Source organism: Kluyvera sp. STS39-E (genome assembly GCF_040932435.1).
In the GTDB taxonomy this organism is placed as follows: Bacteria; Pseudomonadota; Gammaproteobacteria; order Enterobacterales; family Enterobacteriaceae; genus Kluyvera.
In genome coordinates this window covers 110,821-168,491 of sequence record NZ_JBFQGA010000006.1, presented here as the reverse complement: position 1 = coordinate 168,491, position 57,671 = coordinate 110,821, and the positions used below count along the sequence as shown (strand labels likewise).

The window sequence follows — 57,671 nt, the reverse complement described above, 5'->3', positions numbered from 1 at the left end:
ACGCGGTGCCACCGTTTTGCCCCGCCAACGACGCCAGATTGATAATCCGGCCATAGCCTTGAGCGGCGAAGTAGCGCCCCATCGTCTGGCAGCCGATAAACGTGCCGCGCAGATTAGTGGAGATAACCCGGTCAAACTCGTCCACGGCAATCGCCATCACCGGCGTCGCCAGCGTTAATGCGGCGTTATTCACCAGCACCTGCAGACTGCCAAAACGTTCTATCGTCGCCGCCAGAGCGGCGGCAAAATCTTCCGGTTGACGAATATCCAGCCCCAGCGCCAGCACACTGTCGCTATCCAGTTCAGCGGCAGCGGCCTGCGCGCGGGTGATATCGACGTCGGTCAATACCACCTGGAATCCCTGCGCCAGCAGGTGCGTGGCAATAACTTGCCCCAGTCCGCTGGCAGCGCCGGTGACTAATGCGGTTTGCTTCATAATGGGCTCCTTACAGGATGTAGCCGATGCTGTGCAGCACATCGTCACTGTTGACCAGACGAATAACTTTCTGGGTTATCCGCCAGCCCTCGGTCTGCGGCTGCAGATGCCAGGTGATATCGGCGGCGTAGTGGCGGCTGTGGCCTTTGCGGTGTTCCCACAGCGACTGCGCGCCGCGCACTACCACTTCGTTGTCGCTGGCGGAAAGCAGGCGAAAACGCGACAAGGTACGCAGCGTTCTGGCGCGCGGGGTGGTGGAAATTGACTCACCGCTGTACAGACGTTTCACCCGTTTGGCGCGCATTTCATGGTCATCGCAGGCGTAGTTGAGCGTATTTTTAAAGTCGGTTTCCTGCGGGTCGATGGGCACCACGTACAGGCCATCGTGCTGCCAAAGATCCAGCCATGCGTTGAATTCGCCCTCGTCGAGGAGGGAGCCTTCGAGGTTAATCACCGCAATGGCGTTAAACAGTACAGATTCCGCGGTTGTCATTTATTCCATCTCCGTCATCAGTTTTTTCCATTGCTGGTAGGCCGCACGCATCCCGGTCTCGGCGCTCACATCGCTGCGCAGACCGTCGTCGGTACGGTATTCCCCCGCCAGACCGCGATTAAGCATGATCCACAGGTCATCACCGGCGGTCGCCCCGCGCTGCACGCGCTCCCAGGCTTCCGAATCGTCCGGCGTGCCAAAGCCCATTGGCCCTTGGAAATGTTCGTGCAGACGCAGTCGCGCCTGGTTGGCTACCTCCGGGCCGCCATCCATGGTGATCACCGCATGGTGAATTTCGGTTTCATTCACCGACAGCGGTTGCAGTACGCGGAAAAACGCCATCGAACAGGCGATATTAGGGAAAATATTGAGGTTGAAACCGGAGCCGCCGACGGCGCGCACGATGCGGCGAACCTGCTCTTCGTCATGCTCGGCGCGCAGCGCTTGCGCCAGTTCTTCGAAACGCTCCGGGATTGGCGCATCGAGGTTGGCGTCGAGATCCACCAGTTCCGGGATCATCACCATGACGCTGTGGCCGTTGCCGAGATCTTCTACATAGCCGCTGCCGTCAACGAAATTGAGCATCTCTTCGGTCTGCTTATCGACCGAGCTTAAAAATGAACGGTGCACCACCGGGAAGTGGTAGCCGTCAGTAGTGTTCTCGAGCTGGATTTTCCAGTTGCCCGGGAAACGGAAACGGTGCGCCGGGCCGGTTTTAATCGGGTAGCCCGCGCCCTGCTTCATAAACAAATCCATCCACTTTTTCGCCGCACCGAGGAAATCTTCCAGCGGTTCAATGTGGTCGTTAAAGGTGGCGAAGATCATCCCGGCGTACTGTTCGGTACGCAGCGACACCAGCCCCAGATCGCCTTTTTCCAGCTGATCGGCATAGCTTTCCGGGTGCGGCACGCCGCGCAGGCTGCCGTCCAGCGCATAGCCCCAGCCGTGATACGGGCAGACGAAGCTGTTGGTTTTGCCGCTGCGGTGCTCGCAAACGGTAGCCGCACGGTGTCGACAGCGGTTGAGCAGCGTATGCACGGCGCCTTTGCGACCGCGCACCACAATCACCGGCTGGGTGCCGATTTCGGTGGTTTTAAAGCTGCCGGTATCGGGAATTTCACTGGCATGCGCGACCCAGACCCAGGTCTTGCCAAACACTCTGTCCAGCTCCAGCGCGAACAGATCTTCGGAGGTGTACAGCGAGGTGTGTACACGGTCGTGCTGCACCAGCGAGGCTATCGCTTCGCGGCTTGGCGCGTTCGGCATCGTGGTATCGATATTTTTCACATTGATGATGTGGTCACACTGCATGTCCATTCTCCTGCACGTCGAAGTCGGTCTGATTGTTTTCCGGCACCGGGAGCGTGTCCTCGGCGTGCCAGTGGCTTACGGGTCGGCTAAACAGGTTGCGGGTGGTGAAATGGTGCATCACCATCTCCCCCGCTTCGCGCCGGAAAGTAATGTTGAGCTCCGCGGCATTAAGGTGTGCGCCACCGGCGCTAAAGGCCGAGGTTTGCAGCATCAGCCAACGACCGTGCACCTCGCCGCTGGCGGTAAGGCTTAACGCTTCGGAGCACAGAAAATGCGCGTTCATGGCAAAATGAGCGGGCTTTCGCACGTACCCGGCCATCATGGCGACAATCGCGCCGCGTCCTAAATGACGCCCCAGGCGCGTGGCGTAGGGTTCACCCACGCCTTCCCAACAGGCATCATTGCTGAACAGTTCGCCAATGGCGCGGACGGTTTCGCTATCGTCAAGGCGGTCGCACAGATGCATGTATTGGCTCACGCAAACACGGGCGGCCTGCTGATCCTCTAGCTGCTGTAGGCGCTGCGCATCCTGAGAAGTCATCATTCGCTCCGTTAGCCCTGGATAATCAATTCACGGCCAACGCGGGCCTCAATTTTGCAGTACTTCCACAGCTTGCTGCCGCCGTCGCCAACCGGCGTGGTGCGGAACAAGTTGCACACCGCGGCCACGTTCTCCAGCGCTTGGGCGTCGGCCAGTACGTAGGTAGTCCACGGGGCGGTGGTAGACGGGCCAACCATCAGTTGGTCGTCGTCCATGTTGCCGATAACCCTAATCCCCGGCGTTTCCTCCATGCCTTTCATCATCACGCCAAAAGCAGCCCAAACCTGTTTGGCCTCCGTCGGGGTGGCGTCAAAAAAGTTCTGGTTCACGCCGATACAAAACAACACGCGTAAGGTGGTGGTCTGGCTCATTTATTGCTCCTTAAGTGAATAAAAATTACAGATAGCCTGGCTGCGGTTTGCCGCCGAAGAAGACGGTGCCGGCGTTGAGATAAGAGAGATCGCCCATAAAGGCGTGTTGGGTAATCACCATGGTGTCGCGGACGTAGCGCTGCAGCGGGCTGGTCATGGTGACGCCGCCCATGCCATTTAGCGCCAGCGCCTGACGGGCAACGTCGGCGGCCACGCGGGTAACGTGCGTTGACGAAAGACGCAGAGCGTTAATCTGCTCGCAGCTGGCGTCATCACCGGACAGCAGTCGCTGCCAGACATCGTCGATGGCGTCATAAAACCACGCACGCGCAGAGCGCAGATCCGCCTCGCAGCGGGCAATTTGCATTTGCGCCTGCGGGCGGTCGGCAAGCCTTGGCGCACCGGTCACCGACTGTTGGCGATGGGCGATGGCATAGATTTCATTCAGCGCCGCACGCGCCACGCCAAGCGCCACCACTGATAGCACCTGCGTTGCCAGCGACAGCACCGGATAGCGATACAGCGGGCCTTCAAGATTCAGCGCGCCGCCGCGAATAAAGGTCCATTCCTGCGGCACGAACACATCATCCACCAGCAGGTCGTGGCTGCCGGTCCCGGCAAGACCAACGGTGTTCCATACCGGGTCAATCTGTACGCTGGCGCGCGGCAATACCGCCATTCGCGGCAGCGGCTGTTCGCCGTCCGGCAGGATACCTACGCCCAAAACCGATGCCCCCATGCTGCCGCTGGCGAAGCTCCAGCGCCCGCTGACCCGGTAGCCGCCATCGGCCTGATGCGCCTTTTGCGTTGGGAAAATGCCGCCAGCAAAGACCACATCCGGGCCGTCGCGGTAGAGTTCTTTCAAGGTATCAACCGGCAGCGCGCCGAGATAAAACGGGCTCATACCGAAGCTTGCGACCCAGCCTGCGGAGCCATCTGCGGTGGCTATCTGTTCAATCAGCTCGCAGAACTGCGCCGGGGAACATTCGTCGCCGCCGTAAATTTTTGGCACCAGCGCGCGATAGACGCCCACCTGTTGGAAACGGCTAATAATGTCGTCAGAAATGTGACGTTGATGCTCAAAATCTTGGCTACGATTCGCAACTTCGCTCAACAGCGGCTGTAGCGCTTCACGGACGTGGACGGCAGACATGGCGTTCTCCGGTTGTGGTCGCGGCGTTTCGCAGGGCGAAGGAAGCCGCAATGAGTCGAACTCACTGAGTCATCTAAATAAGAGGTAAAAGCGTGTAGGCGGTTAGCGACGTCGTCGCGCGGTTAACCACTCTGCGACCTGAACCAACAGTCCTTCGGCGCCTTTGCGGGCGACCAGTTGGAGGGCTATTGGCCTGCCGTGCAGTTCACCGGCGGGAAGCGTCAACGCCGGGTGGCCGCTGAGATTGAACGGGCGTACCAGCCGGGTCAGGTTGACCACGCTTAAGGGATCGCCGGCCTCGACCAGCGTCGGCGGCAGTTCGGGAAGGGTTGCCAGCGCCAGCAATGGGGTGGTTTCCAGCAGGGCATCCACTTCAGCGGTAAAGCGCTGACGGACGTTTTCGGCATCATCAAGCGCCTGCGCGCTCACCGTTTCACCGGCGCGGATTCGCGTGGCCACATCGGCGGAGACTTCGCCGCTGGCCAACAGTGGGCTAAAAGCCTGCCAGTTTTCGTGGCTGATAATGGCAATGCCAGCGTGATGGGCATCGCTGAGCAAATTCAGCGCGGTGCTGCGCGGTTGCACGTTGGCGTCGGCGAGAAATTGCCGCAGCTGCGCGTCGATTTCCGGTAGCGCGGCGGCGATAAAGGCTATCTCCGGCAAGTCGACAAGGGTTGGCCCAACCGGGACGTTAAGTCGCTTGAGCGCTTGGCGCAGTACCTGGGCGTCGCGGGCAAACAGGCCCACGCAGTCCAGCGAACTGTTGGCAGGCAGCACGCCATCGCGGCTCAGCACGCCGTAACCCGGTTTTAGGCCGAGAATGCCGCAGCAAGCGGCGGGCATCCGCACCGAGCCACCGGTATCGGTGCCGAGCGCGAAGTCAGCTTCACCGGCGGCAACCACCGCCGCCGAGCCGCTAGAAGAACCGCCGGGGATAAGGGCTGGATAAAGCGGATTAATCGGCGTGCCGCCCCAGGTATTAATCCCGGTGACGCCAAACGCCAGTTCGTGCAGCGTCGTTTTGCCAATAAGCTGGCAGCCGCTGACTAACAGCGTTTTGACAACACTGGCGTGCTGCGTAGCCGCAGGCGTTTGTGCCAGCGCCGGGCAGCCGGCCTGTGTACGGTGTCCCGCGACGTTGAGCGTATCTTTGACCGCAAAGCTCAGGTCCCCCTCACCGAGGTTGAACCGTTCGACAAACCCATTGCTCTCGTAAACTGGCTGCATGATTAACACCTTAACCAGAAAAAATGAATCACATTCAGGCTGGCAGTCAATGCTGCTTTTTTGTCCTGACTCGCGTTAAATCAATACTGGCAAATTTAGATGAATATTCAAGTAATATTTCACGTTAATTTCACTGGCGTGCAACAATTCATTAACCTTATATTCAAAGCGGTTAATCACGCAGTTTGATGAAATATAAAGCAAAATAACGCATATAGGCAGGCACAGCCTGCGAATGACGCTCCGCAGGCTGTGTAATAAAAGATGTTTGTTTACAGGAGGTTAAAAGGAATTTTTATGCAGGTCACAATTTTGTCATTGTGGCGCAGAAGGTTCAAAGTTCGTTGAGATTATCGAGCACTTTCGCCAGCGACAGGTTCATTTTTTCGATCTGGCTTGCGCTCATTCCCTTAAAACCTTTGTCAAAAATCTTACCCACTAACGGCATCGCTTCCGCGACTTTCTGCTGTCCGGCTTCGGTCAGCATCACCACCGTGACCCGCGCGTCGCGTTCACTGATGGCGGTGGTGACGAGGCCATCATCACGCAGGCGGCCAACGATTTTGGTGACGGTGGGCATTTTTGCCAGCGCATATTCTGAGATTTGCGAAATGCTCGCTTCGCCATACTGATGGGTGATCATTAGGACGCGAAAGCGCGAGACATCAAGCGCTATCTTTTTCAGGGCGACTTCGACGGTCTGGGTGTAGCGTGCGTAGACGTTAACAATCCAGTAGAACGGAAACTCTTCCCGGTGAAACACGGTCTCATCAGACTGACCGGCAGGTATTTTTTTTGTCGGACTCATGCGTTTCCTTACCCCAAAATGCTGCAGTTTTGCCGATTATACCCTGTGTCCGTACGCCCGTCCTGACGCCATTATCCCCCCTTTGCCCTGTTCTGACGTATTTCCGCGATACAGATCTCATTATGATTCACAAATGCCACACGCATAACAATTGCGTATCATTTTTCACACATAAAATTGACAGTAGTCATGGCTATTTTCTATACGTTAGCAGCCTGTGCAGCACTCATACTAATAATCGTAATGTGGAGCATTTATGAACGACAGCCCTTCTACGGAACAGACACGCTCCGGGGCGCAAGCCTCGACGCAAATACCTCTAAATCCCCGCCAGCAGGCGGTGATTAATAAACTTTTTCGCCGTTTAGTCGTTTTTTTGTTCGTGCTGTTCGTTTTCTCCTATCTCGACCGTATCAATATTGGCTTTGCCGGTTTGACCATGGGCAAGGATTTAGGCCTAACCAGCACCATGTTTGGCCTGGCGACCACGCTGTTTTACGTGATGTACGTGGTGTGCGGCATTCCGAGCAACGTGATGTTGACCATCGTTGGGGCACGTCGCTGGATTGCTATTTTGATGATTGTTTGGGGGATTGCTTCTACCGCCACGCTGTTCGCTACCGGGCCGAATAGCCTGTATGCCCTGCGAATGCTGGTCGGGATTGCGGAAGCCGGATTCCTGCCCGGACTGCTGTATTACATGACCTACTGGTTCCCGGCGCACTACCGCGCACGTGCCAATGCCCTGTTTATGATTGCGATGCCGGTCACGATGGCGCTGGGTTCGCTGGCCTCCGGTTATATTCTCAATATGGATGGCATCCTGAATTTAAAAGGTTGGCAGTGGCTGTTCCTGTTGGAAGGTTTCCCGTCGGTGCTGCTGGGTCTGGTGGTTTGGTTCTGGCTTGATGACAGCCCATCAACCGCAAAATGGCTGACCGAAGACGATAAAGCCTGCCTCAACGAGATGCTGGAAGCGGATAAAATCAGCGCGTTGCAAACCCAGAGCGCCATTGCCGCCGCGTCGGTTGGGCAAAAGAGTCTGGCCCGTGAGTTATTCACGCCAGTGATTATTCTCTATACCTTAGCTTACTTCTGTTTGACGAACACCCTGAGCGCATTGAGCGTCTGGACACCGCTGATTTTGCGCAGCTTTAACGCCGAAAGCAGCAACGTGACCATTGGCCTGTTGAGCGCGATTCCGCAGGTTTGTACCATTATCGGCATGATTTGGTGGAGTAAGCGTTCTGACCGCCACAATGAGCGCAAACTGCATACCCTGCTGCCGTATCTGTTCGCGGCTGCCGGTTGGGTCCTCACCGCCACTAGTCCGCATCCGCAGTTACAGTTCACTGGCATCGTGATGGCCTCGATGGGCGCATTTGCGGCGATGGTTATCTTCTGGACCACGCCGGACCGCGTCATGTCGCTGCGCGCTCGCGCGCTGGGGATCGCGGTGATTAACGGTACCGGGATGACCGGTGCGGCGCTGGGGCCACTGTTGATGGGCTTGATGAAAGATCTTACCGGCAGCTTTAACGCGGGGATTTTTATGGTTGCTGGGTTCTTGGTGTTGGGCGCCATCATCGTCGCGTTTATTCCGATGAAGACAACGCATCAAACGGTCGCCAACACCGGGGCATCCCCGGAGTCGGCGTAATCACTTAATATACGGTGGGTTGCCCGATGGCGCTATGCTTATCGGGCAACCCAAATTGCAGCTTTAACCTGTAGGCCGGATAAGGCGTTTACGCCGCCATCCGGCAACCTGCACGATATTAGAAGGTATAGCTCGCACCTACCTGTACCGTACGATCGCGGCCAATCCAGCAGTTGGTGCTGTCATAGCAGGTCAGGGTTTCTTTGTTGGTCAGGTTCTGGGCGCTCGCTTTGAGCATCAGCCCGCTCAGGCTAGTATCCAGTGCTGACATGTCGTAAGAGACCGACATATCGTACTGCGTCGTACCGCCCAGTTTTCCTTCGTCGTTATTCGGTGAAATCTCCATCGGCCCGGTATAACGCACGCCAGCGCCGACGGTCAGACCGCGCACCACGCTTTGGTCGAAGGTGTAATCTCCCCACAGGTTAAAGGCATTCTCCGGCACCTGGGTTGGGCGCTTGCCCTGATAGGTTTCATCTTCAGTGTTGATGGCGTGGGTATAGGCGTAGTTGGCAATCAGGTTAATATTGTCGGTCGGACGGCTAATGGCCGACAATTCAGCCCCTTTCGATTCAATCTCGCCGGTCTGGTGGTAGGTAAAACTCGGGTCCGCACTGAGTACGTTTTTCTGGCGAATATTAAATACCGAAGCGGTAAAGGTGGTGGCGTAATCTGCCAGCAGATACTTCACGCCGCCTTCCACCTGTTTGCTGGTGGTCGGTTTGACCTGGTCTGCCGTTAATCCGCGAGCCGGAGAAATCGGTTTAAACCCTTCCGAGTAGCTGATAAACGGCGAAATGCCATTTTCAAAGGCGTACAACACCCCAAGGCGCTTGGTAACGCGATCTTGGGAAATCCACTCTTTCTGGTCGCTGTTCAGGTAGTCGGTAGTGCCAGACTGATACTCATCATAGCGCAAGCTGGCGAGAATATTCAGGCCGCCATAGGCGATTTGATCTTGCAGGTAGTAGCCTTTCTGGTTGTAGGAAAGACGGTTTTTCTGCGCGGTGTACAACCCTAATGCGTCTTCATTCACCAAACCGTAGTCCGGGGCACGCATATCGATTCCCGGCGTAGAGCTCGCGTAGTCATAATGGTAGTGCGAGTTGAGTTTCTGATAGTCAAACCCGGCCAGCAGATGGTGCTGCCAGTCGCCAAGGGTCAGCGTGCGGGTAAGCTGGTTATCAATGTTGAAGCTGTGCAGATCTTCGTTGGTGGTATAGGCAAAACGGCTCAAATCGTACACCGCCGTCGCGCTATTGCCGGTGGAGTAAACGCTATTTTGATGGGTATCGATATCAAAGTAGCGCGCTTTCTGCGCGATGCCCCAGCCGCTGTCGAATTCGTGCTCGAAGCTGTAGCCAATCATCCACTGGCGCTGTTTAAAGCCGCTCCAGTTATCGCCGGCAAATGCGCGTTTGTCCGCGTACTGAGAACGCAAATAGGACAGCGGCAGTGGGTTCGATGGCGTCAGGCTCGGGGTATTTTGCGCCAGCGCATCCAAGGTCAAGCGCGTTTTATCGCTCGGCTGCCAGGTGACGCTCGGTGCCAGCAGATAGTCCTCATAGCGGGTGGTGTGCGGCTGATCGTCACCTTCGGTCGCTTTGCCCAGCAGGCGGTAGCTCCAATCGCTGTCGGCAATCCGCCCGGTGGAATCAAGGTAGCCTTCTTTCAGATTACGGGTCCCGGTATTAAAACCGATTTCGGTGCGCGGCGTCGTCTGCGGCTTTTTGCCTTGGATATTCACCAGCCCGCCCGGCGAGCCGTTGCCGTAGAGCACCGACGATGGCCCCTTAAGGATATCGACGTTCTCAATCAGCAGCGGATCGATACGCGCTTTGGTATTCCCGGTGACGTTATACGGCAGTTGCAGGCCGTTGTAGTATTCGTTGTCCACGGTAAAACCACGAATTTTATATTCGCTCATGTATGTGGTGCTACCGCGTGATTCGGTCGATACGCCCGGCGCATAGCGCAGAATTTCGTTGACTGAGGTGGCGTGACGTTCGTTGATTTCATGCTGGCTGATGGTGTTGATAACCTGCGGCGTTTTGCTTTCCGGCACCGCCGATTTGGTGGCGCTGTTGGTCCAGCTCGGCAGCTCACTGCCCTCGCCGGAGCCGGACGCGGTAACGACCATGGTAGATTCTTGTGCGGCATATCCAGGCGCAGAAAGCGCCAGTGCAATCATCCCTGAAAGCGTACAAACGCGAAAACCTGTCTTATTCATTATGTTAGGCTCGAAGAAATAAAGAACGATAATTATTATCATTATTATTTCCAATTCAACACTTAAATGAACAAGGTTATTAATGATTCACCATGATGCGCGTGGTAAACCGCCAGCGTTCTCCCTTGGCGAGCATCACAAGCCCCGGCTGGCCGGGCATGTGATGGGCATTGACCGGATGTGATTGTGGCTCCAAGCAAACAAACGGCTCGCCCGCCATGCGAAATAACATCAGCCATGGCGTGGGCGCGCTCAGCGTCACCGTCATCGTCGGGTGTCGCAGTCTCGCCACGCCGCTCCAGCCGGAATAGCCGACGTTAAGCCACTCATCTTTGCCAAACTGCGGGAAATGAAAGTCAGCCTCCGGCGGTAGGATATCCGTCCAATCACACGGTAAATGCTGTTCGCCTTCCGGCCAGTAACCGCTGGCGGAAAAATCGATTTGGCTTTGCGGAGTGAGCGCAAAAAACGGATGAATGCCGCCGCCATAGAGCATCGGTTCATCGCCAAGATGAGTGAGATTGAGCGTGATTTCCAGCGTAGAGCCCCGTAGGGCATACCGTAACTCCGCACAGTAATCAAAACCGCACGGGTGGCGCTGGCGCATTTGCAGCAGGCAATAATCTTCTGCACGTTCGAGAATATCCCATCGCGTTAGCCAGCCGTCACCGTGGAGAAAAAAATGGCTATCCGCCGAACTTGGCGGCAACTGTACCTCCCGGTCCTGTAGCCGAAACGCGTTGCCCGCCACACGATTGGCAACGGGCAACATCGGAAACAGGCCGCAGTCTCCCGGCGACCTTCCCTCTCCGCTGCGCAAAACAGGTAGCCCACAGCTCAGCGAATCCAAGCTCAATATCGTTCCCCCCTGTGGGGAAACGCGCATCCTCAGATGCGCATTTTCAAGATTGATGATGTCCACCATCAATGAGCCTCTTTCGCCGCAGGGGTAGCTTTCTCATGCTGCGCCGCCAGTCGCTCTTCCAGCGCTTCCAGCGTGACGCCTTTGGTTTCCGGCACATTGCGCTGAATATAGATCCAGCCCATGGCGCAAATAACGCCGTACAACAGGAAACTGCCCGATGCGCCAAGACCAGCATTGAGCAGCGGGAAGGTGTAGGTCAGCAGGAAACAGGCAATCCACAGCGCCAGCGTACCCAGCGACATCGCCAGCCCACGCACACGGTTGGGGAAAATTTCCGCCAGCAGCACCCAAGTCACCGGCGCCAGCGTCAGGGCGTAGATGGCAATCGCCGCCAGAACAAGTACCAGCACAGGCCAGCCCATGATTCCCGCCGCGTAGGCGCCAGCAATCAGCACATAGATACAGGTTAATCCGCTTGCGCCAAACAGCATCAGCTTGCGGCGGCCAATTTTATCCACCAGCGGCAGCGCGGCTAGGGTAAAGACCAGATTGATAACCCCGGTGGCGACAATCGATTTCAGCGTGCCGTTAATATCAAAACCGGCGGAAGCAAAGATCTCTTGCGCATAGTTAAAGATGACGTTGATCCCACACCATTGCTGGAATATCGCCAGCACCATGCCAATGATCACCACCGGACGCACCTGTGGTTGCAGCAGCGTGGCGTAAGAAACGCGGTGAGTATCCTTCGCCAGCGTTTGCGCTATCTCTTTGAGCGTTTGTGTGGCGTAGGCGGTTGAGCCGATGCGTTCCAGCGTCTTGCGCGCCTGCGCCTCTTTGCCCGCTTTCATCAGCCAGCGCGGTGATTCCGGCACCACAAACATCAACACGAGGAAAGCTAACGCCGGAACCAGTTCGGCGCCAAACATCCAGCGCCAGCCGGTTTGACCGTTCCAGCTATCAACGATGACCTGATGCGTGGCCCCCGCCGTCACCGGCTCAGCAATCAGCAGATTGACTAACTGCGCGGCCAGCACGCCAATCACAATAGTGAGCTGGTTTACCGCCACAAAGCGGCCGCGTTTTTCCGCCGGACTGACCTCAGCGATATACATTGGGCTCAGCGCTGATGCCAGCCCAATGCCGACGCCGCCGACAATGCGGTAGACCACAAACATGTCAAAGCTACTCGCCATCGCCGTGCCCCACGCCGAAGCGCTAAACAAGACAGCGGAAGCAATCAACGGAATACGACGGCCAAGCTTATCGGCACACCAGCCGGAGCACAGCGCGCCAAAGACGCAGCCAACCAGCGCGGAGCTCATCGCCCAGCCCGATAGCGCCGGATCGGTAATCCCAAAATAGGCTTCGTAAAAGGGTTTAGCCCCGCCAATCACCACCCAGTCATAGCCAAACAGCAGGCCGCCGCAGGCCGCAACCAGACATATCGTCCAGACGTAGCCCATTTTCAGTTCAGTGTTATGCATTGTGATTTCCTCTTTCGGGAAAATTCAGGGTCAGAGTGCCCGACGGTGAGAGCCGCCGGGCGAGTTGTTAGCTCACAACATCGGTACTCAGCACGTGACGGAGTAAATGCGCTTTGTCGTGGGCCGGGTTTAACGCCAGCAGCTCATCAAGGGTCTGCTGAGCGTTGGCAATTTCGCCAAAGCCAATCTCAGCCAGCATTTTGATAAACAGGCAGTGCTGTTGATGACGTGATTGCGGATTGCCATCCAGCGCCACGAGGTCGGGCAGCGAAACGGCAAAAAAGTCGGTTTCCGGCAGCGCGTCGCTCTGGGCCGCAACCCACTCTTTAAAGCGGGAGAAATGTGCATTTGCCGCCGCATCATCGCCCAGTGCACGCATCGCCATGCCCTGCCAAAAGAGGTAATCCACCGGCTGATCGTTGTAATAGCGACCGGCATCGAGCGTGGAGTCGCCCTGCAACGCCAAGGTATAGCAGCGCTGTGACTCGGCAAGATCGCCTGCGCGTTGTGCGCAGACGCCCAGCAGATACCAAATGTCATTATCCGTTTGCCCCGGCAAACGCCCCTCGCCCAAGTTGTGAGGGTAGTGAAGCGCTTGGCGCAGCAGCGTTTGCCCATCGGCCCATTCACCTGCGGCCATCAGCGCCAATGCGCGATGCATCTGGTTTTGCAAATATTGCCCGGTTATTTTGCCTTCGCCGCCCTCCCACGGATGGAACACCCGGTCGCGCAACACGTTTGCGGCCTTCTGCCATTGACCCGTGATATTCCACAGGCTCAGCAGTTCTGCGGTGAGATCGTCACGATCGAACACCACCTCTTGGCTCGCGGCGAGGCTAGTTAAGCGTGTGGACGTCGGCTGGGCGGTCAGTTTTGCCAGACAATCCCGTTCGAACAGGAAACGGGCGTTACTCGGTTCCAGCGCCACCGCTTGGGCAAGATAGCGTTCGGCGGTAACGGCATCGTGTTGTTTATTCCAGTAATAGATCCCCAGCAGACGCTGCGCGGGGGCAAAATCAGGACGCTTGGACAGCGTTTGCTGCCAGCAGGCCACCGCATCGTCGTAACGCCGTAAGCTGTACCAGAAGCAGCCAAGCAGGTAGCAGGCAAAGCTGTCGTCCTGGAGCTGTTGCAGCATCTGCACTTCATCGAGGGTGTTCGGGAAGCGCACCCGATGGGTAAAGCAGTTTTCGGCCTGTTGTAGGAACGGTTCGCGCGAATCACCCAGCGCAGCGCGCCAGAGCATCGGCAGGGTTTCCGGGCTATCGAGTACCGCCAGTAATTCCACGGCCTGTGATTTTTGTCCCAGTGACATCAACCAGCCGGCAAGATAGCTGGCATTCATGCCGCGTCGTCCGGTGAGCGTGCGCAGGGCTTCATCATCGCTCTCGCCAAGCGCCCAGCGCGCGTAGTGCAGCGGATAACTTAGCGGGTAAGCGGCAAGCTGCGCGCTAATCCAGCTTTTCGCCTCGTCACCACGTTGCAGTTTTGCCAACACCAGCGCTTTTAGCCCCATCGCCAGATTATTACTGCCGTTAAAACGCAGGCTCTGCTCTACTTTGCTCAGCGCATCACGGTAGTCGCCCTTCTTCATCGCAAGTCTTGCCAACGCCCAGAACGCCGCGTCGCGACAGTTTCCACTCCAGCTTGCTTTGTAGTAGTGATCCCAAGTGCGAACGTCATCGCCCTGACGCTCAAGCGCCGTGGCAAGCAGCATGCTGGCGTCACCATCGCGCGGGTTTTTGTTTAACCGGTGTGCGCGTTCCAGCGCCGCTTCGGCGCAGCGCTGCGCGCCTTGCCAATCGGCAGCGTTAAGCAGTAACGAACCTAAGGCGACGTTATTGCGATAGTCCAGCGGATCGAGCGCCAGCGCGCGACGGTAGTAATCTTCAGCGCGGCGGCTAGCGTGGTTGTACTGTTCGAGGTGCTGGCCGATGAAATAAAGCTCATCAAGGTTGTCGAGCGCTTCCGGCAGTAGCGGCGCCGTGGCGGCATCCGGTAGCGGCGTTTCTTTCGGCTGATGTTCGTCGTATTGCAGCAAAGAACGGCCATCGGCGGCGGTGACGGTCAAGGTCAGACGCTGCGGATAGCTATCGGCGAGCGTCTGCTGCCAGCATTCACCCGGCTGCAACGAAATCACCGTTTCCCACAGCGGTACGCCCTCGGCGCTAAGCACCACGCTGACCGTCGGCAGCGGCGTTACCGCATAGACGCCGACATGAAGTTGGTTATCGGCACGTTCGAGTTTTATTGCTAACTCCGCACTGGCGTTGTGTACGCGCCCTAATCCGCTGTAGGGCAGGAAGTTTTGCACGAACACTTTTTCTTCGTACGGCGCAAGCCAGCTGAAATCCGGTTGGTTATCGGTGAAGACACCGGTCATCAGCTCAATGTAAGGGCCGTTGTCGTCGGTCAGGTTGCGATCCCAGGCTTGGCCGAAATCGCCGTGGCCCCAGCTCCACTGTTTTTTGCCCGGAGAAACGTGATGGTCGGCAACGTGCAACAAACCACCCTGCTCCCCGTGGTGATAGGCACCGACAAAATCGTAGTCTGATTTTTCTGCCATGTAGGACGTTGGCACGGGCACATTTTTGTAGCGTGAGATATCAACGCCCGCCGAGTAATCGACTTTGTAGTAGGTTCCCGTGGCGATAGGAAACGCCGAGACGGCGCGTTTGCCGTGGTCAAATACGGCGGTCACATCCGGTGGGAAAATGCTTTGATGGTCATCGCCCCCCTTCACCGCCGGGTTAGCCCACCAGAGGAAATGACGCGGGGTAGCATTGCCGTTAAAGACTTTGCCGGTAATTTCCACCAGCGCTCGGTCAGGATAGAGCGTGAATCCGGCCATCACCTGCAGGCCACGCATCGGCTCCACTTCCCCCAGCCACACCGTTTGTTCGCCGTTTTCGCCCTTCTGGATTGAGACATCAACCGGCATAAAGGTGGTTGGCCGATGGTGCTGCGGCCAGTTGAATTCGATTCCCCCGGAAATCCACGGCCCCAGCAGCCCGACGAGCGCGGGTTTGACCACTTCGTTGTAGTAGACAAAATCACGCTGATTCACTTTGTCATACGCTCGATGAATACGCCCACCCAGCTCTGGCAGCAGCAGGATGCGGATAAAATCATTTTCTATCCATACCGCCTGGTAGTTGCGCGGCTCTTTGTTGCCGGTCAGCGTGTCAATGACGCCGTAGGGATACACCGCGCCGGACGAGCCCTGATACACGCGGTTTTCTAAAAACATCGGGTTCGGATCTTCCTGACCTGTCGTCCACGTGGGGAGTGTGAGCGTTTCCTGCCAGACCTTGACGGCTCCGTACATAATCCTTCTCCAGTAAACAAATAATAGTGAATGGGCGAATGCCGACAGTTTGTCGCAGCGAGTTCTGTTTTAATCGCTTAATGCTCACGCAATATAGTTAACGAGGTTTAGTGAAATGCAGGGCTCAGGTCTGAATAATCAGCGGGTGCGCCAGCACAACCGGCAGGCGCTACTGCGGCTGGTATGGCGGCATAAGCGGCTGAGCAAATCGCAGTTTGCCCAGCACACCGGGCTGTCGATTCCAGCGGTCAGCAAAATTCTTGATGAGTTGGTGCTGGATGGTCGGTTGAGCCACTCTTGCGAGAACCTCAGCAGTCGGGGGCTTAACAGCGGCAGCTACCAGATCCCCCCGGATGGCGCGTTTATTCTGTGTATGAACGTGACGCCGCACAGCATCGAGAGCCAGCTTTGCGATGCCCAGCTTTCTGCCTGCGGGGAGTTTACGCATCGCGCCATTGTGGCCCCTACGCCGCAGTCGCTGCTGAGCGCGATTGAATCCATTTGGCTGGCGCATGCCCGCCGCATGCCTGGCAAAACGCTGAATCTGGCCCTCGGCATTCACGGCCAGGTCGATCCGGTCACCGGCGTCTCGCAAACCATGCCGCAGGCGCCGTGGCACGAAAATCTGGAAATTAAATATCTGCTGGAAGAGAAGCTCGGCGTGACGGTTAAATTAGACAACGACTGTGTAATGCTGGCGCTGGCGGAGAAGTGGCAAAATCCGGGCAATCGCAATGATTTTTGCGTGATCAACGTCGATTACGGCATCGGGTCGTCGTTCGTTATCAACGGGCAGATTTATCGCGGCAATCTGTACGGCAGCGGACAAATCGGCCACACCATCGTCGCACCCGACGGGGCGCTGTGTGATTGCGGACGTTATGGCTGCCTAGAAACGGTGGCGTCGCTGTCGGCGCTGAAAAAACAGGCGCGTATCTGGCTAAAATCCGCCCCCGAATTACACCAACAAGATCCGGAGAAGTTGCGTTCGCAGCAGTTAATCGATTCTTGGCATGCTGGCGATGAGCGGGTGATACGTTGGGTGGAAGATGCCGCCAACGCCATTGGTCTGAGTCTGTATAACTTTCTCAATATCCTTAATATTAACCAGATTTGGTTTTATGGTCGTAGCTGCGGGTTTGGTGAAAGCTGGCTTGCCACCATTAAACAGCGTATCGGCTTCACGCCGTTTGACCGCAACGAGGGCCTTGTGCGTCACGCCACGCAGATAAACTTCGGGCAATTGAGTCGGGCGCAGCAGGTCATGGGGATTGGTTATCTCTACACTGAGGCCGCACTTGCCCAAGAAGGATCAAAACAAGAGACATAAAAAAAGCCGGTCGGCTTTCACCGACTGGCTTTTTCTGACTCCTTTCGGAGCTTTGTCAGCGCATTATTCGCGACGAATCAGGCGGAAAACGGCCAGCACGACGATGGCGCCCACGACCGCAACCAGGAAGCTGTGCAGGTTAAATCCGCTAACGCTGCCACCGAGACCAAAGGTGGTCGCCAACCAGCCGCCGACTACCGCACCGACGATCCCTAGGATACAGGTGAGAAAGAATCCACCCCCATCGCGCCCCGGCATAATCAGTTTGGCAATAATACCGGCAATCAGACCAAAAATAATCCAGGCAATAATACCCATTTTCCCACCTCTTCAGTTCCATTAAACACCAATAAAAGCGCCGACATTCTGCGCCGCTAATGTTTCAAGTATAGGTAATTGTTCTTAAAATACCTGGTAAGACGACGATATTTTATACGTACGAATACGAAAATTGACGTAGACACTGACTTAAGTGCTTTACACCGCCCTAACCTGCGGAAATGTTAAATATTTTCATGACGGTGCTGAAGTTCTGTTGGCCGACGCCGATACATAATGAAGAGTCTGCCATTCAGGAGCCATTCCCGGTGAGTGAGCACAACACACAGTTTCTTAAGCAAAATCCGCTCGCGGTGCTAAACGTTCTGCGCGATCTTCAGCACTCTAATGCCGCGTTGCGCGTAAGCTGGTCTTCCCGACAGTTTATTAGCCGTATTCTTGACGTCAGCCAGCAGCAGCTGATCATCGATTTTGGTAGCCGCGAAGAGGATAACCACGCCGCGCTAACGGCGAAAAATATCGCGATGGTTGCCGAAACCAATGGCGCAAAAATTGAGTTCACGGTGCCGCAGATGCAGGTTGAGAATTATCAGGGCCTGCCGGCGTTCGTGATGCCCACCCCGCCTGCGGTATGGTTTATCCAGCGCCGTGAATATTTCCGTATTCCCGCCCCGCTGTATCCTGCCTATTACGGCAGCGCCACCCTGCCGAATAAGCAGATACTACGCTTTCGTCTGTTTGATTTGTCGCTCGGTGGCATGGGGGCCTTACTTGACGCGCCGCCGCCAGAGATGCTGGTTCCGGGGATGGAACTTAAAGAGATCGAACTGGATATGGGGCAATGGGGACGTTTTCGTTTTGACGTGCAGTTGCTGGCTATCAGCGAGCGCAAAGTGGTCGATGGCAAGAATGAAACGATTGTGACACCGCGCCTGAGCTTCCGTTTTCTGTATATGAATCCGGGGCTTGAACGCTCGCTCCAGCGAATTATCTTCTCGCTGGAGCGTGAGGCGCGGGAACGCGCGAATAACGTTCGCTAATTACATCGCATCCATCGCTTTTTGCACTTTCCAGATATAGCGAGGAGCCTGAGGCGCTGGATGATTCTTCACAACGTGGTCGAAGAATTCATCCGCGTCCAGGTCGTTGATTTTAGAGATGGCTTTTTTACGATCCGACGAGAAGGTTCGCAGCAGTGCGCCCGCGCCGTTGGCGTAGGAGACCACCAGCGCATATTGCATGACCTGCGGATCGGTAATGCCCGCCAGCGATCCATGTTCCAAAATGCTCAGGTAGGCCGCGCCCATCGAAATATTGCGCTCTGGGTTTTTCAGCTCGCTAGTTGACGGCTGACCGCTCCATCCCATATGACGATAAACATCAAGACCGGAGGTTGACGCTTTAAGCTGCATCAGCCCCACCGCATTGGATTTACTCACAAGCGTTGGGTTGCCACCGGATTCAACGGCAATAATGGCGGTAATAAGACGTGGGCTAACGCCCCATGCCGCACCAGCTTTTTCAGTAATGGGCATCCACTGCATCGCGCGTTTTACCGGAACTTCTGGGTTCCACGGCGGATTGCGGTAATCCGATTTAGAGCTACACCCGGCAAGTAATACAATTAAAAAAGCAAACCATCTTAATTTCACGCATCTATCCTTTTAGCTGAACTTTGCTGTCGTTAATGACAACCACTGGCTCAGGCGGCATGATACCCGTTCATTCTCAGCAAGGAAATGCCATGTCTTCGTTCCATCTTATCGCCCCATCCGGTTACTGCATCAACCAGGCCGCCGCACAGCGTGGCGTTGCGCGATTAGAGTCGCTCGGGCATCAGATAATGAACCAGCAGGTCATTCCAAGACGCAGCCAGCGTTTTGCCGGGACCGAGGCCGAGAGACTGGCAGATATCAACGCGCTTGCCAATCTCCACGGCAAAAATCAGATTGTGATGCCGGTGCGCGGCGGTTACGGTGCCAGCCGTTTGCTGGATAGCATTGACTGGGCGTCGTTGATTGCTCGCCAGCAGCAAAACCCGCTGCTTATTTGCGGCCACAGCGACTTCACTGCCATTCAGTTTGGCCTCTTGGCAAAAGGCAACGTGGTGACCTTTAGCGGCCCGATGCTGGCAGGCAATTTCGGCGCGGAAAGCGCCAACGATTTTACCGAGACGCATTTCTGGCGCGCCCTGCGTCATCCTACATTTTCCGTGGAATGGCAAGGCGATGGGCCGCAGTGCTGCACTGAAGGGACACTGTGGGGCGGAAACCTGGCGATGATCGTGTCGCTTATCGGCACGCCGTGGATGCCGGAGATCCGCGACGGCATTCTGGTGCTTGAAGACATTAACGAGCACCCGTTCCGCGTTGAACGCATGCTGTTGCAGCTACTAAATGCCGGCATTTTACCGCGCCAGCGCGCCATCGTGCTGGGCAGCTTTACCGGCGCCAGTCCGAACGACTATGACGACGGTTACGATCTTGAGACGATGTACGACTATCTGCGTTCAAGGTTGTCAATTCCAGTGATTAGCGGCCTCGATTTCGGTCATGAACCGCGCACCGTGACGCTTCCTTTGGGCGCGCAGGCGCAACTAAGCCACAATATGGGGCGTTCCACGCTGACGCTGACCGGCCATCCGGTGATAGTTGAATAAAAAACAATAATCACCGCTTATTAGTCCAATGCTTACGCACTAATTATGGTAACGTTTTGTCACTAGCTTGCACGTTTACGGGGAGTGCGTGAACATTGGACGCCACGGCAGTCATTAGTCTCTTTATTTTGGGTTCGGTCTTAGTAACCTGCAGTATTCTCTTAAGCTCATTTTCCTCACGCCTAGGTATTCCAATTTTGGTTATCTTTTTAGCCATCGGCATGCTGGCGGGCGTTGACGGTATTGGCGGCATCCCCTTCGATAACTATCCTTTCGCCTATATGGTGAGTAACCTGGCGCTGGCAGTGATCCTGCTGGACGGCGGGATGCGCACCCAGGCCAGCTCCTTTCGCGTAGCGTTAGGCCCGGCGCTGTCGCTGGCGACGATTGGCGTGCTGATCACCTCCGGACTAACCGGCATGATGGCGGCCTGGCTGTTTAAGCTCGACCTGATGGAAGGTTTATTAATTGGCGCGATAGTGGGCTCTACCGACGCCGCAGCAGTGTTCTCGCTGCTTGGCGGCAAGGGGCTTAACGAACGTGTCGGCTCCACGCTTGAAATCGAATCCGGCAGTAACGATCCGATGGCGGTCTTCCTGACCATTACCCTGATTTCAATGATCCAGCAGCACGAAAGCGGCCTGAGCTGGATGTTCCTCGTGCATATCATTCAACAGTTCGGCCTCGGGATTGCGTTCGGCCTAGGCGGCGGCTATCTGTTGCTGCAAATGATTAACCGCATTTCCCTGCCCGCTGGACTGTATCCGCTGCTGGCGTTAAGCGGCGGGATCATGATTTTCGCCGTCACCACCACCTTGAATGGCAGCGGAATTCTGGCGGTTTACCTGTGCGGTTTTCTCCTCGGCAACCGCCCTATTCGCAACCGCTTTGGCATTCTGCAAAACTTTGACGGCCTGGCGTGGCTGGCGCAAATCGCCATGTTCCTTGTGCTGGGTCTGTTAGTCACGCCATCGGATCTGTTGCCGATTGCCATTCCGGCGCTGCTGCTTTCCATCTGGATGATTTTTATCGCCCGACCGCTGTCGGTCTTTGCCGGGTTGCTGCCGTTCCGTGGCTTTAACCTGCGTGAGCGTACTTTTATCAGCTGGGTTGGTTTGCGCGGCGCGGTGCCTATCATCCTCGCCGTATTCCCGATGATGGCTGGGCTTGAGAATGCGCGGTTGTTCTTTAACGTTGCCTTCTTCGTGGTGTTAATTTCGCTGCTGCTGCAAGGCACATCGCTGTCGTGGGCGGCGAAAAAGGCCCGCGTGGTGGTACCACCGGTCGGCTGGCCGATTTCCCGCGTTGGGCTGGATATTCACCCGGACAATCCGTGGGAGCAGTTCGTCTATCAGCTAAGCGCCGATAAATGGTGTGTGGGCGCGGCGCTGCGCGATCTGCATATGCCGCAGGAAACCCGTATTGCCGCACTGTTCCGTGACAATGTACTGCTGCATCCTACCGGCAGCACCCGCCTGCGGGAAAACGATATTCTGTGCGTCATTGGCCGCGAACGTGACCTGCCTTCGTTGGGCAAAATGTTTAGCCAGTCGCCTCCGGTCGCTCTCGATCAAAGCTTCTTCGGTGACTTTATTCTGGAGGCCGGGGTGAGGTTTGCGGACGTTGCCCTAATCTACGGGCTGGACGGCGGCGAAGAGTTTCGTGATAACCAACAGTCGCTTGGCTCACTGATTGAACATCTGCTGGGGGCCGCACCGGTGGTCGGTGACCAAGTTGAGTTTGCCGGCATGATTTGGACGGTGGCGGAAAAACAAGAAAATCAGGTGTTGAAAGTCGGCGTTCGAGTGGCAGAGGAAGAAACGGAGTAGTCTGCGGTGCCGGATGGCGCTGCGCTTATCCGGCCTACAATATCAGTTCCACATCGTAGGCCCGGTAAGCTTGCGCCACCGGGCAATGAGTGAAAGTTACACCGTCACAACTGGCACGCGCGGTGCCACGGCGCACATGAGCTCGTATCCTACCGTGCCCGCGCTGGCGGCGACCTCATCGATTTTAATCTCCTTGCCCCACAGCTCAACCGGCGTACCAATCCCAGCCTGCGGACACGGCGTTAAATCAACCGCTAACATATCCATCGAGATAGCACCTACCGTGCCGGTGCGAATGCCATCGACCAGAACCGGTGTGCCATTGGCGGCAATCCGCGGGTAACCATCGGCATAACCGCAGGCCACGATGCCTATCCGCTGCTCCTGCGTTGCCCGATAGCGGCTGCCGTAACCCACCGCATCACCCGGCTTCAGGTTTTGAATGCCAATAATTTCGCTGCTCAAGGTCATTACCGGCTTCAGGCCACTGTTGGCGATGTCCTGCCACTGGCCGGACGGCGACGCACCGTAGAGCACTATCCCCGGGCGTACCCAGTCAAAATGCGTTTGCGGATGCCATAGCGTAGCCGCCGAGTTTGCCAACGAGCGCGGGCAGTCGAGCCCTTCTGCCGCCTGCTCAATGCGCTGCATCGGCTCAATTACCCCGTCGGTGTTTTCCGCCTGCGCAAAATGCGACATCAGGGTCATCGAGCCGACGTTGCTCATACCGCGCAGCTGCTGCCAGACGGTATGAATTCGCTCCGGGGCAAATCCCAGCCGATTCATGCCGCTATTCACCTTGAGGTAGATATCAATCGGCGAATGCAGCTTCGCGGTTTGCAGCGCCTTAAGCTGCCAGTTGCTGTGCACGCTGGTGGTCAGGCGATATTTATCAAACAGCGCCAGCTCATCAGCATGGAAGAAGCCTTCAAGCAGCAGAATCGGCCCTTTCCAGCCGCGTTCGCGCAGTAAGATGGCCTCTTCCAGATTGAGCATCGCAAAGCCATCGGTCTCCCGTAAGGCGTTCCAAACGCGATCCAGTCCGTGTCCATAGGCATTCGCCTTGACCACCGACCAGATACGAGCACCACCCGCCGCCCGGCGAACAATGGCTAAGTTATTGCGTAACGCCTGCAGGTCGAGGCTGGCGAGCACGGGACGAGACATGCGTTCTCCTTATTGGTGTGCGCCATGCAGATGCTGCGCACGGGCAGGCGTGAATCCCGGTGAGTAGCGAGCAACGCTCAGATCATCATAGGGAATAGCTGGCGTACGGCCAGACATCAAATCACTCAACAGCTGGCCGGAACCGCACGACATGGTCCAGCCCAGCGTACCGTGGCCGGTATTGAGCCACAGGTTTTTGAATGCCGTTTTACCGACTACCGGCGTGCCGTCCGGCGTCATCGGGCGCAGTCCGGTCCAGAAGGTCGCTTCGGCAATTTTGCCGCCGCGTGGGAAGAGATCGCCCACCACCATCTCCAGCGTTTCACGGCGGGGTTGCAGCAGCTCGGTATTGAAGCCAACAATTTCTGCCATGCCGCCGACGCGAATACGATTATCAAAACGGGTGATGGCAATTTTGTAGGTTTCATCAAGGATAGTCGAAACCGGCGCGCCGCTCTCTTCAACAATCGGAATGGTCAGCGAATAACCTTTTAGCGGATAGACGGGAATATCCACCAGCCCTTTGAGCATGGCGGTTGAGTAGGAACCAAAGGCCATCACGTAGGCATCCGCCGTCACCGTTTCGTCGCCGCACTTCACGCCCACGATGCGGCCGCCGTCTTCAATCAAACTGTCGACCGGCGTATTGAAGCGGAACTCTACTCCCGCCTGTTCGGCCATTTTGGCAAGCCTTTGGGTAAAGAGTTGGCAGTCGCCGGTTTCGTCATTAGGTAAACGCAGCCCGCCGGTGAGCTTATGCGCCACATCGGCCAGCGCCGGTTCAACCTCCGCCAGACGCGAGGCCTCCAGTAGCTGATACGGAACGCCCGCATCTTCCAGCACCGCGATATCACGGGTGGCGTTTTCGTATTGTTGAGCGGTACGGAACAGCTGTAAGGTGCCGCCCTGACGTCCTTCGTAGCTGATCCCGGTGGTATCTCGCAGGGTTTTCAGGCAGTCACGGCTGTACTCCGCTAGGCGAACCATGCGCCCTTTGTTTTCCATATAATGTCGGGTGTCGCAGTTGCGCAGCATCTGCCACATCCATTTCAATTGGAAACCGGTGCCATCAAGACGTATCGCCAGCGGCGCATGGCGCTGGAACATCCATTTAATCGCTTTTAACGGCACGCCAGGTGCCGCCCACGGCGCAGCGTAGCCCGGCGAAATCTGTCCGGCGTTGGCGGCACTGGTTTCTAGCGCCGGTCCCGCCTCACGATCGATAACCGTGACCTGATGCCCCGCCTGACTTAAATACCAAGCGCTGGTGACACCCACCACTCCACTTCCCAGTATGACAATGTGCATAACCCACTCCAGAATCAGCAAAAGAACAATCATCTAATTACAAATTGATAACCTAGATGAAAATATTATTCAACATAGGCTTTTTTTATGGTGACTTACTTCACAGAGAGCCCATTACGCCTAAATAGAGCGAAATTGCGATCTCCTACTGCCCGATATTTTTTGTCAGCATAAAATCCTGCCAAGGTGCCAAAAAATCGTCCGTAAGATGAATTAATCATGAAGAAAAAAAATGCCGGTTGTTACAGTTTTTCTGCGGTGTTCTATTCTTTATTTGAGGCTCTCCAGACAGAGAGGGTCGCTAACAATGAGGGCGCGCTAATGGCTACGATTGACTCGATGAATCAGGATGCAACTCGTCTGAGCGATGGACCCGACTGGACGTTTCCGCTGCTCGAAACCTACCTGGCCGAGATTGACCGGGTAGCAAAGCTGTATCGACTGGACACTTACCCACATCAAATCGAAGTCATTACCTCCGAGCAGATGATGGACGCCTATTCCAGCGTGGGGATGCCGATTAACTATCCGCATTGGTCGTTTGGTAAAAAATTCATTGAGACCGAGCGCCAGTACAAACACGGGCAGCAGGGTCTGGCATATGAAATCGTCATCAACTCCAATCCGTGTATTGCCTATCTGATGGAAGAGAACACCATTACCATGCAGGCACTGGTGATGGCGCACGCCTGCTATGGCCACAACTCTTTCTTTAAAAACAACTATCTGTTCCGTAGCTGGACCGATGCCAGCTCCATCGTCGACTATCTACTGTTTGCCCGTAAATACATCACCGATTGTGAGGAACGTTACGGCGTTGATGAGGTGGAGCGACTGCTCGACTCCTGCCACGCGCTGATGAACTACGGTGTGGATCGCTATAAACGTCCGCAGAAAATCTCGTTGCAGGAAGAGAAGGCGCGACAGAAGAGCCGCGAGGAGTATCTGCAAAGTCAGGTGAATATGCTGTGGCGTACCCTGCCTAAGCGCGATGAGGAGAAAGCCTCTGAGGCCGCTCGCCGCTACCCGTCTGAGCCGCAGGAAAATCTGCTGTACTTTATGGAGAAGAACGCCCCGCTGCTGGAGCCTTGGCAGCGTGAGATCCTGCGCATCGTGCGTAAAGTTAGCCAGTATTTTTATCCGCAGAAGCAGACCCAGGTGATGAACGAAGGCTGGGCGACCTTCTGGCACTACACCATCCTCAATCATTTATACGATGAAGGGAAAGTGACCGAGCGCTTTATGCTGGAGTTCTTGCACAGCCATACCAACGTGGTGTTCCAACCGCCCTATAACAGCCCGTGGTATAGCGGCATTAACCCTTACGCGCTGGGCTTTGCTATGTTCCAGGATATTAAGCGAATTTGTCAGAATCCGACCGAGGAAGACAAATATTGGTTCCCGGACATCGCTGGATCCGATTGGCTGACCACCCTGCACTTTGCGATGCGTGATTTTAAAGATGAGAGCTTTATCAGTCAGTTCCTGTCGCCAAAAATCATGCGCGATTTCAGGATGTTTACTGTGCTTGATGACGATCAGCATAACTATCTGGAGATTTCGGCGATTCACAATGAAGAGGGCTATCGGGAGATACGCGCCCAACTTTCTTCTCAGTACAATCTCAGCAATTTGGAGCCAAATATTCAGGTGTGGAACGTGGATTTACGCGGCGACCGTTCGCTGACGCTGCGCTATGTACCGCACAATCGTGCGCCGCTGGATAAAGGCCGTCGCGAGGTTCTCAAACATGTGCAGCGGCTGTGGGGCTTTGATGTGCATCTGGAGCAACAGAATGCCGATGGCAGCATTGAGTTGCTCGAGCGCTGTCCGCCGCGACCAAACTCGTTGTAATAATGCTGGGGAGTGGTAGGCCGGATAAGGCGTTTACGCCGCCATCCGGCAATCGGTGCCGGATGATGCTTCACTTATCCGGCCTACCGCTGTAATGGTTAAAATAAAACACCCCGGCATAACCGGGGTGTTTTATTTTGTGTCGCAGAACGATTAGCGGCCGTGAATCGCCAAATCGCTAGGCAGATTTTTCTGCATCCGATGCCAGATCTCACCGCTATCGTGACCATAACGACGCACTGTCTCGTACACGAGGTCATGCAAGCCCTGCTCACACAGCTCGGTTAAGCGGTGATAGAAGCCCAGCGCTAGGCTGCGCGCTTCTGGACTTGAGAAGTAGTGACGACCCAGACGGGTATACAGACCTTTCATGCCGTTTAAAATCAGACCGTAGATCGGATTGCCGGAGGCAAAAGCCAGACCGCGGAAGATACCGTAGTCAAGCTCAGCAAAGGCGTCGGCGTAATCCTCAACTTCGCGCGCGTTCGCCAGCACTTCCAGCGCTTTGTCCGGATGTTGGCGGAAGGCAGTGCGAATGTAGATAGTCGCGATATTAGTCCGCACGGAGAGCAGATTATCAATCAGTTGAGGGACGCTATCGTGATCGAGGCGTGCCAGTGTTTCAAGGATATTAAGCCCGGAGGTTTCCCAGAAGTTATTCACCTTGGTTGGCTTGCCGTGCTGAATGGTTAACCAACCATCGCGAGCCAGACGTTGCAACACTTCACGTAAGGTGGTGCGAGTCACACCAATTAATTCAGAGAGTTCACGTTCAGCAGGAAGAATTGAACCTGGAGGAAAACGATTATTCCAGATACTTTCAACGATATACTCTTCCGCGAAACCCGCCGGGCTTTGCGCCTTAATGACCATAGTAAAAATTCCATTACACAGCGTTGCAATTGGACTCATCATACCAGAGCCAACATAGTGCAGATAGCATCGCCGATGAATTAAAAAGGGATCGCCGTTTCATTTTTCACATTTCGTTTTGAAGGTGGAAATGGGGCTTCCGGGAGTTTTCTGGCGGTGTGCGCTAATTAGTGGCAAGATTGATCACTTTTTCAGGAGGAAGACAGTTGTCATGGAAATCTCTTACGGTCGCGCCCTGTGGCGCAACTTTCTAGGCCAATCACCTGATTGGTATAAACTGCTGCTGATTATTTTCTTAATCATCAATCCGTTAGTCTTTTTACTGAATCCCTTTATCGCCGGATGGCTGCTGGTTGTTGAATTTATCTTCACCCTGGCGATGGCATTAAAGTGCTACCCACTGATCCCCGGCGGCCTGCTGGCCATCGAAGCGGTGCTAGTAGGGATGACGTCCCCCGAGCACGTGCGCAATGAAATTGCCGCTAACCTAGAAGTGCTGCTGCTGCTGATTTTTATGGTCGCGGGCATCTACTTTATGAAGCAGCTGCTGCTGTTTATCTTCACTCGCCTACTGCTCAACATTCGTAGCAAGCGTCTGCTGTCTATCGCCTTTTGTATCGCCGCGGCATTTTTATCCGCCTTCCTCGATGCCTTGACGGTGGTCGCGGTTATTATCAGCGTCGCCGTGGGTTTCTACAGCATCTATCATCAGGTGGTCACCTCACGCCCGGATGACGACGATCTGCTCGACGATAGCCATATCGACAAACACAACCGCGAGGTTCTCGAACAGTTCCGCGCCTTTTTACGCAGCCTGATGATGCATGCCGGTGTCGGCACTGCGCTTGGCGGCGTAATGACCATGGTCGGCGAGCCGCAAAACCTGATCATTGCTAAAGTTGCCGGCTGGCACTTCGGGGAGTTTTTCCTGCGTATGTCTCCGGTTACGGTGCCGGTCTTCATTTGCGGCATACTCACCTGTTTCCTGCTGGAGAAGTTCAAGGCCTTTGGTTACGGCGCTGAGCTACCCGAATCGGTACGGCAAATTCTGCACAACTATGATGAACGTAGTCGCAAGCAGCGCTCGCGGCAGGAGACCATGCGGCTTATTGTTCAGGGGATTATTGGTGTTTGGCTAGTACTGGCACTGGCGCTGCATCTGGCTGAAGTGGGCTTAATCGGCCTCACGGTGATTATCTTCGCGACCTCGTTTACCGGCATCACCGACGAGCACGCTATTGGTAAAGCCTTTACCGAGGCGCTGCCATTTACCGCCCTATTGACGGTCTTTTTTGCCGTCGTCGCGGTGATAATTGACCAGCATCTGTTTGCGCCAATCATCAACTTCGTCTTGCAGGCTCCGGCCGACGCCCAGCGCTCTCTGTTCTATCTGTTTAATGGCCTGCTGTCGTCTATTTCTGACAACGTCTTCGTCGGCACCGTGTACATCAATGAGGTAAAAGCGGCTTTGGATAACGGTGCGATTAGCCTGCCGCAATTTGAGATGCTGGCGGTGGCAATTAACACGGGGACCAACCTGCCCTCCGTTGCGACGCCAAATGGTCAAGCGGCATTCCTGTTCCTGTTAACCTCGGCGCTGGCACCATTAATCCGCTTGTCCTACGGGCGAATGGTGTGGATGGCATTGCCTTACACCATCGTCCTCACCAGTGTCGGTTTACTGTGCGTGCAGTTTACACTCCAGCCGGTTGTCGACTGGATGATGAGCCAAGGAATATTAATACTGCCATCAATAACCCACTAATCTGGATAGGCTTATCAATACCCGGATTTTTACCCGGGTATTGATTCGCGATTTACGAATAATTGCTTATCCACAGATGGCAGGGACATCGTTTTCGTTTACACTGCTTTTTCAAACGCTCGTTCCAGGAAAAATAATTATGTTGCGATATTTAAACCAGAGCTCACGTGGGCGCAGCGCCTGGTTATTAATGGCTTTAACCGCTTTTGCGCTTGAGTTAGTGGCATTATGGTTCCAGCACGTGATGCTATTGAAACCGTGCGTTCTGTGTATTTATGAACGCTGTGCGCTGTTTGGCATCATGGGTGCGGGGTTGGTTGGCGCCATCGCGCCGAAAAGTCCGCTGCGCTACGTGGCGATTTTCATCTGGATCTACAGTGCGTTTCGCGGCCTGCAGCTGGCGTGGGAACATACGATGATTCAGCTACATCCGTCACCGTTTATGACCTGCGATTTTATGGCGCGCTTTCCAAGCTGGCTGCCGTTAGACAAATGGTTGCCGCAGGTGTTTGTCGCATCAGGCGACTGCGCAGTTCGTCAGTGGGAATTTTTATCGCTGGAGATGCCGCAGTGGCTGGTGGGTATTTTTGCCGCCTATCTCATTATCGCGGTGCTGGTACTGATTGCTCAGCCGTTTAAACCGAAAAGACGCGACCTGTTCGGCCGTTAATTGTATTTATTGCCAGCTGCATAATATTTGCGGCTGGCATTATCTTTACGCTAGCCAATTAAAAACCAGATCCCGTATCCCGCCGCAAACAACAATCCCCAACCGCTTAAATTTATCACCACTGCCATCATTAAGAGTTTTATTGAACTGTTCATCCGGAACCTCGAGCCGATGTGAATAAAATCACTATCGGCACGGCGCGAAGTATACCTAGCGCTTTTGTTACTAAAAGATCAGAAAAGGACAGATATTCCTAAAATTGCGCATTAGTCAGCCCATTCTGGCTTGTTCATGACAAGCGGCAGTATCTCAAAGCCCTGTGTTCTTGTGCTCGATTTACGAGCAAAAGATAATAATTGAGTCGATTGTGCTGACAACATCTTCCTCAAGGCGACATCCTGACGCAAAAAGGAATCCTTACCCGCCGAAGCGGGCTATCGTACAGGGTATGCCTCTTACGGGCTGTTGGCTCACCGGAAATTGGCATTCCTCGTCAATTTTTACCTGAACATAATCCGAATGGAACTCACGTTTGAAGAATTGATGAGCCTGTAACCGAGTCGACATGTTCAACCTTTTTGCCAACCGCTCTACCCTTTGATAGAACATCTTATGATTCACTCCGAGTTCTCTCACCGCATCGCTCATCGTTTCATTACGTATCAAAGCATAAATCGTCTTTTTTTCCTTCTGTGTAAAACATCCCATGCTGGTAAGAGCGAGTAGATAGCTCATCGCCCTATCGTAGGTAACGCCTGGGCAATAGCGTAATGCATCGTAATAATCCACCAATGATGATTGGCTCCCTATCGTGACGAGGGGGAGTAAAACACGAGAATATTTCCCTGCATTTCCGATAAACAGAAATCGGTTAGCATGGCCATTACGCTGGACACAATGCAGGATATCTTTCAACGAATGGCGAGTGGCAAGGTCAATTATGCAGGTATCTGGCGCGTGGTTGTCACATGGCTGAAGTGCCTCGAGAGCCAAGCGTAAGAAATGATTCCGAGTTTCAATGCTAAAGGCCACTTTTGAATCCATTTATAAACAAGGGGGCTTAGCCCCCTTTCCTTTTATTGATGTGATTAGAAGCTGACGCGAATACCCGCCACACCCTGAATTGGCTCTTCGATATGGCTTCCCTGACGGTAGCTCATTTCACCATATACCGTGGTGCCCTTTGTGAGCTGAGCAGACAGGCCTGCGGCATATTTGCCAGAAGTCCCATTGAGGTTGTTATCAAAACTGTTGATGCCATTAATGAGGGTGGTATTCGACTTGGCAAATTCTTGTTCGACGCTCGCACTGAAGTACGGTGCAAACTGTGTGCTGCCCAGCGCAAATTGAGTGCCCAAACGGGTACCCGCTTCCGCAGTCAGCGAGCGAGCTTTGCCTGTTTCGGCCTTCATGCCGTTTGAAAGCGTGACATTGGCGTTGTTGATATGCGTTGCGGTGGAGCGCACGAATGGCTCGATGGTCATATTATCCATCGGTTTAAAGGTATATCCGCCTTCCAGCGCGGTGCTGATAGCGTACTGATGCCACTTGCCCGAAGTGCTATCACCGTTGGTCATACGTGCATTCAGGTTGTTCTCGAGACGGTTAGCCTTCAATGCACCATCAACATAAAAACCGCTGTTGTCGTACCAGGTGGCGTAAGCGCCGAGGCCGTAACTATCAATCTTACTTTTGCCGCCGCGTTCGTGGTTGACTTGGTTATTGGACAACGTGACAAAGCCACCGGTGACCAGATGGCCAGTATCGAAACCGGTGACGATATCGCCGCCCAGCTCAAAACCGTTCTGGTGTAATTTGTAGGCCGCGCCGTTGCTGTTATCGATGGCGCTCTTCTTGCCTAAGTAGTGGCCCCAGACGTTACCGTCACCCTGCTTGCGGTCGGAGTCCTGGCTGTTGCGGTAGACGCGCAGGCTATCAAGCTCAGAGCGCATAACGTTTAGCCCAGCTGTCGCCATAGCGAGGACGGCATCTGTTGCCGGGGTGGTCATCGGCTTCTCGCCATTGCCACCCTCGCCCGGCTCGTCCGTCATCGCGCCCAAGTACCAGACATTCCCGTCGTTCAGGTCATCCTTGCCCTGTTGACTGAACAGCGTGTACATGTAAGTCCCGCCGTCAATGGCCCGGGTACTGCGACCGGACGCGGTGACCATCTCAAATTCAATTTCACCGCCTTGATCATGAATCAGGTTCACGGTGAGGTCAGTATGGCCAGTAATTTCCTTGCCGGAGTCAGTCACACCAATGCCGAAGTTACCCCTGCCCTGCTCAATGGTGACAAAGTTGGCATTACGTTCGGCGAGTGAAGTATTGAACAGGAAGTTGCCGTGACCGTTGAGTTCGGAGATGTTAAGCGTTGCGAAATCTCCCCCGCTGTTACCCAAGAAGGAGACATTGCCGCCGGCCATGGTGAGATTATCAATCTGAGCCGGGGCGTAAGCGGTGGCATCGGAAAGGTCGATGACTGAGAGAGTCCCCCCCGTGATGTTTACGTCCGCTGCGACAGAGCCTGCTTCCATCAGCAGTTCGCCACCGGTGTTAATTTGGGTTTTGCCGTCTGCCAGTGCCCCTGTTAACAGCCACGACTGACCACCATTGATGGTGGTGTCAGTGGCTATGCCACCACTACTGACTAATTGAAGGCCACCGCTGTTAATGGTAGTACCAGCGGCAGAGCCTCCACTGTAAATCCACTGCATGCCCTCGTTGTAAATAGTTGTATCAGAGGCTGAGCCTCCACCATTGATATGCTGCATGCCACCATAATTAAGGATGGAGCTTGTGGCCGTACCACCGAAAACATACTGATTACCACCGATGTTAATGGTAGTGTCAGTGGCTATTCCTCCATTGGAGACGAACTGCTGACCACCGCTGTTGATGGTGGTGTCAGTGGCTATTCCTCCATTGGAGACGAACTGCTGACCACCGCTGTTGATGGTGGTGTCAGTGGCTATTCCTCCATTGGAGACGAACTGCTGACCACCGCTGTTGATGGTGGTGCTTGTGGCAGTTCCTGAGACGTACTGATAACCATTGTTAATGGTTGTATTGGTGGCTGTGCCACCATCACGGAAGACTTGCTGCATACCACCACTGTTGATGGTGGTGTCAGTGGCCGTACCGCTGACGTACTGCCAGCCACCGTTAACAGTGATGGCAGTGGCAGTGCTGTCGCTGGCGACATTCTGACTGCCACCGCTGTTGATGGTGGTAGAGGTGGCAGTGCCGCCACTGTTGACATCCTGCCGGCCGCCACTGTTGACGGTGGTGCTTGTGGCAGTACCATTATTGCTGACCATTTGATAGCCACCACTGTTGATGGTGGTAGAGGTGGCTGTGCCGCCACTGGATACGTACTGTAAGCCACCGTTAATGGTGGTGTTTGTGGCCGTGCCGACACCGGAGACGTGCTGCGAGCCACCGCTGTTGATGGTGGTGTCAGCGACTGTGCCACCATAGACGCCCTGACGGCCACCGCTATTGATGGTGGTGTCTGTGGCAGTGCTGTCACCCCAAACACTCTGAGAACCACTGTTAATGGTCGTGCCAATGGCAGTGCCACCACTGGCGATGTTCTGCAGGCCACCACTGATGGTGGTGTCAATGACCGTACCGCCATTGGAGACGTTCTGTATGCCGCCGCTGTTAATGGTGGTATCAGTGGCTGTGCCGCCACTGGAGATGTTCTGCGTACCACCGCTGTTGATGGTGGTGTCAGTGGCTGTGCCGCCACTGGAGATGTTCTGCGTACCACCGCTGTTGATGGTGGTGTCTGTGGCGGTATCGTCTGAACTAATATTCTGTGTACTACTCGTTAACGTCTCACCCACATAATTCACAGCCATAGCCGGCCCTGATGGCAGTAGCATCGCCCCCAGCAGTAGCGCCAAGGCGCTTTTCTTCGGCGCCAGCTTCGGGCGACCGGAGCTGCGGGCCAGTTCAGAGGTCACCACCCACTGCTGACGCGATTCGCACCAGACGGTGGTATATATCTTGTTCATTTTAATGCTCCTTATTATCAACTTATTCCTGAATGCAGACTGTCCAGCATGCCGATAACCTGTCGTCCGGTTATCAGCCGCGTACACTCATACTGTCGAGGGGTATCCTTGTGATGCGGGCACCACAAAAAATCCTTGTGGTCAAAATCAACTGACGTGTCATCCCAGCAGCCGTTACAGCCATGACTGCTGAACACCCGCCAAGGGGTGTAAAATTCGCTGTTAGGAAGACTAAATCCGCTGATTAACACCACCGGGACACCGGCCGCCCAAGCGAGCCAAGACAGCCCGCTGGTGAGGCCAACAAAGAAACTCGCGTGCCTTAGCAGGTCCACCCGCTCCTGAAGCGGAATGTCACCCGTGAAGTCTTCGGCACCGTGGGGGATATGATTCCAGACAAAGCCTTGGCCGTGATGTGCTTGGCGGTCTATGCACAGCACGCGGTATCCCAGTGATTTAAGGTGGGCAATGACCTCTGCCCAGCCATGACCGTTGTTCCAGTATTTCGCTTGGTTGGTTGACTGTGCCGCGATGCAAACGTAGGGCTCGGCAATTTTTCGCTCTGCATCCAGCTTCAGACGTGGCGGCGCTTCTCGGGGGTCCACGCCGAGGATGTAACCGGCATTGCGATGAAAGCCGACTTTTCTGAAATCAATCGGTTGATGTTGGGTATCGCCATGAAAGAAAAGACCGACATACCAAGACGCGTAGGGATTGACTGTTTTGAGGGATTCTTTGGTCGAGAAGGTAATCTCAGGATATTGTGCGCTGAGCAGCTCAATAATCTCTTGGCCCATAACACATTCAAGCTGGCAGCGATGCAGTTGACGAAATCGCTCGGCATAATGGAACCAGCCAAGCATGTCGCCCAGTGTCCCGGTCGGAAAAGTGATGACGACCGGCTTATCTTTCATTTCCAGCCTTTCATCCAGAACAGGGCTCACTTCTCCCTGATGGAATACCTGGATACGGAAACGGACGTAATATTTTTTATTACTGGTGACCCAACCACCGTCAGAATCACAGCTAAAAAGAATATTGCCGGAATCATCATCCATTAAAATGACATGCCATTTTCCTTCTGGGAGGTAAACGCGTGCGCCGTAATTAAAATCAAACAAAATACCTTCCGGCCCAGCGCAGGACGGGAATGCTGGAGGTGTTGCAAAAGAAGCTGACATAACGCATATATCCTTGATGTTTATTTGCAAGCAGCGGTCATTGAATCAATTGCACGGAGCCCCCTAGCGCAATGTATTTTAGAATCGCCCGGCTTATTCAATTAATTTTTAACCGTAGTTTGCCTACTGATATTCAAGCCATTTGCACGAGCATAGAAGTTAAAGGCAGGTACAAAACTCGCGCATACTTACAGGTTTTGAAAATAGGTAGCCTTGAAAACAATCAACATCCTTATTTTTCAAAAGCGCCAACTGCTCATGTGTTTCGACGCCTTCAGCAACGATCTTCATATTGCATTCAATGGAAATCGTTTTAATCGCATCAATGACAGATGAATAAACAAGTTCTCCATTGCAGGCCATGGTTAGATGCTTATCAATTTTCAAAGTAGTAAAGCCAGCGTGCTCAATATATTTAAGACATGAACTCCCACTACCAAAGTCATCTATTGCAAAACGCACACCTTTCTGGACAAGTTCATCCATAGTATCCAGCGCAAAATCATCAAACTCGACTGTGCCTCGCTCTATGATTTCGAGAACAATGGACGCCTTCCCTTTGAAAGGTACTTTGTTGGACGATGGAAAATACCTTCTTTTTTTACCCTTAAAAGAACTTCACATCCCACAAGCCCATGCTGCCCGTAAATAGGTTGTATAAAAGGTACATACTCACAGTGCAGCAGGTCTGCTTCTAAGATTGCTCTCCTAAGTTTGGCTAGCACACCACTGACCAGTGACTCAGTTTTCCTTAAAATCGTAATGTTAATCATCGAGAATCAACTCCTGTTGCCATCATGCTTTAGGCATGGTTACTTAGGTATTTTCCTAGGAAAACCTTAAACACCTTCGACTGGTAGTAATCTTATGTTCTCGATGATTGATAAACAATTTGTATTGATAAAATATCATTTCCCAACTTTTTATTCTTAAAATAACAATAAATAACAAACATAATTCCATCACACTTGATGGAGTGATTACATGTGGGATACTGGTCAAACACTTATGAGGTGGGCATACCATGGCTTTTGCATGCCGGTAACTTCCCCTGTGATGCATGGAGACGCATGATGGTGTATCTGATTGGCTCATTGATAAAGTATCGAAGCGATGATGGCGCGATGTGGCTCGCTGCGGATGAAAGCTCTGCCATCACGCTGACGGTTACGATGAACAGGATGCTTTGGTTTATCCTTAGTCGACAGGGACAAGTAGTATCACGTGACGAAATTCTGGATAGCGTCTGGGATGCTCATGGACTGATTTCATCAAACAATACTTTGAACAAATACATATCTGAAATCAGAAAGAAATTTGTTCTATTTGGGCTGGAGGATGAATGCATCGCCACCGTTCCCAAAATAGGGTTCATATTTAACAGTGAGGTTGACGTTCAAGTATTACCTGATGATAACGATGTAGATCCTAATGAGAATAAAAAACTCGCCTCGGCGCCTATTACTGAGATAACCAGCCAGCGGGGGAAACGACAGCTTTACGCGCCATTATTGTTGGCTTTATCTCTGATAATTTCCACCCTCTCATTTTTAATGCATAAGAATTATTTTTCAACAAATGAAAATACAATCGAAAAAGAAGTCAATACGTTCTTTTTATTCAACTTTGACACGTGCCCGGTATATACAACGCAAAAAAACTCTCAGTCATTGAGTGAACTGAAAAAAGATATTTTTATTAATATGGCTAACGATGTAAAAGTATCATGTTTGCCCGGAGCAACATTCTTATACCAAGTCTCTGAAACTTATCTTTATGGCGATATAGGACGCGTATACATCAGTCGATGCACGACCGGTAATAAAGGCTTTGTCTCATGCCTGAACTATTATTGGAGTGGTTATGAAAAAAATGAATAATAAAACCAATATCATTACTGGCATCATCGTTGCCGTCTCCTTAATGCTGTCAGCATATTTTATCTTAACCCGTCCGGTTAATAATGGGATTAGTGTTAACTGTTCAACCATTTTGAACTTGTTACATAAGACCCCCGACTTCACCTCAGCCATCGACCTTAGGTTTCAGTTACGAACTAATCACACGGGGCAAGTTGATCTTAGCGGTAATATTAAACAAGCTGATGGCATACGATTCGTTTCCCGAACCGTATTGTTTGATTATGAAATGTCGGCGCCTGGTGATATCGCCATTGAAAATATGCGTTACGTAAAAAACAAGAAAGATTCCGCAAACGATCATGATTTCAAATTGAGTTTCTTCTATGTCCAGGAAGGACAAAAAAGGCATATCAAAGTAAATCCTCTACACAACGCATATCTTATTGAGAACACGCTATCGCCTGTTTTGCTATGCGTCAATAAAGACAACTGATTTACGCCGCAAGAGTTTACTTGGTTAATTAACCGCAGCTTTCGGCACTACGGCGATCTCTTCGAAGAGCGTTTCCGAGTGCGGCTTGTCATGTCCGGTCAATCTTGGATATGCCATCGTAATTTAGCGAGTAAAAAACCTTTCTAATTCAACGACTCAGTCAGCCCATTCGGGCTTGTTCATGATGTGATCCTGCCAGTCGTGCACTTCGGACTCTTTCACCGCAATATGGCGCACCGAAATCCGTTCGCCGTGCATGGCGGCTTTTGAACCGGTAATCAGCGGATGCCAGTGCGGTAACGGCTGCCCTTCCGCCAGCAGGCGATAGGCGCAGGAGTGTGGTAGCCATTCGAAGGTCGGCAAATTTTCACGCGTCAGCTTGATGCAGTCTGGCTCGTACTCGAAGCGACGTTCGTAGTTGCGACACTGGCACGTTTTGATATTGAGCTGTTTACACGCGACGTTGGTGAAATAGATTTCATCGGTGTCTTCATCCATCAGCTTGTGCAGGCAGCACTGCCCGCAGCCGTCACACAGCGACTCCCATTCGGCGTCGGTCATGTCGTCTAGGGTTTTGCTCTGCCAAAAAGGTAATTCGCTCATCAGGATGTCCACATCAAAAATCAGGGTGCTTCTTATAACCAGTCTGGCACAGGGATGCAAGTTTTGCCGCCCGAATGGGGCGGCAAGGAGGGCTTACAGTACGCGGGTCGTCAAAGACAGGCCGTTAAACTGCACTTCAAGCTCATCGCCCGCGTGCAGCGGGCCAACGCCTTCCGGGGTACCGGTCAGCACGACGTCACCCGGCTTCAGGGTAAAGTAGCGGCTCATATAGGCAATCAGCGGCACAATCTTGTGGATCATGTCAGACGTACTGCCCTGCTGGCGCACTTCGCCGTTGATGCTAAGACCCAGCGAGATATTCTGAGGGTCGCCCTCAAAGGCGGAAGCAGGAATAAAGCCAGAGATTGGGCATGAATTATCGAAGCCTTTGGCTTTTTCCCACGGCTGACCGGCCTTCTTCATTTTACCCTGTACGTCGCGCAGAGTCAGATCCAGCGCTACGCCGTAGCCGGCAATCGCTTGCTGGACGTGGTCTTCGGTTGCTTGACGCAGCGTGCCGCCAATTAATACCGCCAGCTCAACTTCATGATGCACGGAGCCAAGGCCCTGCGGCAGAATCAGCGGTTGACGCAGATCGCACAGCGCTGTTTCCGGCTTGATAAAAAGAACCGGTTCTTCCGGCGTCGCGCTGCCCATTTCCTGAATATGTTTTGCATAATTACTGCCAACACAGACAACTTTGCTTACCGGGTAATCCAGCAGAGCACCCTGCCAGTTATGATGCTGATACATGCTTTTCCCTTACTCGTTGTTCAACCATGGACGCATTTTGGCCGGAAGCGAAGCTGTTACTCGCCCTTATTTTGCGACTGAGCCAAATGCTGCTTTAACAGATTTTCAGGCGGTGGTGGGATCTGTAAATAATAACCCTGCTCTTTAAGCGCCTGTTTTACTTTTTCCAGATCGGCATTGACGGTCTTTTTACGCCCATCAAGCGGCAGCAGCATCGCTAACTGCGGCTGACCGAAGCCCTGCATCAGTTCCTGAGGCACACGGGAGAAGTCGTCTTTTTTTTCGACATACAAATAGGTCTGATCGCGTTTAGTACTACGATAAATCACACAAAACATACTTTATACCCGGAATTAGGACTGTGGTTACTTGCTTGAATATATTAGTGACTATAACATGACTGATAGTCTTCGGAATATCACCGCAGGTTATGCGTTGGTAAATAGCAAATTGAGTAAGGCCAGGATGTCAAACACGCCAATCGAACTTAAAGGCAGTAGCTTCACCTTATCTGTGGTTCATTTGCACGATGCAAATGCCGAGGTTATTCGTCAGGCGTTGGAAGACAAAGTCGCCCAAGCTCCGGCTTTTTTCCGTCATGCACCGGTCGTGGTTAATGTCAGCCACCTTGAAGAATTCACCCAATGGCGCGCTATCCAACAGGCTATCATGTCTGTGGGATTACGTATTGTCGGTGTCAGTGGCTGCAAAGACCCACTGTTTAAAGCCGCCATCGACCAATCGGGCCTTCCTTTACTGACTGAAGGAAAAGAAAAAGTCGCCCGACCACAGCCTGTCGAGCCACCAACACCCGCCGAACCAGCACCAATTGTTAGTTCGATCACAAAAACGCGAATGATTGATACACCGGTACGTTCCGGTCAGCGAATTTATGCACCAAACTGTGATCTGATTGTTACAAGCAACGTGAGCGCAGGGGCGGAACTTATCGCCGATGGTAATATTCATGTTTATGGCATGATGCGTGGTCGCGTTCTGGCTGGCGCCGGCGGAGACCGGGAAGCACAGGTATTTTGTACCCACCTTGCGGCGGAGTTGGTCTCCATCGCAGGGGAATATTGGCTGAGCGATAACATCCCAGCCGAATTTTATGGCAAAGCGGCGCGTCTGCGTTTAGACGATAACGCTTTGACTATTCAACCGTTAAATTAATCCCTTTTTAACAAGGAATTTCTATGGCACGCATTATTGTTGTGACTTCAGGTAAAGGGGGCGTGGGTAAAACCACCTCCAGCGCGGCCATCGCGACTGGTTTGGCGCAGAAGGGAAAGAAAACGGTCGTTATCGATTTTGATATCGGTCTGCGTAACCTTGACCTAATCATGGGCTGCGAACGTCGTGTAGTTTATGATTTTGTTAACGTTATTCAGGGCGATGCCTCGCTGAATCAAGCGTTAATCAAAGATAAACGCACCGAAAATCTCTATATTCTCCCGGCCTCTCAGACGCGTGATAAAGATGCGCTGACCCGTGAAGGCGTCGAGAAAGTGCTCGACGAGCTGAAAAAGATGGAATTCGACTTCGTGGTCTGTGATTCCCCGGCGGGTATCGAAACCGGTGCGCTGATGGCGCTTTACTTCGCTGACGAAGCTATCATCACCACTAACCCGGAAGTTTCGTCCGTACGCGACTCCGACCGTATTCTGGGCATTCTGGCGTCGAAATCACGCCGTGCGGAAAACGGTCAAGATCCAATTAAAGAACACCTGCTGTTGACGCGCTATAACCCAGGCCGCGTGAACAAAGGCGATATGCTGAGCATGGAAGATGTGCTGGAAATCCTGCGCATTAAACTGGTCGGTGTGATCCCAGAAGATCAGTCCGTACTGCGCGCCTCCAACCAGGGCGAGCCGGTCATTCTGGATGAGGTATCTGATGCAGGCAAAGCCTATGCTGATACCGTAGATCGTCTGTTGGGAGAAGAACGTCCTTTCCGCTTCGTTGAAGAAGAGAAGAAAGGTTTCCTCAAACGCCTGTTCGGAGGATAAATCATGGCATTACTCGACTTTTTTCTCTCACGGAAAAAGCATACCGCCAACATTGCTAAAGAACGTCTGCAAATCATTGTCGCGGAACGCCGCCGCAGCGATGCAGAACCGCACTATCTGCCGCAGTTAAGGAAGGATATTCTGGAAGTGATTTGCCGTTACGTGCAAATTGACCCGGAAATGGTCACGGTGCAGCTGGAGCAAAAAGACGGGGATATTTCGATTCTGGAACTCAACGTCACCTTGCCGGAAGCTGAAGAGTCAAAATCCTGATTCTGGTGAGATAAAAAAAGGCGCTAGTGATAGCGCCTTTTTTGTGTCTGCTAGACGATGGCGGACTTTGCCGGGTGGCGGCTGCGCCTTACCCGGCCTACATCGGTGGGCGTAGGCCTGATAAGCAAAGCGCCATCAGGCAAACCGTGCGCCTTAGCGCGGATACTGCGCCAGCAGCGCGTCCAGACGCGCCGTCAGCAGTTCGCCGCGCCAGCCGGAGATCATCTCCGGTGCGGTTGCGCGAGGTTTCAGTTGCCAGTGCCAGTTGAGCAACTGGTTAATCTGGCGACGGGATGCCAGCATTTCAGCACTGACGCCGTGCTCCTGCCCCACTTCCTGCACCAGCGCTTTGATCTCCTTAAACGCCTTACGGTAGCCGGGCATATCCATCAGATTCAACAGCGGTTCCGGCAGCGACGCTTCCGGTAGCGCCTGCGCCTTCTCTACAAGGCTCAACAGCGTTTTACCGTGGAAACGAATCTCACTGCCCGACAGCCCAAGGCTATCAAGTTCACCGAGGCTCCCTGGCATATAGCGCGCCACACTCCACAAATGCTCTTCACGCACCACAAAGTTCACCGCCAGGTCGCGCTCACGCGCCTTACGTAAGCGCCAGTCTGCCAGCAGTTGCAGGCAGGCCAATTGGCGGGTGCGCAGTTGCCAAGCGTTGGTAATATCACGCCATGCGTCGCTCGGGTCGGTCACTTCCTGACGACGCTGTTGCATCAGTTGGCATTCGTTCAATGCCCACGCCAGACGCCCTGCTTGCTCGGTCTCCGCCATCAGCTTGTGGGCAATCGGCAACAGATACCAGACATCAGCGGCGGCATATTCACACTGACGCTCGGTCAGCGGACGCGCCAGCCAATCCGTGCGGGATTCGCTCTTATCCAGCTCAACGCCGGAATATTCAGCGACCATTGCCGCAAATCCCCAAGACATTGGGCGACCACAGAAAGCAGCCAGCACTTGGGTGTCGATGAGCGGCTGCGGCATCGAACCAAAGGTGTTCATAAAGACTTCTAAATCTTCGCTACCGGCGTGCAGGTATTTAGTGATATTGCGGTCCTGCAAAATCGCCTGCAGCGGCGACCAGTCGGTAATAGCCAGAGGATCAATCAGCGCCGTCCGTTCGCCATCAAAAAGCTGGATCAGCCCCAGTTGCGGATAGTAGGTGCGGGTACGGACAAACTCGGTATCCAGCGCCACGGCGGTAGTGTGACGAACCGCGTCGCACAGAGTGCTGAGCGCGTCGTTGGTGGTGATCATCTGATAGTTCAAATCGTACTCTCTTATTTTTTGCCAAAAAAAACGCCAGCAGAGCTGGCGTTAGGCATCATGACTCGTGGCTTATCCCTTATTGTCCACTTTGGCACGGGCTTCGTCACGTAATTCTCGTCGTAATATTTTACCCACGTTCGACTTCGGCAGCTCATCGCGGAATTCGACCAGCTTCGGCACTTTGTAGCCGGTAAGCTGACGACGACAGAAAGTGATCAGCGCATCTTCGGTCAGGCTGGCTTCTTTTTTCACCACGAAAATTTTCACCGCTTCACCGCTGTTACCGGACGGTACGCCCACCGCCGCCACTTCCAGCACGCCGGAGTGCTGCATCACTACGTCTTCAATTTCATTCGGGTAGACGTTAAAACCGGACACCAGAATCATATCTTTTTTACGGTCAACGATACGTAGGAAACCTTCTTCGTCCATCACCGCGATATCACCGGTATGCAGCCAGCCGTTTTTCATGATTTCTTCGGTCGCATCCGGACGCTGCCAATAGCCTTCCATCACCTGCGGTCCTCTGACACACAGTTCGCCAGGTTCACCCGCAGCAACTTCATTATCGTCATCATCCACCAGCTTCACGTCGGTAGAAGGCACCGGCAGCCCAATGCTGCCGCTGTGATAGTCGATATCGTGCGGGTTCACGCTGACCAGCGGCGCACATTCGGTCAGGCCGTAGCCTTCAAGCAGATATTGTCCGGTCAACTTCACCCAACGTTCAGCCACCGAGTGGTTAACGGGCATCCCGCCACCTGCAGACAGATTAAGGGTAGAGAAATCAAGCTGCTGGAACTCTTTGTTATTCAGCAACGCATTGAACAGCGTATTCACCCCGGTCATCGCGGTGAATGGGTATTTCGCTAACTCTTTCACCAGCCCCGGAATATCACGCGGGTTGGTTATCAGAATATTTTTTCCGCCAAGCTCGATAAACAGCAGGCAGTTCATGGTGAGGGCGAAGATGTGATACAGCGGTAGCGCGGTGATCACCACTTCTTTGCCTTCATGCAGCAGCGGCCCGTAGGTCGCCTTCACCTGCTCGAGGTTGGCCAGCATGTTGCGGTGAGTCAGCATTGCACCTTTAGCCACGCCAGTGGTGCCACCGGTATATTGTAGGAAGGCAATATCGTCAGCCTTCACCACCGGTTTTACGTACTGCAAACGGTAGCCGGAATGCAGCGCACGGCGGAAAGAGATGGCATCAGGCAAATGGTATTTCGGCACTAGGCGTTTAATGTACTTCACGACGAAGTTCACCAACGTCCCTTTGGCGGTGGAAAGCTGATCGCCCATACGGGTCAAAATAACGTGCTTTACCGAGGTCTGGGCCACGACCTTTTCTAAGGTATGGGCAAAGTTTGAGACGATAACAATTGCTTGAGCGCCGCTATCGTTTAGCTGGTGTTCCAGCTCGCGTGGGGTGTAGAGCGGGTTCACGTTAACCACGATCATCCCGGCACGCAGGATACCGAACAGCGCAACCGGATACTGCAGCAAGTTAGGCATCATCAGCGCGACGCGGTCACCCTGCTTTAGCCCAAGCCCCTGCTGGAGATAGGCTGCGAAGGCGCGGCTGCGCTCCTCTAGCTTACGGAAGGTCATCACTTCGCCCATGTTGACGAAGCCTGGCTGATCCGCAAAGCGGGTTGTAGCCTGTTCAAACAGTTCCACCAAGGATTGATAGCGGTCAGGGTTAATCTCTGCCGGGACATCGGCAGGGTAACGGTTGAGCCAAACCTTATTCAAAGCATCACCTCTAAAATACGTATTTGTCGTCATCACAACCCCAATCGGCAAACTTTCGTTAACATAATATTAACTCAGCGTACCAGTTTAAGAATTACTCGAAATTAAGGTTGCGAAGCACGTCACTCTTTATTTTTTTTATATCCATTACAACGAAGAAACAGCGGACAAGCCGCTGTTTCTTTTTTGTCTGTATGACTTCTGTTGTTACTCAGTTACGACGTTCCGTACTTCTGCAGGACCTGGGTTATACCATCCCCAGCCGCCATAACCGTAGTTCCAAGGACGAGGACCAAAGGCCCAAGGATCGAGTGGCTGAGGTGGCATCACCACCTGCTGGGCCACGTGCCAGCGCTTATAGCCCGTCGCCTGAAGATGCAGGAAGGTATATTTGGTGGTGCCCACCTTCCCTTCCAGCGTCCCGACAATAGGGCCGACCACCGTCACCAGCTGTCCGCGGAAATCTACCGGGTCGAGGAAACCGTTCACATCGGCATAGATGCGCCCACGAGAGGCCTCACCGAGCGTTGGCCGTGCTCCGCTGTCCAGCGGAACAGTGGCTATCTCCAGACGGGTATGTCCCTGCTGGTTTTCAATCCCGACCACCGTGCCGCCAAAGCGCGATTCTTGGCCGACATACAGCTGCGGTGCCGCCATTACGCGGACGAGATCCTGCTGCGGCGTTGGGCTAGTGCCCTGAATGGCATCAGGCACGGTGACGCAACCGCTTAACGCTAGCGCGATAAGTCCGGCGATAGCCCCCCGAATGACACATTTTTTACCTGCCATGATGCTGCTCCTGGTCTCAATATTCATCCAGTTAGAGTCATTCACGGCCCGGAAGTTTCTTCCACGCCACTTCATTTCGTAAATAAACGGGTTCAGCTTTGTCTACGGCGACCGTTTTGCCCTGCGCCAGCAAATAGCAGGCGATCGGCAGCATATCTTCGGCTTCCGGCAACAGCACATCGCCGTCGATGAGCTGAACGTTCGCTCCCTGAGTCATATCCGGCCAAGCGGCCCAGCCGGTGCCCACGGTTGCCCACTCGCCGTCAAGCTCGGCAAGACGCTGCTGCACCGCTTCCGGCTTGAGTACGGCTTCGGTCGCTTCACCGTGCCAGACACCCTGCGCATCACGCTGATATTCAGCCCAATACACTTCACCCATACGCGCATCAATGGCCGCAAGAACGCGGGATGCGCCCTGCTTGCGCCATGCGCCCTGCGCCATGGTCGCCAGCGTGGAAACGCCAATCATCGGCAGCTCGGCGCCAAGCGCCAGCCCCTGCGCGATACCAATGCCGATACGCACGCCGGTGAAGCTGCCCGGCCCACGGCCAAAGGCCAGCGCATCGAGGTCGTGCAGGCCTACGCCGCCCTCAGTGAGGATATCCTGCACAATCGGCAGAATACGTTGGGTATGTTCCCGAGGACAAAGCTCGAAGTGGGCACAGGTGTTCGCATCATTCCACAGCGCAGCCGAACAGGCTTCTGTGGCGGTATCGATAGCCAGAATTCGCATGGTTAGTCGCGCTCTCGCAGTTACGGATCAATAAAATGGCGCGCATCTTATCACACTTTGTCACGCATTACCGCGTTGATGGCACCGCAAGAAAGCGTACCGCCCGACGAATATCGCGGGTGCGCGGTGCGGGTGGCAGGCTGGCAAGGAACGTCGCGCCGTAGGGACGCATCACCAGGCGGTTGTCGCAGATAACCAGCACGCCGCGATCGGTGACGTCACGAATCAAACGCCCCACCCCCTGCTTTAAGGTGATGACGGCATCAGGTAGCTGCACGTCGTCGAAAGGATCGCCACCGCGCAGGCGGCAGTCTTCCATTCGCGCTTTCAGCAGCGGATCGTCCGGCGAGGTGAACGGCAGTTTGTCGATGATGACCAACGACAGCGCATCACCACGTACATCAACCCCTTCCCAAAAACTGCTGGTTGCCACCAGCAGCGCGTTACCGGCACTCACAAACTGCTGCAAAAGCTGTCCTTTACTGGTTTCGCCTTGCAGCAACACCGGCAGGGTCATGGTCGCGCGGAACTGTTCAGCAAGATCGCGCATCATGGCGTGCGAGGTGCATAACATAAAGCAGCGGCCGTTGTTGGCTTCAATCAGCGGCCGAAGCATCGCCGCCAGATGACGTGCGGCGCCGGGTTGATTTGGCAGCGGCAGATTGCGCGGCACACAGAGCAATGCCTGGGTTGCATAGTCAAACGGGCTTGGCAGCAGCATCGACTCGGCGTTTTCAATCCCCAGCCGCTCGGTAAAGTGGTGCAAATCATCGTTTACCGACAGCGTTGCGGAGGTGAAGATCCAACTGCCCGGTTTTGCTGCCATCACTTCTTTAAATTTATCCGCCACCGTCAGCGGCGTAAGCGCCAGCGTAAAGTGACGGGAATTACATTCATACCAGTAGCTAAAGCCTGGCGTGTTGATCTCTTTTAAGCGCTTCAACCGCGCCCGGTACACCGTCGCGCGTTCAAATGCCACGTCGAGCAGCGCCGAGCGGCCGAGCGAAAGCTTTGCCACGTCGTAGCAAAGCTCCAGCGCATCGTCGAGCAGCAGCAGCGCGCGCTGGACGTTGTTATCGGCCAACAGTTCGCGCAAATTGCCACGATAGCCAGGATCGCCCACCTGCAAGCGGAAATCCTGCGTCGCCTGGGCCAGTCGGTCGGCGCATTTTTGCAGTTGCTGGGTATCTTTGAGTTCGGTGCGGTAGGCAATGGTGACATCTTTTGCCAGATCCAATAGTTGGCGGCTGGAGAGCGACTGGCCAAAATATTGGCTGGCAATATCCGGCAACTGATGGGCTTCATCGAAGATCATCACCTCGGCCTCCGGGATAAGCTCACCGAAACCACTCTCTTTCACCACCATGTCAGCAAGGAACAAGTGATGGTTAACCACCACCACGTCGGCATCCATCGCTTTTTTACGCGCTTTAACGACGAAGCATTCCTGATACTGCGGGCAGTCGCTGCCAAGGCAGTTGTCGTTGGTACTGGTCACCAGCGGCCACACCACCGCATCTTCCGCGACGCTGGCGCAGGTACTGATATCGCCATCGAGCGTATGGTTTGCCCAACTACGCAGCATAATGACATCGCTTAGCGTCTGCACCGGCAAATCACCGCCCGCCAGCGCCTGTTGTTCTAGGCGTTCGATGCATAGATAGTTCGAGCGTCCTTTGAGCAGCGCCAGTTTGCCGGCATAGCTCAAGGCTTTGGCAACGGTCGGCAGGTCGCGGCTATAAAGCTGGTCTTGCAGCGCTTTTGAGCCGGTTGAGATAATAACTTTTTTGTTCGCCCGCAGCGCAGGCGCCAGATAAGCGTAAGTTTTACCGGTTCCCGTCCCGGCTTCAACCACCAGCGGCTGACCTTCGACAATCGCCTTCATGACGGCGTGCGCCATCTGGCGCTGCGGTTCACGCGGTTTAAAGCCGGTTATCGCCTGCGCTAGCTGGCCGTCTGCTGCAAAATCGTCCGTCACGTTACCCCCTGGAAATATTGCCAGTGATTATGTCAGGCCAACCCCGCTTATGCCAGCCGAAGTCGTGACGCGGCGTCGACAATGTGGCAGTCTTAGCGCGATTACGTGATGTTAAAAAGGAAATTGAAATGACGATTGTACGTATTGATGCCGAAGCGCGCTGGTCCGATGTAGTGATTCACAACAACACCTTGTACTACACCGGGGTGCCGGAAAATCTCGATGCGGATGCCTTTGAGCAAACGGCTAATACCTTGGCGCAGATTGATGCGGTGCTGGAAAAACAAGGCAGCAGTAAGTCGCGTATTCTCGACGCCACTATCTTTTTGCCAAACGGCGAAGATTTCGCTGCGATGAACAAAGCGTGGGATGCGTGGGTAGTCGCGGGCCATGCGCCGGTGCGCTGCACGGTGCAGGCAAAGCTGATGAACCCGCGTTATAAAGTTGAGATTAAAATTATTGCCGCGGTGTAATCGGTATCTGTAGGCCGGATAAGGCGGCACGCCGCCATCCGGCAACGTGCGCCTAATGCCTGATGGCGCTGTGCTTATCAGGCCTACAATCCGGGGCACCACATCAATTGCCTGATGGCGCTGCGCTTATCAGGCCTACGATCCGGGGCACCACATTAGCTGTTCTTTTAGTTGCAACGTCTCCTGCGGCAGACATTTCAACACATCACGATAGCTTCCCCCCTGCTTCGCATAACCGCGTGCCGACTGCAGCAGCACGCGCAGCGCGCTATCCCAGACAATCCCCTGCAAATCACTGTACGGCCACAGATCCGGTTCGCGAACAAACGGCACAAGATAATCAATCCCCTGCTTCACGCCCCGCCCGTCGCGGATGGTATTCCAGCGATCAAATTCGACGTGCTCGGCGTAGCGGTTCAAGAGCAGGTGCGCCTCAAGGTTAAACAACGAGTAGTGGAACGGTATGGTGCGTTCCAACTCCATCGTCTGCTTGCCGTCCTGATCGATTTGCGCCGCCATTCGCTGGGTGATCCCCTGCTCGATAATCCGCGCCGCCAGCCCTTTATCGCCATAGAACAGCGCGTTAACCGTGCGCTGGGCATCGTACCAAGTACCGTGGTTATTGTGCCAAACGTATTCGGAATGACCAATTTCGCTGTAGTACATCCAGTGGTTAAAGTCGCGGAACCACTGGTGCAGGCCAATGATGTCGTCGGTATCCAGCACGCTGGCGGCGTTAATCAACCCGATGGTATCCACCACCATCCACAGTAGGCGGGTGTCGATTAACCCGGTGCCGCGCCCGGAAACAATCCCCGGGATCGCCTGACCATAGTTCAGATGCGGGTTCATTCGCGTGTCCGCATCAAGGAACCAGCAGCGAATTTGCTGCGCGGCGGCCTGTGCATACTGTCGCTGACCGGTGAAATACCATGCCAGCCCCAGCGTCAGGCAGCGCTCGCACATGCGGATAATGCGCGAAGTGTCGGTGTCGTTGTTTTCGCACTGCGGGTTGATATGCCCATCGCGGCGAATATAGGGCAGCCCGTTGGGCCGCCGCGGGTTCGGCCACCAATAGGTGCCGAGACTGTAATAATCGTGCGCGTCGCCGCTCGCCGGACGCAGTTTCTTATGTACCACGCTTTCCGGCGGTTCGCGTCTTAGTACGTCGGCCTCTCCCACCAGCTTGCTTAACGCAAGCTGTAACGGAGAAAACGGCTGCTTTAAGCCCGCGCGGGCATTTTCCAGACAGGTTTCATCAAGGGTGTACAGCTTCATCGCCACCTTATTATTCCTCCCCGCACACAATGCGCTGACCGCTTTGCGCATCAAAGACGTGCACGCCGGAAAGCTTTGGCTGTAGCCAGATGTTGTCGCCCTCTTTCACCGCCAGTCGCTGTTTGAACACCGAGGTGAACGCGCCGCCGCCGGTATCGCAGAACAACTGCATATCCGAGCCGGTATTCTCCACCGCTGTTACCTTCGCCGCCAGTGCGTCATCACGTGCTTCGTGCACCACGTTGACCTGTTCCGGGCGAATGGCGTAAACCACCTGTTGCCCATCTTTGACCTGCAGTCCTGGCGGCAGCGCTAACAGCGAGCCGTCTTTCAAACGCAGGCTGGTCGCAGTGGCGCTGAGCACCACTTCTCCCGGCAACTGGTTGATTTCCGGTGAGCCGATAAACCCGGCGACAAACAGGTTGGCGGGCCGGTCGTACAGATCCAGCGGAGTGCCCGCCTGCTCAATACGCCCATCGCGCAGCACCACAATCATCTGCCCCATGGTCATCGCTTCAATCTGATCGTGGGTCACGTACACCGACGTCGTTTTCAACCGGCGATGCAGTTCACGAATTTCTCCACGCACCTGGGTACGCAGCTTGGCGTCAAGGTTCGACAGCGGTTCATCAAACAAGAACACCTGCGGCTTACGCACAATGGCGCGCCCCATCGCAACACGCTGGCGCTGACCGCCGGAGAGATCTTTTGGCAGACGCTCCAGCAGCGGTTCCAGTCCCAGCAAGGCCGCCGCTTCATTGACCTTGTGGTTGATATCCGCTTTCGGTAGACGCGCCATCTTCAAGGCAAAGCCCATGTTTTCGCGCACCGTCATCTGCGGATACAGCGCGTAGCTCTGGAACACCATCGCGATATCACGCAGCTTCGGTTCAACCTCGGTAACATTGCGTTCGTTAATATGCACTTCGCCAGCGGAAATCTCCTCCAGCCCGGCAATCATGCGCAGCAGCGTCGATTTACCGCAGCCACTCGGGCCAACAAGGACGCAGAATTCACCGTCCGGGATAGTCAGCGACACATCTTTAATGACATGCGCATCACCGTATGATTTACGCACGCTATTTAATACAACAGATCCCATCGGTAACTCCTTATCCTTTGACCGCGCCGGACATGATCCCGCGGTTGAAATGTTTTTGCAGACCCAGATAGACGATGATGCTTGGCAGCATCGCCAGTAGCGTAATGGCGATAAAGATATTCGGCGTGATGCTCTCATCGGTACGCAGCGTGCCGAGGATCACCGGGATGGTGTTCAGGCTATCTTGGTTGACCACAATCAGCGGCAACAGATACTGGTCCCAAATCATGATGAAGCCGAAAGTCACCACCGTGCCCAGCGCTGGTTTCACCAGCGGGAGAATGACGTGGAAGAAAATTTGCCACTCGTTAGCGCCGTCAATGCGCGCCGCCTCTTCCAGCTCTTTCGGAATCGCCGACATAAATTCGGTCAACACGAAGATGGAGAACGCCCAGCCCACCACCGGTAAAATCATCCCGAGGTAGCTGTTGTATAGCGAGGCGTCGATAAACGGCAGCCGCCAGTTAATAATCATGTACAGCGGGATGGCGATGACCTCTTCAGGCAGCATCATGGTGGATAAAATCACCAGACTCACCAACGCCACGCCGCGGAACTTTTTACGTGCCAGCGCGTAGGCCGCCAGCGCACTGACCGACACCTGCAGCACGGTGCCAAAGAACACCACCAGAATCGAGTTCAGCAGGTACTGCCAGACGCCGATATCCATCCAAGCGAAAATAAAGTTCTCAAACGAGAATTGGTTCGGCCAGGCCAGAAGTTCGCCCGGTTTTACCGGTGCGCCGCTAAAGGCGGTGGCGACAATGCCCCAGAAAGGCCCCACGAAAACAATCAGCAGCAGCGCGTAGATGCACCAGCGCCCTGCAGTATCCCAACGTTTACTTAACATCACGGCTCCTTAGTAACGTGCGATACGTTTTTTCAGCGTCAAATGACAGATGGTTAAGAGCACGGTAAAGGTGAACAGCAGGAACGACACCGCCGAGGCGTAGCCATAGTCAAACTGCTCGAAACCCAGTTTATAGATGTGGGTCATTACCATTTCGGTAGAGTTAGACGGCCCACCGCCGGTCGTTGCATACACCTCAGCAAACACGCGGAATCCGCGGATAAAGGAGAGCATCAGCACCACCGACAGCGCCGGGATCATTCCAGGCAACGTGACGTAGCGCAGGCGGTTCCACCAGTTGGCCCCGTCGACGTTTGACGCGTCGTACAGATCCCGGCTAATGCCCGCCAGACCGGCGATGAAAATCACCATGTTGTAAGGCACCGCTTTCCAGATATGCAGTAGCATAATCACCCACAGCGCCTGATCGGAGCTGGCAAGAAAGCCCTGATCGGCCACGCCAAACCAGCTGAGGATATGGTTCATCACCCCGTTTGGTGTTGGGTTGAACAGGATGCGCCACATTTCCGCGACAATGGCCGCACTGGTGACCGCCGGTAAAAAGATGGCGGTACGGATAAAGCGCAGATGGCGCGCCGGGCCTTCCAGCAGCATGGCGAGGAAAAAGGCCAAGATTGCCGCGGCAAACATGGTCACCAGCACGTACAGCAGGGTGTTAACCACCGCCGCATGCAACTCTACGTCGGCGAATGCGCGGGTGAAGTTGGCAAAGCCAACCCATTCATCGGGCTGATTAAAATTAACTTTGTAGAAGCTCATCACCAGACCCTGAATCATCGGGATGAACTTAAACCAGCTAAAAATAATTAACGCCGGGGCCAAAAATAGCCACGGAATGAGCGCCCGTTTACGTTTTGACGTTAGCCATCCGGTAGCGTCAGGCGAAGCGGCTTGCTTTAGCGGCGAGGACTTCGTCTCATGCAGCGTCATAACTCAGTTCCTCACTTATCCAGCACATTTTGTTTTTCCAGCTCGGCGTTCACCTTGCCATCGATGGTCTTCAGCTCGGCGCGAATATCGCTGTTGCAGTCGGCAAAAATACGGTTAAAGCCATCGGCGGCAACCTGACGCACCGGCGTCCAGTTAGGAATTTGCGGCACGTAGCGTCCCTGTTCGTTGTACAACTGAGCAAAGGTTTCCCAGCGCGTATCCTGATAAACTGCTTTCACATCGACGCTTTTGTTCACCGGCAGACGGACCACCGGCATGTGCTTGCTGCCTTTGCCCATACCAATTTCTTGGCCTTCCTGAGAAATCATGAATTCGATGAATTTTTGCGCGGCTTCTTTCTGCTTGCTGCTTTTCATCATAAAGACCGTGGTGCCTTCGGCGAGAGTAGCTTCCCCTTTTGGCCCCACGACCGGCACCACGTCATACTTGTCTTTGCCTGGATCTTTATCAAACAGCGCAATGTGGTATGGGCCACTGAAGAACATGCCGCTTTGGCCGGAACGGAAGGAAGGAATAACGTCAGCGGTGGTGGCGTTAATTGCGCCAGGCTGGGTCACTTTTTCGCACATCATGGTGCGCATGAAGGTCATCGCTTGGGCGACTTCCGGCGTATCGAGCGTGGCGCTGAATTTGCCGTTGTTGTCCTTCACAAAATCGCCGCCCGCCTGCCAGATAAAGCTGCTCATAAACCAACTGGCATAGCCGCGAGTGGTTGAGGCCGGCACGATAAAGCCGTAGGTATCATTTTTACCGTTGCCGTCCGGATCTTGGGTAGTGAAGGCTTTCGCCAGCGTCTGGATATCGTCCCAGCTTTTTGGCAGCGGCAGGCCGAGCTTCTCACGCCAATCTTTGCGCACGAACAGCGCGAAGGTCTGCGCGGAGGTTGGCACGCCATAGTATTTGCCGTCGATGTAACGGGTGCTGTTCCACGCGGTTGGATAAATATTGTCACCGCCGCTTATGGCTTTCGGGTCAATCTCTTGCGCAATGCCTAGCTGAATAAATTGTCCCAGCGAGGCGGCATCGTTAAAGATCAAATCCGGTAAGGCGTTACCGGCCGTCGCCCGCGCCAGGCGCTGCTCAAAATCGGTGGTGGCGTTGAAATACTCGATTTTGATCCCGGTTTTCTCCTCGAACTTCTCCGCCTCTTCCTTGTAAATATTCTTGGAATCGTTGCTTGCGCGGATCCAAACGTTAAGGGTCGTGGCGGCGAAGCTTTGCCCAACGCCAAGTCCCAGAGCGGAAACCAGTAATATTGAACGCAATTTATTCGTAGACATGATCGCATATCCTTTATTGTAGGGCACAAAGGTAATTAAATTCGCAACAAATGCATTTCCACGGTCTAAATAAAGCATTTGGTTATTAATACAACATGCGTAGAAATTTATTTTCCAACATTAAATAGAAATATATTTTTCAATACAACCACACAAAAAAGAAATCCTATTTCAAAAACAAAAAAGTTGAATTAGATCACACCGCAAAGTGACAAAAAAAGTGACTGTAAGTTAAAACTTATAATTATCAACAAGTTAAATTTTTATTATTTTTGTTTAATTAATCAACAAAAACAGAAAAACACTGAAATCTGTGATTCGCATTGCATTAAAAGCGTCATTTTTTAACCATCTCAATAAATATGATGACCATCACAAAAAAAATCACTTTGTCTTTTACACTGCACGGCATCGCTTTCATAAATACTTTATTTTTAATTAAACCGCCTGTCTCTTATGCCTCTTAAATACGCGGCAGGTATAATTCTGTTGTTATCTTTTCTCATATTTGTAGAAGGGTTATCACTATGAACTCAATACCTCGCCGAGGATTATTAGGCCTTGCTTTACTGTGTTCTGGCTTAAGCACATCTCTGTATGCCGCCGAGCCATATACGCTCGATGGCAAAGATTTAGCGTTTAGCCGCCAGCAGATCGCTGCCAAAGACCCCCTTTTTGTGCAGGCACAAAGCGCGCTGCTGAAAAAAGCGGATCTGGCCTTAAAGCACCCGCTGTTTTCCGTCATGGATAAAACGCTGGTCGCTGCCAGCGGTAATAAGCATGACTATTACAGCTTCCCGCCTTACTGGTGGCCAAACCCGGAAACCAAAGACGGACTGCCGTATGTTCGTAAGGATGGACAAACCAACCCGGACGCCAATAGCGATGCCACCGATAAAAATCGACTGGTGAAAATGAGCAATGATGTCTCTACGCTGGCGCTGGCTTGGTACTTCTCAGACGATAGCCGCTACGCGCAAAAGGCCGCCGAGCAGCTTAAAAGCTGGTTCCTTAATCCAGAAACCCGCATGACGCCAAATCTCCAATACGCCCAAGCCATCCCGGGGATTAACACCGGTCGCGGTATTGGCATCATCGACAGCCGAGCACTGGTTGATGTGGTGGACGCCATTGCCCTGCTGCAATCTTCCGGCGCGTTGAGTGATAAAGAGCAAGGCGAACTCAAGCAGTGGTTCGGTGAGTTTTATCACTGGATGACCACCAGCCAGAACGGATTTGAAGAGGAAAATTGGCACAATAACCACGGCACTTATTTCGATATGCAGGCCGCGACCTTTGCCCTGTTCAGCGGTAAAAACGACGAGGCGAAAAAACGTTTACAGATAACCCAACTGCGACGCATCGCCGGGCAATTTGACCTCGAAGGCCGTCAGATGGCGGAGCTTGAGCGTACTCGCCCATGGCACTACAGCAACTTCAATCTTGAAGCCTACAACCGGCTCGGACGTTTAGGCGAGAAAGCAGGCGTCGATATCTGGAACTTCACCCTCGACGACCATAGCCTGCGCAAGGGCTATCAGTACATCGCTGGATTTATCAATAGCGATACGCCATGGCCGTGGAAAGACCTCGACAAAATGGATGATAAAAAAGCCCTGCGCAACGTGGCCTCCGCCGCCCACGCTTGGCCAAACGATCCATTATTCCAAGAAAAAGCCAAATGGCTGCGTGCAAAATATCCCGATGATATCACCACGCTTATTGCCCCGCTTTCCACATCAGCAGAGGTCAAGGATAACCACTGATGAAACAATTTTCTGGGCTATGGCCCGACATTGCCAGACGTGCAGCCGGCAATAACGGTCTGATTGAACAGCTCGTGAAGAATGCACAACCCTTGCTGGATGCCGAAGTACGCATCCCGCAAACCGGGATTGCCAGCTGGAATCTCTACTATTTTTGTCCGCACCATGGCGTGCGATTGACGTGGGAGGCGGATTCCCCGCACCAGCACGCTTGTCCTATCGACGGCGAGATTTTTAGCGGCGAGCCGTGGGATGGCGCTTGGTGGCGCGAGATGAACGGGCGCAACGCCAGCGCCTGCCAGCAGTTAGGGCTGCTATGGCAGTTGACCGGCGAATCGGTCTATCGCGATAAAGTCCGCACGTTATTGTTGGGATATGCCGACGTCTATCCGGATTATGAAGTCCACGGCGACATCCCACACAACGGGCCGGGCAAAATGAATGCCCAAACCCTGTGTGAAGCCAACTGCATTTTGGATATGGCATTGGGTTATGACTTTATTCGTGGTGCGTTGACTCCGGCTGAACAGCAGCACATCAGCGATAATCTGCTGCGCTGTGCGGCGCGTTTTTTGCGCGAGCACCGCAGCCCGCAAATTCATAATCATGAAGTGAAAATCAGCGCCGCGCTGGGCGTGCTGGGTTTTGTACTCGACGATGAGGAGCTGCTGGAATTTGCCGTTTATCAGCCGTACGGTCTGCGCTGGCAGTTGGAGAATGGGCTACTGGCGGAAGGATTGTGGTTTGAAGGCTCAGTGCATTATCACTATTACGCGCTTCAGGGTTTCTTTGCCTTTGAGAAGTTGGCGCACGGCACGCGCTGGAGCCTGATTGATGGGCCATGGTACCAGCCGATGCTGAGCTTCCCGCTCTCTTTGCTGCTGCCGGACGGCACCTTCCCACGCCTGAACGACTGTCTTGCTGGGCAGGAAAAACTCCACCATCGGGATCTGTATGAGTTTGCCTGGTTTATCTGGCGTGATCCGTTATACGCCGCCGTTCTGCAGTTCACCGAAGCGCACCCCGATGAACGTGAAACGCTACTTTGGCGCGACCAGCCGTTGCCGGAAACCCCAATTGAGCTGATCCCCCGTCAGTCGCTGTTTGCACCAGGTGCGGGGATTACCCTTTGGCGAAAACCGCAGCAACAGCAGGCACTGCTGATTAAGCACAGCCCCTGGGGCGGCGAGCACGATCACTACGACCGGCTAGGTTTGATGCTGTGGCAGCGCGACGGCTGGCTGCTACCGGACTTGGGCACGACCGGTTATGGCGCCAAAATGCACTATGACTACTACAAGAACAGCGCTACCCACAATACGCTGGCGGTCAATCAGAGCAACCAGCCTCCAGCAAATCCCCAAGTGCTGGGCTGGCATATGGGCGACGACTATCTCTGGCTGGATACCCAAGTCGATTGGAGTCAACCTGCGCCACAGCTCAATAGCCATACGCGAGTGGAGTGGGACACCCAGTCATGGCAGGACATTCGTTTTCGCCGTCGGCTGCTGTGGCTGGAGGATGTGCTAATCGATCTGTCGACGGTGGTAAACCCACATCGTCAGCAGCTTGACTGGACGCTGCATCTGGCGGCACAGGCGCTGGACCAGAGCGGAACAGCTCAACCCTTCTCGCTTAGCGGGCCACTTCAGCACATGACAGGCTCCACCATGACGCCGCTTCATGGTTGTCAGCCACGTCACTTTACTCGCGGTGAGGAGACCGTGGCGCTGTGGCTAGCGGGTGATGGTGAATTGTGGCAAGGGTTGGCGCCGGATAACCCAGCAATAAGTGACCTTAACTATCTGGTGTTGCGCAACCATTTACCGCAGGCGCGCTTTGTTTGTCTGTGGGATCTGGCGAAGTCAGCGCCGTTGACTGAAGTCAGCGTCCACCACACGCCGATTGGCACCCAGCTTTCATTCTGGCGCGGTGAAAATGTGACCCATGTGACGCTGTACGATGACCCGGAACAGCAACCGGACGTGATTAACTAAGACCACGCCTTCCGGCAGCGGGAGGCGTCTTTAGCGTTTTTCAACGGTGATCATCGAGACAAACGGATGGTACTGCCAGGGAATGCTGCCTCCCTGCTGGTACATCTTAGAGATGGTGCCATCGAGATAAAGCATCTGACGCACGTTCAACCGTGTTTTGGCATAGCAGGCGAAATCATAAAAATTGGTTTCACGATTGCTGAGCATAAACACCACCTTTCCCTGTTGGGTGATGCCTACCCCGTTGCGCAGCTTCCGCGAGCTGGCAGAAGGTTTAAGCCGCCAGTTAATGACGCCGTTTTCAATCAGCATCGGGCCGGACTGCACCGCATAGTCCATCCCCTTGGTCGACTTCAGCTTATCCAGACTGACGATCCCCGCCTGTTGCCCGCGAAGATAGAACACGCCGCCGGGCTTAATAAAGAAATTACCACCGCCGGATGCGCGATTGACCGCCACCTTTTGTTGGCCTTTCTCGATGTACAGACCTAGCGGCGCGTAGGCTTTATCGTAAATGCCGCCATTCATCGCCATTCTCACGCGCCCGTCGCCGTTAATAGCGGCAAGCAGCGCGCGC

51 protein-coding genes (2 of these 51 only partly in view) are annotated in these 57,671 nt (G+C 54.0%); 16 read left to right on the top strand and 35 right to left on the bottom strand.

What is annotated here, in order from left to right; all coding sequences use genetic code 11:
* From AB4K05_RS14920 to AB4K05_RS14885, 8 genes are all read right to left on the bottom strand, one after another.
* Positions 1 to 436, bottom strand: partial view of an SDR family NAD(P)-dependent oxidoreductase gene (locus tag AB4K05_RS14920; RefSeq protein WP_368480720.1) — the 5' portion only. Its footprint begins 299 nt before the window's first position; the window shows 436 of its 735 coding nt (coding positions 1-436); its start codon is at positions 434 to 436; the stop codon falls past the left edge of the window.
* A gap of 10 nt (positions 437 to 446) precedes the next feature.
* A complete protein-coding gene (locus AB4K05_RS14915) occupies positions 447 to 929 on the bottom strand; it encodes an aromatic-ring-hydroxylating dioxygenase subunit beta (RefSeq protein ID WP_368480719.1) in 483 nt (160 codons plus the stop codon).
* Positions 930 to 2,240, bottom strand: a complete 1,311-nt coding sequence (locus AB4K05_RS14910; protein ID WP_368480718.1) for a Rieske 2Fe-2S domain-containing protein — start codon at positions 2,238 to 2,240, stop codon at positions 930 to 932. It lies immediately after the preceding gene.
* Entirely contained in the window at positions 2,230 to 2,784 is a 555-nt protein-coding gene (locus AB4K05_RS14905; RefSeq protein ID WP_368480717.1) for a nuclear transport factor 2 family protein, read from the bottom strand. Before AB4K05_RS14905 ends, AB4K05_RS14910 begins: the two co-directional genes overlap by 11 nt.
* A gap of 8 nt (positions 2,785 to 2,792) precedes the next feature.
* A complete protein-coding gene (locus tag AB4K05_RS14900; protein WP_368480716.1) occupies positions 2,793 to 3,152 on the bottom strand; it encodes an IacB protein in 360 nt (119 codons plus the stop codon).
* A 25-nt stretch (positions 3,153 to 3,177) separates the two neighbouring features.
* Positions 3,178 to 4,305 carry an acyl-CoA dehydrogenase family protein gene (locus AB4K05_RS14895; protein ID WP_368480715.1) on the bottom strand — a complete coding sequence of 376 codons (1,128 nt, stop codon included), beginning with the start codon at positions 4,303 to 4,305 and terminating at the stop codon, positions 3,178 to 3,180.
* A 102-nt stretch (positions 4,306 to 4,407) separates the two neighbouring features.
* Complete coding sequence (locus tag AB4K05_RS14890; protein ID WP_368480714.1) at positions 4,408 to 5,532, bottom strand: amidase; 1,125 nt, start codon at positions 5,530 to 5,532, stop codon at positions 4,408 to 4,410.
* A gap of 334 nt (positions 5,533 to 5,866) precedes the next feature.
* On the bottom strand, positions 5,867 to 6,340 hold the full coding sequence (locus AB4K05_RS14885) for a MarR family winged helix-turn-helix transcriptional regulator (protein WP_368480713.1): 474 nt from the start codon (positions 6,338 to 6,340) through the stop codon (positions 5,867 to 5,869).
* A 256-nt stretch (positions 6,341 to 6,596) separates the two neighbouring features.
* Between AB4K05_RS14885 and hpaX the strand changes: the two genes are divergently transcribed.
* Positions 6,597 to 8,000 (top strand): 4-hydroxyphenylacetate permease, encoded by a 1,404-nt coding sequence (gene hpaX, locus AB4K05_RS14880; RefSeq protein WP_368480712.1) that lies wholly within the window; start codon positions 6,597 to 6,599, stop codon positions 7,998 to 8,000.
* A 118-nt stretch (positions 8,001 to 8,118) separates the two neighbouring features.
* Here the strand turns inward: hpaX and AB4K05_RS14875 are convergent, their stop codons facing one another.
* The 4 genes from AB4K05_RS14875 to AB4K05_RS14860 all read right to left on the bottom strand — a co-directional run bounded on the left by AB4K05_RS14875 (position 8,119) and on the right by AB4K05_RS14860 (position 15,910).
* Positions 8,119 to 10,230, bottom strand: coding sequence for a TonB-dependent siderophore receptor (locus AB4K05_RS14875; RefSeq protein WP_368480711.1), 2,112 nt, complete (start codon positions 10,228 to 10,230; stop codon positions 8,119 to 8,121).
* A gap of 79 nt (positions 10,231 to 10,309) precedes the next feature.
* Positions 10,310 to 11,155 carry an aldose 1-epimerase gene (locus tag AB4K05_RS14870; protein WP_368480710.1) on the bottom strand — a complete coding sequence of 282 codons (846 nt, stop codon included), beginning with the start codon at positions 11,153 to 11,155 and terminating at the stop codon, positions 10,310 to 10,312.
* Positions 11,155 to 12,582 carry a sugar porter family MFS transporter gene (locus AB4K05_RS14865; protein WP_368480709.1) on the bottom strand — a complete coding sequence of 476 codons (1,428 nt, stop codon included), beginning with the start codon at positions 12,580 to 12,582 and terminating at the stop codon, positions 11,155 to 11,157. Before AB4K05_RS14865 ends, AB4K05_RS14870 begins: the two co-directional genes overlap by 1 nt.
* A 67-nt stretch (positions 12,583 to 12,649) precedes the next feature.
* Complete coding sequence (locus tag AB4K05_RS14860) at positions 12,650 to 15,910, bottom strand: DUF5107 domain-containing protein (protein WP_368480708.1); 3,261 nt, start codon at positions 15,908 to 15,910, stop codon at positions 12,650 to 12,652.
* A 115-nt stretch (positions 15,911 to 16,025) separates the two neighbouring features.
* Here AB4K05_RS14860 and AB4K05_RS14855 point away from each other — a divergent pair, with 115 nt between their 5' ends.
* Positions 16,026 to 17,240 (top strand): ROK family protein, encoded by a 1,215-nt coding sequence (locus tag AB4K05_RS14855; RefSeq protein ID WP_368480707.1) that lies wholly within the window; start codon positions 16,026 to 16,028, stop codon positions 17,238 to 17,240.
* Between the two features lie 63 nt (positions 17,241 to 17,303).
* On the opposite strand, the gene AB4K05_RS14850 is transcribed toward AB4K05_RS14855, so the two are convergent.
* On the bottom strand, positions 17,304 to 17,558 hold the full coding sequence (locus tag AB4K05_RS14850) for a GlsB/YeaQ/YmgE family stress response membrane protein (protein ID WP_368480706.1): 255 nt from the start codon (positions 17,556 to 17,558) through the stop codon (positions 17,304 to 17,306).
* A gap of 269 nt (positions 17,559 to 17,827) precedes the next feature.
* On the opposite strand from AB4K05_RS14850, the gene AB4K05_RS14845 reads away from it, so the two are divergent.
* Entirely contained in the window at positions 17,828 to 18,559 is a 732-nt protein-coding gene (locus AB4K05_RS14845) for a flagellar brake protein (RefSeq protein WP_368480956.1), read from the top strand.
* Here AB4K05_RS14845 and emtA read toward each other — a convergent pair whose 3' ends face one another.
* Positions 18,560 to 19,171 (bottom strand): membrane-bound lytic murein transglycosylase EmtA, encoded by a 612-nt coding sequence (gene emtA / locus AB4K05_RS14840; RefSeq protein ID WP_368480705.1) that lies wholly within the window; start codon positions 19,169 to 19,171, stop codon positions 18,560 to 18,562.
* Positions 19,172 to 19,263: 92 nt separating this feature from the next.
* Here emtA and ldcA point away from each other — a divergent pair, with 92 nt between their 5' ends.
* On the top strand, positions 19,264 to 20,178 hold the full coding sequence (gene ldcA, locus AB4K05_RS14835; protein ID WP_368480704.1) for a muramoyltetrapeptide carboxypeptidase: 915 nt from the start codon (positions 19,264 to 19,266) through the stop codon (positions 20,176 to 20,178).
* Between the two features lie 95 nt (positions 20,179 to 20,273).
* Positions 20,274 to 22,007 carry a potassium/proton antiporter gene (locus tag AB4K05_RS14830; RefSeq protein WP_368480703.1) on the top strand — a complete coding sequence of 578 codons (1,734 nt, stop codon included), beginning with the start codon at positions 20,274 to 20,276 and terminating at the stop codon, positions 22,005 to 22,007.
* Positions 22,008 to 22,103: 96 nt separating this feature from the next.
* Here AB4K05_RS14830 and dadX read toward each other — a convergent pair whose 3' ends face one another.
* Both dadX and AB4K05_RS14820 read right to left on the bottom strand, forming a co-directional pair.
* Positions 22,104 to 23,174 carry a catabolic alanine racemase DadX gene (gene dadX / locus AB4K05_RS14825; RefSeq protein WP_368480702.1) on the bottom strand — a complete coding sequence of 357 codons (1,071 nt, stop codon included), beginning with the start codon at positions 23,172 to 23,174 and terminating at the stop codon, positions 22,104 to 22,106.
* Between the two features lie 9 nt (positions 23,175 to 23,183).
* Positions 23,184 to 24,482 carry a D-amino acid dehydrogenase gene (locus tag AB4K05_RS14820; RefSeq protein WP_368480701.1) on the bottom strand — a complete coding sequence of 433 codons (1,299 nt, stop codon included), beginning with the start codon at positions 24,480 to 24,482 and terminating at the stop codon, positions 23,184 to 23,186.
* Positions 24,483 to 24,803: 321 nt separating this feature from the next.
* Between AB4K05_RS14820 and AB4K05_RS14815 the strand changes: the two genes are divergently transcribed.
* Positions 24,804 to 26,336, top strand: a complete 1,533-nt coding sequence (locus tag AB4K05_RS14815) for a SpoVR family protein (protein WP_368480700.1) — start codon at positions 24,804 to 24,806, stop codon at positions 26,334 to 26,336.
* A 153-nt stretch (positions 26,337 to 26,489) separates the two neighbouring features.
* Here AB4K05_RS14815 and fadR read toward each other — a convergent pair whose 3' ends face one another.
* Entirely contained in the window at positions 26,490 to 27,209 is a 720-nt protein-coding gene (fadR, locus tag AB4K05_RS14810; protein ID WP_368480955.1) for a fatty acid metabolism transcriptional regulator FadR, read from the bottom strand.
* Positions 27,210 to 27,420: 211 nt separating this feature from the next.
* On the opposite strand from fadR, the gene nhaB reads away from it, so the two are divergent.
* Positions 27,421 to 28,974 (top strand): Na(+)/H(+) antiporter NhaB, encoded by a 1,554-nt coding sequence (gene nhaB / locus AB4K05_RS14805; protein WP_368480699.1) that lies wholly within the window; start codon positions 27,421 to 27,423, stop codon positions 28,972 to 28,974.
* Positions 28,975 to 29,113: 139 nt separating this feature from the next.
* A complete protein-coding gene (gene dsbB / locus AB4K05_RS14800) occupies positions 29,114 to 29,644 on the top strand; it encodes a disulfide bond formation protein DsbB (protein ID WP_368480698.1) in 531 nt (176 codons plus the stop codon).
* 417 nt (positions 29,645 to 30,061) lie between these two features.
* On the opposite strand, the gene AB4K05_RS14795 is transcribed toward dsbB, so the two are convergent.
* The 4 genes from AB4K05_RS14795 to AB4K05_RS14780 all read right to left on the bottom strand — a co-directional run bounded on the left by AB4K05_RS14795 (position 30,062) and on the right by AB4K05_RS14780 (position 35,342).
* Positions 30,062 to 30,688 (bottom strand): hypothetical protein, encoded by a 627-nt coding sequence (locus tag AB4K05_RS14795; protein WP_368480697.1) that lies wholly within the window; start codon positions 30,686 to 30,688, stop codon positions 30,062 to 30,064.
* 44 nt (positions 30,689 to 30,732) lie between these two features.
* Positions 30,733 to 33,666, bottom strand: coding sequence for an autotransporter outer membrane beta-barrel domain-containing protein (locus tag AB4K05_RS14790; RefSeq protein ID WP_368480696.1), 2,934 nt, complete (start codon positions 33,664 to 33,666; stop codon positions 30,733 to 30,735).
* A 17-nt stretch (positions 33,667 to 33,683) separates the two neighbouring features.
* The gene (locus AB4K05_RS14785) at positions 33,684 to 34,847 is read right to left on the bottom strand and encodes an autotransporter strand-loop-strand O-heptosyltransferase (RefSeq protein ID WP_368480695.1); all 1,164 of its coding nucleotides are present in this window, start codon (positions 34,845 to 34,847) and stop codon (positions 33,684 to 33,686) included.
* Positions 34,848 to 35,006: 159 nt separating this feature from the next.
* Complete coding sequence (locus AB4K05_RS14780) at positions 35,007 to 35,342, bottom strand: EAL domain-containing protein (protein WP_368480954.1); 336 nt, start codon at positions 35,340 to 35,342, stop codon at positions 35,007 to 35,009.
* A 575-nt stretch (positions 35,343 to 35,917) separates the two neighbouring features.
* Between AB4K05_RS14780 and AB4K05_RS14775 the strand changes: the two genes are divergently transcribed.
* Complete coding sequence (locus AB4K05_RS14775) at positions 35,918 to 36,727, top strand: transcriptional regulator (protein ID WP_368480694.1); 810 nt, start codon at positions 35,918 to 35,920, stop codon at positions 36,725 to 36,727.
* The gene (locus tag AB4K05_RS14770) at positions 36,711 to 37,202 is read left to right on the top strand and encodes a hypothetical protein (RefSeq protein ID WP_368480693.1); all 492 of its coding nucleotides are present in this window, start codon (positions 36,711 to 36,713) and stop codon (positions 37,200 to 37,202) included. The genes AB4K05_RS14775 and AB4K05_RS14770 overlap by 17 nt, the downstream gene beginning before the upstream one ends.
* A gap of 156 nt (positions 37,203 to 37,358) precedes the next feature.
* Here the strand turns inward: AB4K05_RS14770 and AB4K05_RS14765 are convergent, their stop codons facing one another.
* The 3 genes from AB4K05_RS14765 to AB4K05_RS14755 form a co-directional block, all read right to left on the bottom strand.
* Positions 37,359 to 37,805, bottom strand: coding sequence for a YcgN family cysteine cluster protein (locus AB4K05_RS14765; protein WP_368480692.1), 447 nt, complete (start codon positions 37,803 to 37,805; stop codon positions 37,359 to 37,361).
* 93 nt (positions 37,806 to 37,898) lie between these two features.
* Complete coding sequence (locus tag AB4K05_RS14760; RefSeq protein WP_368480691.1) at positions 37,899 to 38,558, bottom strand: fumarylacetoacetate hydrolase family protein; 660 nt, start codon at positions 38,556 to 38,558, stop codon at positions 37,899 to 37,901.
* A gap of 56 nt (positions 38,559 to 38,614) precedes the next feature.
* Positions 38,615 to 38,896: a YcgL domain-containing protein gene (locus tag AB4K05_RS14755; protein WP_368480690.1), complete on the bottom strand. Its 282-nt coding sequence runs from the start codon at positions 38,894 to 38,896 to the stop codon at positions 38,615 to 38,617.
* A gap of 127 nt (positions 38,897 to 39,023) precedes the next feature.
* On the opposite strand from AB4K05_RS14755, the gene minC reads away from it, so the two are divergent.
* Genes minC through minE form a run of 3 tightly spaced genes read left to right on the top strand, consistent with a single transcriptional unit; the run spans position 39,024 to position 40,840 of the window.
* A complete protein-coding gene (minC, locus tag AB4K05_RS14750; RefSeq protein WP_368480953.1) occupies positions 39,024 to 39,731 on the top strand; it encodes a septum site-determining protein MinC in 708 nt (235 codons plus the stop codon).
* A gap of 23 nt (positions 39,732 to 39,754) precedes the next feature.
* Positions 39,755 to 40,567: a septum site-determining protein MinD gene (gene minD / locus AB4K05_RS14745; protein ID WP_368480689.1), complete on the top strand. Its 813-nt coding sequence runs from the start codon at positions 39,755 to 39,757 to the stop codon at positions 40,565 to 40,567.
* Between the two features lie 3 nt (positions 40,568 to 40,570).
* Positions 40,571 to 40,840: a cell division topological specificity factor MinE gene (minE, locus tag AB4K05_RS14740; RefSeq protein ID WP_052285609.1), complete on the top strand. Its 270-nt coding sequence runs from the start codon at positions 40,571 to 40,573 to the stop codon at positions 40,838 to 40,840.
* A 153-nt stretch (positions 40,841 to 40,993) separates the two neighbouring features.
* Here minE and rnd read toward each other — a convergent pair whose 3' ends face one another.
* The 5 genes from rnd to AB4K05_RS14715 form a co-directional block, all read right to left on the bottom strand.
* Positions 40,994 to 42,109, bottom strand: a complete 1,116-nt coding sequence (rnd, locus tag AB4K05_RS14735; RefSeq protein WP_368480952.1) for a ribonuclease D — start codon at positions 42,107 to 42,109, stop codon at positions 40,994 to 40,996.
* 81 nt (positions 42,110 to 42,190) lie between these two features.
* Positions 42,191 to 43,876, bottom strand: a complete 1,686-nt coding sequence (fadD, locus tag AB4K05_RS14730) for a long-chain-fatty-acid--CoA ligase FadD (RefSeq protein WP_368480688.1) — start codon at positions 43,874 to 43,876, stop codon at positions 42,191 to 42,193.
* 207 nt (positions 43,877 to 44,083) lie between these two features.
* The gene (locus AB4K05_RS14725; protein WP_368480687.1) at positions 44,084 to 44,665 is read right to left on the bottom strand and encodes a Slp family lipoprotein; all 582 of its coding nucleotides are present in this window, start codon (positions 44,663 to 44,665) and stop codon (positions 44,084 to 44,086) included.
* Positions 44,666 to 44,702: 37 nt separating this feature from the next.
* Complete coding sequence (gene tsaB / locus AB4K05_RS14720) at positions 44,703 to 45,398, bottom strand: tRNA (adenosine(37)-N6)-threonylcarbamoyltransferase complex dimerization subunit type 1 TsaB (RefSeq protein WP_368480686.1); 696 nt, start codon at positions 45,396 to 45,398, stop codon at positions 44,703 to 44,705.
* Between the two features lie 67 nt (positions 45,399 to 45,465).
* Positions 45,466 to 47,376, bottom strand: a complete 1,911-nt coding sequence (locus tag AB4K05_RS14715; RefSeq protein WP_368480685.1) for an ATP-dependent DNA helicase — start codon at positions 47,374 to 47,376, stop codon at positions 45,466 to 45,468.
* 128 nt (positions 47,377 to 47,504) lie between these two features.
* On the opposite strand from AB4K05_RS14715, the gene AB4K05_RS14710 reads away from it, so the two are divergent.
* On the top strand, positions 47,505 to 47,849 hold the full coding sequence (locus AB4K05_RS14710; RefSeq protein ID WP_368480684.1) for a RidA family protein: 345 nt from the start codon (positions 47,505 to 47,507) through the stop codon (positions 47,847 to 47,849).
* 135 nt (positions 47,850 to 47,984) lie between these two features.
* Here AB4K05_RS14710 and AB4K05_RS14705 read toward each other — a convergent pair whose 3' ends face one another.
* The 5 genes from AB4K05_RS14705 to AB4K05_RS14685 are packed head-to-tail and all read right to left on the bottom strand — an operon-like array spanning position 47,985 to position 53,331.
* Positions 47,985 to 49,127 (bottom strand): alginate lyase family protein, encoded by a 1,143-nt coding sequence (locus AB4K05_RS14705; RefSeq protein ID WP_368480951.1) that lies wholly within the window; start codon positions 49,125 to 49,127, stop codon positions 47,985 to 47,987.
* 10 nt (positions 49,128 to 49,137) lie between these two features.
* Positions 49,138 to 50,229: an ABC transporter ATP-binding protein gene (locus AB4K05_RS14700; RefSeq protein ID WP_368480683.1), complete on the bottom strand. Its 1,092-nt coding sequence runs from the start codon at positions 50,227 to 50,229 to the stop codon at positions 49,138 to 49,140.
* Between the two features lie 10 nt (positions 50,230 to 50,239).
* Positions 50,240 to 51,079, bottom strand: a complete 840-nt coding sequence (locus AB4K05_RS14695; RefSeq protein ID WP_004121979.1) for a carbohydrate ABC transporter permease — start codon at positions 51,077 to 51,079, stop codon at positions 50,240 to 50,242.
* A gap of 9 nt (positions 51,080 to 51,088) precedes the next feature.
* Positions 51,089 to 52,030 carry a carbohydrate ABC transporter permease gene (locus AB4K05_RS14690; RefSeq protein WP_368480682.1) on the bottom strand — a complete coding sequence of 314 codons (942 nt, stop codon included), beginning with the start codon at positions 52,028 to 52,030 and terminating at the stop codon, positions 51,089 to 51,091.
* 11 nt (positions 52,031 to 52,041) lie between these two features.
* Positions 52,042 to 53,331 (bottom strand): sugar ABC transporter substrate-binding protein, encoded by a 1,290-nt coding sequence (locus AB4K05_RS14685; protein WP_368480681.1) that lies wholly within the window; start codon positions 53,329 to 53,331, stop codon positions 52,042 to 52,044.
* Between the two features lie 527 nt (positions 53,332 to 53,858).
* Between AB4K05_RS14685 and AB4K05_RS14680 the strand changes: the two genes are divergently transcribed.
* Together AB4K05_RS14680 and AB4K05_RS14675 are read left to right on the top strand one after the other, a co-directional pair.
* On the top strand, positions 53,859 to 55,097 hold the full coding sequence (locus AB4K05_RS14680) for an alginate lyase family protein (RefSeq protein ID WP_368480680.1): 1,239 nt from the start codon (positions 53,859 to 53,861) through the stop codon (positions 55,095 to 55,097).
* Entirely contained in the window at positions 55,097 to 57,094 is a 1,998-nt protein-coding gene (locus AB4K05_RS14675; protein WP_368480679.1) for a heparinase II/III family protein, read from the top strand. The genes AB4K05_RS14680 and AB4K05_RS14675 overlap by 1 nt, the downstream gene beginning before the upstream one ends.
* Before the next feature lie 30 nt (positions 57,095 to 57,124).
* Here AB4K05_RS14675 and AB4K05_RS14670 read toward each other — a convergent pair whose 3' ends face one another.
* Positions 57,125 to 57,671, bottom strand: partial view of a phosphodiester glycosidase family protein gene (locus AB4K05_RS14670; RefSeq protein WP_368480678.1) — the 3' portion only. The gene runs 182 nt beyond the window's last position; only the last 547 of its 729 coding nucleotides appear in the window; the start codon falls outside the window, past its right edge; the stop codon is at positions 57,125 to 57,127.

What these genes read in the sequence shown, in the direction of transcription:
- AB4K05_RS14915 (WP_368480719.1), bottom strand. Translation starts at nt 929, where the DNA reads ATGACAACCGCGGAATCTGTACTGTTTAACGCCATTGCGGTGATTAAC.
- AB4K05_RS14910 (WP_368480718.1), bottom strand. Translation starts at nt 2,240, where the DNA reads ATGCAGTGTGACCACATCATCAATGTGAAAAATATCGATACCACGATG.
- AB4K05_RS14905 (WP_368480717.1), bottom strand. Translation starts at nt 2,784, where the DNA reads ATGATGACTTCTCAGGATGCGCAGCGCCTACAGCAGCTAGAGGATCAG.
- AB4K05_RS14900 (WP_368480716.1), bottom strand. Translation starts at nt 3,152, where the DNA reads ATGAGCCAGACCACCACCTTACGCGTGTTGTTTTGTATCGGCGTGAAC.
- AB4K05_RS14895 (WP_368480715.1), bottom strand. Translation starts at nt 4,305, where the DNA reads ATGTCTGCCGTCCACGTCCGTGAAGCGCTACAGCCGCTGTTGAGCGAA.
- AB4K05_RS14890 (WP_368480714.1), bottom strand. Translation starts at nt 5,532, where the DNA reads ATGCAGCCAGTTTACGAGAGCAATGGGTTTGTCGAACGGTTCAACCTC.
- AB4K05_RS14885 (WP_368480713.1), bottom strand. Translation starts at nt 6,340, where the DNA reads ATGAGTCCGACAAAAAAAATACCTGCCGGTCAGTCTGATGAGACCGTG.
- hpaX (WP_368480712.1), top strand. Translation starts at nt 6,597, where the DNA reads ATGAACGACAGCCCTTCTACGGAACAGACACGCTCCGGGGCGCAAGCC.
- AB4K05_RS14875 (WP_368480711.1), bottom strand. Translation starts at nt 10,230, where the DNA reads ATGAATAAGACAGGTTTTCGCGTTTGTACGCTTTCAGGGATGATTGCA.
- AB4K05_RS14870 (WP_368480710.1), bottom strand. Translation starts at nt 11,155, where the DNA reads ATGGTGGACATCATCAATCTTGAAAATGCGCATCTGAGGATGCGCGTT.
- AB4K05_RS14865 (WP_368480709.1), bottom strand. Translation starts at nt 12,582, where the DNA reads ATGCATAACACTGAACTGAAAATGGGCTACGTCTGGACGATATGTCTG.
- AB4K05_RS14860 (WP_368480708.1), bottom strand. Translation starts at nt 15,910, where the DNA reads ATGTACGGAGCCGTCAAGGTCTGGCAGGAAACGCTCACACTCCCCACG.
- AB4K05_RS14855 (WP_368480707.1), top strand. Translation starts at nt 16,026, where the DNA reads ATGCAGGGCTCAGGTCTGAATAATCAGCGGGTGCGCCAGCACAACCGG.
- AB4K05_RS14850 (WP_368480706.1), bottom strand. Translation starts at nt 17,558, where the DNA reads ATGGGTATTATTGCCTGGATTATTTTTGGTCTGATTGCCGGTATTATT.
- ldcA (WP_368480704.1), top strand. Translation starts at nt 19,264, where the DNA reads ATGTCTTCGTTCCATCTTATCGCCCCATCCGGTTACTGCATCAACCAG.
- dadX (WP_368480702.1), bottom strand. Translation starts at nt 23,174, where the DNA reads ATGTCTCGTCCCGTGCTCGCCAGCCTCGACCTGCAGGCGTTACGCAAT.
- AB4K05_RS14820 (WP_368480701.1), bottom strand. Translation starts at nt 24,482, where the DNA reads ATGCACATTGTCATACTGGGAAGTGGAGTGGTGGGTGTCACCAGCGCT.
- AB4K05_RS14815 (WP_368480700.1), top strand. Translation starts at nt 24,804, where the DNA reads ATGGCTACGATTGACTCGATGAATCAGGATGCAACTCGTCTGAGCGAT.
- fadR (WP_368480955.1), bottom strand. Translation starts at nt 27,209, where the DNA reads ATGGTCATTAAGGCGCAAAGCCCGGCGGGTTTCGCGGAAGAGTATATC.
- nhaB (WP_368480699.1), top strand. Translation starts at nt 27,421, where the DNA reads ATGGAAATCTCTTACGGTCGCGCCCTGTGGCGCAACTTTCTAGGCCAA.
- dsbB (WP_368480698.1), top strand. Translation starts at nt 29,114, where the DNA reads ATGTTGCGATATTTAAACCAGAGCTCACGTGGGCGCAGCGCCTGGTTA.
- AB4K05_RS14795 (WP_368480697.1), bottom strand. Translation starts at nt 30,688, where the DNA reads ATGGATTCAAAAGTGGCCTTTAGCATTGAAACTCGGAATCATTTCTTA.
- AB4K05_RS14790 (WP_368480696.1), bottom strand. Translation starts at nt 33,666, where the DNA reads ATGAACAAGATATATACCACCGTCTGGTGCGAATCGCGTCAGCAGTGG.
- AB4K05_RS14785 (WP_368480695.1), bottom strand. Translation starts at nt 34,847, where the DNA reads ATGTCAGCTTCTTTTGCAACACCTCCAGCATTCCCGTCCTGCGCTGGG.
- AB4K05_RS14775 (WP_368480694.1), top strand. Translation starts at nt 35,918, where the DNA reads ATGATGGTGTATCTGATTGGCTCATTGATAAAGTATCGAAGCGATGAT.
- AB4K05_RS14770 (WP_368480693.1), top strand. Translation starts at nt 36,711, where the DNA reads ATGAAAAAAATGAATAATAAAACCAATATCATTACTGGCATCATCGTT.
- AB4K05_RS14765 (WP_368480692.1), bottom strand. Translation starts at nt 37,805, where the DNA reads ATGAGCGAATTACCTTTTTGGCAGAGCAAAACCCTAGACGACATGACC.
- AB4K05_RS14760 (WP_368480691.1), bottom strand. Translation starts at nt 38,558, where the DNA reads ATGTATCAGCATCATAACTGGCAGGGTGCTCTGCTGGATTACCCGGTA.
- AB4K05_RS14755 (WP_368480690.1), bottom strand. Translation starts at nt 38,896, where the DNA reads ATGTTTTGTGTGATTTATCGTAGTACTAAACGCGATCAGACCTATTTG.
- minC (WP_368480953.1), top strand. Translation starts at nt 39,024, where the DNA reads ATGTCAAACACGCCAATCGAACTTAAAGGCAGTAGCTTCACCTTATCT.
- minD (WP_368480689.1), top strand. Translation starts at nt 39,755, where the DNA reads ATGGCACGCATTATTGTTGTGACTTCAGGTAAAGGGGGCGTGGGTAAA.
- minE (WP_052285609.1), top strand. Translation starts at nt 40,571, where the DNA reads ATGGCATTACTCGACTTTTTTCTCTCACGGAAAAAGCATACCGCCAAC.
- rnd (WP_368480952.1), bottom strand. Translation starts at nt 42,109, where the DNA reads ATGATCACCACCAACGACGCGCTCAGCACTCTGTGCGACGCGGTTCGT.
- AB4K05_RS14725 (WP_368480687.1), bottom strand. Translation starts at nt 44,665, where the DNA reads ATGGCAGGTAAAAAATGTGTCATTCGGGGGGCTATCGCCGGACTTATC.
- tsaB (WP_368480686.1), bottom strand. Translation starts at nt 45,398, where the DNA reads ATGCGAATTCTGGCTATCGATACCGCCACAGAAGCCTGTTCGGCTGCG.
- AB4K05_RS14710 (WP_368480684.1), top strand. Translation starts at nt 47,505, where the DNA reads ATGACGATTGTACGTATTGATGCCGAAGCGCGCTGGTCCGATGTAGTG.
- AB4K05_RS14705 (WP_368480951.1), bottom strand. Translation starts at nt 49,127, where the DNA reads ATGAAGCTGTACACCCTTGATGAAACCTGTCTGGAAAATGCCCGCGCG.
- AB4K05_RS14700 (WP_368480683.1), bottom strand. Translation starts at nt 50,229, where the DNA reads ATGGGATCTGTTGTATTAAATAGCGTGCGTAAATCATACGGTGATGCG.
- AB4K05_RS14695 (WP_004121979.1), bottom strand. Translation starts at nt 51,079, where the DNA reads ATGTTAAGTAAACGTTGGGATACTGCAGGGCGCTGGTGCATCTACGCG.
- AB4K05_RS14690 (WP_368480682.1), bottom strand. Translation starts at nt 52,030, where the DNA reads ATGACGCTGCATGAGACGAAGTCCTCGCCGCTAAAGCAAGCCGCTTCG.
- AB4K05_RS14685 (WP_368480681.1), bottom strand. Translation starts at nt 53,331, where the DNA reads ATGTCTACGAATAAATTGCGTTCAATATTACTGGTTTCCGCTCTGGGA.
- AB4K05_RS14680 (WP_368480680.1), top strand. Translation starts at nt 53,859, where the DNA reads ATGAACTCAATACCTCGCCGAGGATTATTAGGCCTTGCTTTACTGTGT.
- AB4K05_RS14675 (WP_368480679.1), top strand. Translation starts at nt 55,097, where the DNA reads ATGAAACAATTTTCTGGGCTATGGCCCGACATTGCCAGACGTGCAGCC.